At 42.5% G+C, this 51,688-nt stretch carries 50 protein-coding genes and 7 tRNA genes; 48 read left to right on the top strand and 9 right to left on the bottom strand.

Going from position 1 to position 51,688, the window contains the following annotated elements:
* The 9 genes from G608_RS21450 to G608_RS0115305 form a co-directional block, all read left to right on the top strand.
* A partial coding sequence (locus G608_RS21450; protein ID WP_081677455.1) for an RNA-guided endonuclease InsQ/TnpB family protein occupies nt 1–1,068 on the top strand: 1,068 nt, incomplete at its 5' end.
* 76 nt (nt 1,069–1,144) lie between these two features.
* Nucleotides 1,145–1,834: an aspartate/glutamate racemase family protein gene (locus G608_RS0115340; RefSeq protein ID WP_026496756.1), complete on the top strand. Its 690-nt coding sequence runs from the start codon at nt 1,145–1,147 to the stop codon at nt 1,832–1,834.
* Between the two features lie 48 nt (nt 1,835–1,882).
* On the top strand, nt 1,883–2,671 hold the full coding sequence (locus G608_RS0115335; RefSeq protein ID WP_026496755.1) for a class I SAM-dependent methyltransferase: 789 nt from the start codon (nt 1,883–1,885) through the stop codon (nt 2,669–2,671).
* A gap of 65 nt (nt 2,672–2,736) precedes the next feature.
* Nucleotides 2,737–2,883, top strand: a complete 147-nt coding sequence (locus G608_RS23350) for a hypothetical protein (RefSeq protein ID WP_155833306.1) — start codon at nt 2,737–2,739, stop codon at nt 2,881–2,883.
* Between the two features lie 113 nt (nt 2,884–2,996).
* Nucleotides 2,997–4,718, top strand: coding sequence for an SPOR domain-containing protein (locus G608_RS0115325; RefSeq protein WP_026496754.1), 1,722 nt, complete (start codon nt 2,997–2,999; stop codon nt 4,716–4,718).
* A gap of 33 nt (nt 4,719–4,751) precedes the next feature.
* Nucleotides 4,752–5,240 carry a GNAT family N-acetyltransferase gene (locus G608_RS0115320; protein WP_026496753.1) on the top strand — a complete coding sequence of 163 codons (489 nt, stop codon included), beginning with the start codon at nt 4,752–4,754 and terminating at the stop codon, nt 5,238–5,240.
* Between the two features lie 189 nt (nt 5,241–5,429).
* Nucleotides 5,430–5,894: an RNA polymerase sigma factor gene (locus G608_RS0115315; RefSeq protein ID WP_026496752.1), complete on the top strand. Its 465-nt coding sequence runs from the start codon at nt 5,430–5,432 to the stop codon at nt 5,892–5,894.
* An 80-nt stretch (nt 5,895–5,974) separates the two neighbouring features.
* Entirely contained in the window at nt 5,975–7,204 is a 1,230-nt protein-coding gene (locus G608_RS0115310; protein ID WP_026496751.1) for a hypothetical protein, read from the top strand.
* Nucleotides 7,205–7,616: 412 nt separating this feature from the next.
* A complete protein-coding gene (locus G608_RS0115305) occupies nt 7,617–8,879 on the top strand; it encodes an MFS transporter (RefSeq protein WP_026496750.1) in 1,263 nt (420 codons plus the stop codon).
* A gap of 80 nt (nt 8,880–8,959) precedes the next feature.
* Here G608_RS0115305 and G608_RS0115300 read toward each other — a convergent pair whose 3' ends face one another.
* Complete coding sequence (locus G608_RS0115300; RefSeq protein WP_026496749.1) at nt 8,960–10,042, bottom strand: alpha/beta hydrolase; 1,083 nt, start codon at nt 10,040–10,042, stop codon at nt 8,960–8,962.
* A 284-nt stretch (nt 10,043–10,326) separates the two neighbouring features.
* On the opposite strand from G608_RS0115300, the gene G608_RS0115295 reads away from it, so the two are divergent.
* The 10 genes from G608_RS0115295 (at nt 10,327) to lgt (ending at nt 20,042) form a co-directional block, all read left to right on the top strand.
* Nucleotides 10,327–12,036 carry a hypothetical protein gene (locus G608_RS0115295; protein WP_026496748.1) on the top strand — a complete coding sequence of 570 codons (1,710 nt, stop codon included), beginning with the start codon at nt 10,327–10,329 and terminating at the stop codon, nt 12,034–12,036.
* Nucleotides 12,029–12,496, top strand: a complete 468-nt coding sequence (locus G608_RS23990) for a hypothetical protein (RefSeq protein ID WP_242829411.1) — start codon at nt 12,029–12,031, stop codon at nt 12,494–12,496. The genes G608_RS0115295 and G608_RS23990 overlap by 8 nt, the downstream gene beginning before the upstream one ends.
* Nucleotides 12,497–12,564: 68 nt before the next feature.
* The gene (locus tag G608_RS0115285; protein ID WP_026496746.1) at nt 12,565–13,212 is read left to right on the top strand and encodes an endonuclease III domain-containing protein; all 648 of its coding nucleotides are present in this window, start codon (nt 12,565–12,567) and stop codon (nt 13,210–13,212) included.
* Between the two features lie 18 nt (nt 13,213–13,230).
* Nucleotides 13,231–14,004: a putative ABC transporter permease gene (locus tag G608_RS0115280; protein WP_026496745.1), complete on the top strand. Its 774-nt coding sequence runs from the start codon at nt 13,231–13,233 to the stop codon at nt 14,002–14,004.
* 12 nt (nt 14,005–14,016) lie between these two features.
* On the top strand, nt 14,017–15,195 hold the full coding sequence (locus G608_RS0115275; RefSeq protein ID WP_026496744.1) for a GGDEF domain-containing protein: 1,179 nt from the start codon (nt 14,017–14,019) through the stop codon (nt 15,193–15,195).
* On the top strand, nt 15,149–16,471 hold the full coding sequence (locus G608_RS0115270) for a M18 family aminopeptidase (RefSeq protein WP_442852232.1): 1,323 nt from the start codon (nt 15,149–15,151) through the stop codon (nt 16,469–16,471). Before G608_RS0115275 ends, G608_RS0115270 begins: the two co-directional genes overlap by 47 nt.
* 16 nt (nt 16,472–16,487) lie before the next feature.
* Nucleotides 16,488–17,909 carry an SseB family protein gene (locus G608_RS0115265; RefSeq protein ID WP_026496742.1) on the top strand — a complete coding sequence of 474 codons (1,422 nt, stop codon included), beginning with the start codon at nt 16,488–16,490 and terminating at the stop codon, nt 17,907–17,909.
* Between the two features lie 93 nt (nt 17,910–18,002).
* Complete coding sequence (locus G608_RS0115260) at nt 18,003–18,890, top strand: chemotaxis protein CheX (protein ID WP_026496741.1); 888 nt, start codon at nt 18,003–18,005, stop codon at nt 18,888–18,890.
* 11 nt (nt 18,891–18,901) lie between these two features.
* Nucleotides 18,902–19,264, top strand: a complete 363-nt coding sequence (locus G608_RS0115255) for a response regulator (protein WP_026496740.1) — start codon at nt 18,902–18,904, stop codon at nt 19,262–19,264.
* 13 nt (nt 19,265–19,277) lie between these two features.
* Nucleotides 19,278–20,042 carry a prolipoprotein diacylglyceryl transferase gene (gene lgt / locus G608_RS0115250; protein ID WP_026496739.1) on the top strand — a complete coding sequence of 255 codons (765 nt, stop codon included), beginning with the start codon at nt 19,278–19,280 and terminating at the stop codon, nt 20,040–20,042.
* 85 nt (nt 20,043–20,127) lie between these two features.
* Here lgt and ymfI read toward each other — a convergent pair whose 3' ends face one another.
* Nucleotides 20,128–20,877: an elongation factor P 5-aminopentanone reductase gene (gene ymfI, locus G608_RS0115245; protein ID WP_026496738.1), complete on the bottom strand. Its 750-nt coding sequence runs from the start codon at nt 20,875–20,877 to the stop codon at nt 20,128–20,130.
* 146 nt (nt 20,878–21,023) lie between these two features.
* Between ymfI and trxB the strand changes: the two genes are divergently transcribed.
* Both trxB and G608_RS0115235 read left to right on the top strand, forming a co-directional pair.
* A complete protein-coding gene (gene trxB / locus G608_RS0115240; RefSeq protein WP_026496737.1) occupies nt 21,024–21,956 on the top strand; it encodes a thioredoxin-disulfide reductase in 933 nt (310 codons plus the stop codon).
* Nucleotides 21,957–22,189: 233 nt separating this feature from the next.
* On the top strand, nt 22,190–23,494 hold the full coding sequence (locus tag G608_RS0115235) for an NlpC/P60 family protein (protein ID WP_026496736.1): 1,305 nt from the start codon (nt 22,190–22,192) through the stop codon (nt 23,492–23,494).
* 184 nt (nt 23,495–23,678) lie between these two features.
* Here G608_RS0115235 and hpf read toward each other — a convergent pair whose 3' ends face one another.
* Nucleotides 23,679–24,209, bottom strand: coding sequence for a ribosome hibernation-promoting factor, HPF/YfiA family (gene hpf / locus G608_RS0115230; protein WP_026496735.1), 531 nt, complete (start codon nt 24,207–24,209; stop codon nt 23,679–23,681).
* A gap of 479 nt (nt 24,210–24,688) precedes the next feature.
* Here hpf and G608_RS0115225 point away from each other — a divergent pair, with 479 nt between their 5' ends.
* From G608_RS0115225 to G608_RS21445, 12 genes are all read left to right on the top strand, one after another.
* Complete coding sequence (locus tag G608_RS0115225) at nt 24,689–25,864, top strand: acetyl-CoA C-acetyltransferase (protein ID WP_026496734.1); 1,176 nt, start codon at nt 24,689–24,691, stop codon at nt 25,862–25,864.
* A gap of 164 nt (nt 25,865–26,028) precedes the next feature.
* On the top strand, nt 26,029–26,823 hold the full coding sequence (locus tag G608_RS0115220; protein ID WP_026496733.1) for an enoyl-CoA hydratase-related protein: 795 nt from the start codon (nt 26,029–26,031) through the stop codon (nt 26,821–26,823).
* Between the two features lie 58 nt (nt 26,824–26,881).
* Nucleotides 26,882–27,757 carry a 3-hydroxyacyl-CoA dehydrogenase family protein gene (locus G608_RS0115215; RefSeq protein WP_026496732.1) on the top strand — a complete coding sequence of 292 codons (876 nt, stop codon included), beginning with the start codon at nt 26,882–26,884 and terminating at the stop codon, nt 27,755–27,757.
* 120 nt (nt 27,758–27,877) lie between these two features.
* Complete coding sequence (locus G608_RS0115210) at nt 27,878–29,038, top strand: acyl-CoA dehydrogenase (RefSeq protein ID WP_026496731.1); 1,161 nt, start codon at nt 27,878–27,880, stop codon at nt 29,036–29,038.
* A 38-nt stretch (nt 29,039–29,076) separates the two neighbouring features.
* Nucleotides 29,077–29,868 (top strand): electron transfer flavoprotein subunit beta/FixA family protein, encoded by a 792-nt coding sequence (locus G608_RS0115205; protein WP_026496730.1) that lies wholly within the window; start codon nt 29,077–29,079, stop codon nt 29,866–29,868.
* Nucleotides 29,869–30,041: 173 nt separating this feature from the next.
* On the top strand, nt 30,042–31,088 hold the full coding sequence (locus G608_RS0115200) for an electron transfer flavoprotein subunit alpha/FixB family protein (protein ID WP_026496729.1): 1,047 nt from the start codon (nt 30,042–30,044) through the stop codon (nt 31,086–31,088).
* Between the two features lie 170 nt (nt 31,089–31,258).
* Nucleotides 31,259–32,392 carry an S-methyl-5-thioribose-1-phosphate isomerase gene (gene mtnA, locus G608_RS0115195; RefSeq protein WP_026496728.1) on the top strand — a complete coding sequence of 378 codons (1,134 nt, stop codon included), beginning with the start codon at nt 31,259–31,261 and terminating at the stop codon, nt 32,390–32,392.
* A 274-nt stretch (nt 32,393–32,666) separates the two neighbouring features.
* Nucleotides 32,667–35,189, top strand: coding sequence for a DUF342 domain-containing protein (locus G608_RS0115190; RefSeq protein WP_026496727.1), 2,523 nt, complete (start codon nt 32,667–32,669; stop codon nt 35,187–35,189).
* A 2-nt stretch (nt 35,190–35,191) separates the two neighbouring features.
* On the top strand, nt 35,192–36,334 hold the full coding sequence (locus G608_RS0115185; RefSeq protein WP_026496726.1) for an HD domain-containing phosphohydrolase: 1,143 nt from the start codon (nt 35,192–35,194) through the stop codon (nt 36,332–36,334).
* An 11-nt stretch (nt 36,335–36,345) separates the two neighbouring features.
* Nucleotides 36,346–36,732 (top strand): diacylglycerol kinase, encoded by a 387-nt coding sequence (locus tag G608_RS0115180; RefSeq protein ID WP_330367057.1) that lies wholly within the window; start codon nt 36,346–36,348, stop codon nt 36,730–36,732.
* Between the two features lie 40 nt (nt 36,733–36,772).
* On the top strand, nt 36,773–37,060 hold the full coding sequence (locus G608_RS0115175) for an A24 family peptidase C-terminal domain-containing protein (RefSeq protein ID WP_026496724.1): 288 nt from the start codon (nt 36,773–36,775) through the stop codon (nt 37,058–37,060).
* A gap of 34 nt (nt 37,061–37,094) precedes the next feature.
* Nucleotides 37,095–38,798 (top strand): AarF/UbiB family protein, encoded by a 1,704-nt coding sequence (locus G608_RS21445; protein WP_081677456.1) that lies wholly within the window; start codon nt 37,095–37,097, stop codon nt 38,796–38,798.
* Nucleotides 38,799–38,889: 91 nt separating this feature from the next.
* Here the strand turns inward: G608_RS21445 and G608_RS0115165 are convergent.
* Nucleotides 38,890–38,963 (bottom strand) — tRNA-Arg (locus G608_RS0115165).
* 311 nt (nt 38,964–39,274) lie between these two features.
* On the opposite strand from G608_RS0115165, the gene G608_RS0115160 reads away from it, so the two are divergent.
* The 10 genes from G608_RS0115160 to G608_RS0115110 all read left to right on the top strand — a co-directional run bounded on the left by G608_RS0115160 (nt 39,275) and on the right by G608_RS0115110 (nt 44,036).
* The gene (locus tag G608_RS0115160; RefSeq protein ID WP_026496723.1) at nt 39,275–40,444 is read left to right on the top strand and encodes a THUMP domain-containing class I SAM-dependent RNA methyltransferase; all 1,170 of its coding nucleotides are present in this window, start codon (nt 39,275–39,277) and stop codon (nt 40,442–40,444) included.
* On the top strand, nt 40,416–41,492 hold the full coding sequence (locus G608_RS0115155; RefSeq protein WP_081677452.1) for an N-acetylmuramoyl-L-alanine amidase: 1,077 nt from the start codon (nt 40,416–40,418) through the stop codon (nt 41,490–41,492). Before G608_RS0115160 ends, G608_RS0115155 begins: the two co-directional genes overlap by 29 nt.
* A 27-nt stretch (nt 41,493–41,519) precedes the next feature.
* The gene (locus G608_RS0115150; RefSeq protein WP_035795876.1) at nt 41,520–42,119 is read left to right on the top strand and encodes an XTP/dITP diphosphatase; all 600 of its coding nucleotides are present in this window, start codon (nt 41,520–41,522) and stop codon (nt 42,117–42,119) included.
* Nucleotides 42,112–42,603, top strand: a complete 492-nt coding sequence (locus tag G608_RS0115145) for a metallophosphoesterase (protein ID WP_026496720.1) — start codon at nt 42,112–42,114, stop codon at nt 42,601–42,603. The genes G608_RS0115150 and G608_RS0115145 overlap by 8 nt, the downstream gene beginning before the upstream one ends.
* 166 nt (nt 42,604–42,769) lie before the next feature.
* Nucleotides 42,770–42,843, top strand: a tRNA-Pro gene (locus G608_RS0115135).
* Nucleotides 42,844–42,868: 25 nt separating this feature from the next.
* Nucleotides 42,869–42,939, top strand: a tRNA-Gly gene (locus G608_RS0115130).
* A 647-nt stretch (nt 42,940–43,586) separates the two neighbouring features.
* A tRNA-Arg gene (locus G608_RS0115125) sits at nt 43,587–43,660 on the top strand.
* A 37-nt stretch (nt 43,661–43,697) separates the two neighbouring features.
* A tRNA-His gene (locus tag G608_RS0115120) sits at nt 43,698–43,771 on the top strand.
* An 83-nt stretch (nt 43,772–43,854) separates the two neighbouring features.
* Nucleotides 43,855–43,926: transfer RNA gene (locus G608_RS0115115), tRNA-Gln, on the top strand.
* 37 nt (nt 43,927–43,963) lie between these two features.
* Nucleotides 43,964–44,036 (top strand) — tRNA-Lys (locus tag G608_RS0115110).
* A gap of 39 nt (nt 44,037–44,075) precedes the next feature.
* On the opposite strand, the gene G608_RS21440 is transcribed toward G608_RS0115110, so the two are convergent.
* From G608_RS21440 to G608_RS0115095, 3 genes are read right to left on the bottom strand one after another with little or no spacing between them, the layout of a single operon-like run.
* Nucleotides 44,076–44,396 (bottom strand): hypothetical protein, encoded by a 321-nt coding sequence (locus G608_RS21440; RefSeq protein ID WP_196810218.1) that lies wholly within the window; start codon nt 44,394–44,396, stop codon nt 44,076–44,078.
* Nucleotides 44,350–45,117, bottom strand: a complete 768-nt coding sequence (locus G608_RS0115100; RefSeq protein ID WP_026496719.1) for a hypothetical protein — start codon at nt 45,115–45,117, stop codon at nt 44,350–44,352. Before G608_RS0115100 ends, G608_RS21440 begins: the two co-directional genes overlap by 47 nt.
* Complete coding sequence (locus G608_RS0115095; protein ID WP_026496718.1) at nt 45,114–45,302, bottom strand: hypothetical protein; 189 nt, start codon at nt 45,300–45,302, stop codon at nt 45,114–45,116. The genes G608_RS0115100 and G608_RS0115095 overlap by 4 nt, the downstream gene beginning before the upstream one ends.
* A 109-nt stretch (nt 45,303–45,411) precedes the next feature.
* On the opposite strand from G608_RS0115095, the gene G608_RS24620 reads away from it, so the two are divergent.
* The gene (locus G608_RS24620) at nt 45,412–45,657 is read left to right on the top strand and encodes a helix-turn-helix domain-containing protein (RefSeq protein WP_026496717.1); all 246 of its coding nucleotides are present in this window, start codon (nt 45,412–45,414) and stop codon (nt 45,655–45,657) included.
* A gap of 60 nt (nt 45,658–45,717) precedes the next feature.
* Here G608_RS24620 and G608_RS24615 read toward each other — a convergent pair whose 3' ends face one another.
* Nucleotides 45,718–46,005, bottom strand: a complete 288-nt coding sequence (locus tag G608_RS24615; protein WP_442852231.1) for a DUF2688 domain-containing protein — start codon at nt 46,003–46,005, stop codon at nt 45,718–45,720.
* A gap of 70 nt (nt 46,006–46,075) precedes the next feature.
* On the opposite strand from G608_RS24615, the gene G608_RS0115085 reads away from it, so the two are divergent.
* Together G608_RS0115085 and G608_RS0115080 are read left to right on the top strand one after the other, a co-directional pair.
* Nucleotides 46,076–46,450, top strand: a complete 375-nt coding sequence (locus tag G608_RS0115085; RefSeq protein WP_026496716.1) for a nucleotidyltransferase domain-containing protein — start codon at nt 46,076–46,078, stop codon at nt 46,448–46,450.
* Between the two features lie 66 nt (nt 46,451–46,516).
* Nucleotides 46,517–47,593, top strand: a complete 1,077-nt coding sequence (locus G608_RS0115080) for a PDDEXK nuclease domain-containing protein (protein ID WP_051209404.1) — start codon at nt 46,517–46,519, stop codon at nt 47,591–47,593.
* Between the two features lie 155 nt (nt 47,594–47,748).
* On the opposite strand, the gene G608_RS0115075 is transcribed toward G608_RS0115080, so the two are convergent.
* Complete coding sequence (locus tag G608_RS0115075; RefSeq protein ID WP_026496714.1) at nt 47,749–49,443, bottom strand: M3 family oligoendopeptidase; 1,695 nt, start codon at nt 49,441–49,443, stop codon at nt 47,749–47,751.
* Between the two features lie 240 nt (nt 49,444–49,683).
* Between G608_RS0115075 and G608_RS0115070 the strand changes: the two genes are divergently transcribed.
* Together G608_RS0115070 and G608_RS21435 are read left to right on the top strand one after the other, a co-directional pair.
* Nucleotides 49,684–50,235, top strand: coding sequence for a GNAT family N-acetyltransferase (locus G608_RS0115070; RefSeq protein ID WP_026496713.1), 552 nt, complete (start codon nt 49,684–49,686; stop codon nt 50,233–50,235).
* 439 nt (nt 50,236–50,674) lie between these two features.
* Nucleotides 50,675–51,688 (top strand): hypothetical protein (locus G608_RS21435; RefSeq protein WP_035795873.1); only part of this gene is annotated, 1,014 nt, incomplete at its 3' end.

Genomic DNA, 51,688 nt, shown 5'->3' with positions numbered 1-51,688 from the left:
AGGGATTACAAATCATTTTTTGAAGCAGTGAAGACATACGCCAAGACACCATCTGCATTTACGGGGCGTCCCCGTATGCCGGGTTATGTACGCCAGGGAAAATACAAGACTGCCATCCTTACGAATCAGATATGCAGGATAAAGGATGATTCCTATATACGTTTTCCCGGAACAACAGATACTTTAAAACTTGGCAGGGACTTTCCCCGGGGGAAACTTAAGGAAGTGCGGATAAAACCACATGGTAAGGACTTTGTGATGGATGTGGTGATCGATGTCTTAACAGTGGGTATAGAGCCTTTGGATGACAAGGATGTTCTCAGATCTCTTTCATCAAAAGATGACATTTCCGATATCAGGGTCATGTCGATAGATCCTGGTACGGACAATATAGCAGCCGTAGCGAACAACTTTGGAGCAGAACCGTTTGTGATAAAGGGCGGACTGATAAAGTCCGTAAACCAGTTCTACAACAAAGAAATGGGGCGGCTCTCATCATGTGCCATGAAGTGCAATAACAGATACCGCACCAGGAAAATGAGTATACTCACTGAAAAGCGCAACAGGCGCATAAAGGATGAGTTCCATAAGATAAGCAGACAGCTTGCAGACTATGCGAGGGATAATCATGTAGATGCAGTAGTGATGGGGCATAACGTATTCCAGAAACAGGAAGCGGGTATGGGGCATATCAGTAACCAGAATTTTGTGCAGATACCAATGCTGATATTTGCAGATATGCTTAGATATAAACTTGCTGAATACGGGATAAGGTTTGCGCTTACGGAAGAGAGCTATACATCCAAAGCGGATTTTCTTGCGATGGATGCAATCCCTGTGTATAAAAAGGGAAGTAATGCTGACTATGTTTTTTCCGGAAAAAGGATAAAACGTGGACTTTACAGGCACTACGATGGGACAATAACAAATGCAGACATAAACGGAGCTGCAAATATCTTAAGAAAAGTATTCCCAAAGGTAACCCAATGGGATAGGGGCATAGTGGACATGCCCTGTTCTTTGGGATGCACTAAGCATCCCAAAGGTTCATGCCGCTCTGCGGCATAACAGAAATCTCTTCCGACGCAGAGTCGGTGGAGGTAGTTCATTTGGTATGCTATAGCCAAAAAGGAGGAGTCACAACATGAAAACAATCGGACTTATCGGTGGAATGAGCTGGGAGAGCACAATCCCTTATTACAAGATTATCAACGAATATGTGGGAAAGGAGCTTGGCGGCCTTCATAACGCCAGAATCATCCTCTATAGCGTGGAGTTTGGTGAACTTGAGAAATACATGTCTGCAGGGGAGTGGAACAAAATCGAAAATGTACTTTCAGATGCTGCAGTAAAATTGCAGAATGCAGGAGCAGATGTAGTTCTTATCTGCACCAATACCATGCATAAGATGTTCCCTCAGATTCAGGATAAGCTAACTGTTCCTATGATTCACATTGCGGACGCAACAGGAGACGAGCTTGAAAGACATGGAAAACATAAGGTAGCCCTTTTGGGAACCAAATACACAATGACAGAGGACTTCTATAAATCAAGGCTCATCAAAAGAGGCTTTGAAGTTATAATTCCTGATGAGGACGATATCAAGATCGTTAACGACGTAATCTTTGATGAGCTCTGCTGCGGAATAGTTAAGGAGAGCTCAAGAGAAGCGTACTCCCGCATAATAACAAAGCTTAAGGACAAAGGCGCAGATTCAGTTATCCTTGGCTGCACAGAGATTGGAATCCTCATAAGGCAGGAAGATTCAGTGCTTCCGATTTTCGATACAACGGTTATTCATGCTGAGAGTGCAGCGAGATTTGCACTGAGTTAATGAAAAAAGGAAACGGATAGCAGCAGGTGGAAACGGAGGAGAAAGCACATGATTATACAGGACATTGATAAGGGCAAGGCTTTTGACTGGGGAAAAACCTCCAAGGATTACGCGAAATACAGGGATATTTATCCGCAGGAATTCTATGACTACGTTTTGAATATGGGTTTGTGCATAGACGGACAAAACGTGCTGGACATAGGAACCGGAACCGGTGTCCTTCCCAGAAACATGTATAGATACGGCGCGAAGTGGACAGGAACGGACATCGCTGAAAACCAGATTGAGCAGGCAAAAGAGCTTGCGAAAGAAAGCGGGATGGATATAGATTTCTTCACAGCAAAAGCGGAGGAAGTATCCTTTCCTGACAACACCTTCGATGTCATTACTGCATGTCAGTGCATTTGGTATTTTAACCACGACATAACCTCAGAAACCTTTGCAAAAATGCTTAAGCCCGAGGGCAACTTCCTCATCCTTTACATGGGCTGGCTTCCTTACGAGGACCCGGTTGCAGGGAAAAGCGAAGAAATCATTTTGAAGCACAATCCTGACTGGACAGCCTATGGTGACACAGTTCATCCCGTGTGGGTGCCGGATCAGTATCTGAAAAACTTTGAGCTGCTGTCACAGGAGGAGTTTCGCGTGGACATTCCTTTTTCAAGAGAGGGATGGCACGGACGAATGCGTGCCTGCAGAGGCGTAGGCGCTTCAATGTCACCTGAGCAGCTATCCGCGTGGGATAAGGAGCATATGGAGATGCTTTTGGAAAATGCGACAGAAAACTTCAGGGTGAAGCATTACATCTCTATCGCAAGGCTGCAGGTGAAAAAATAAAGATTTCCAAAGAAAATATGCGTCTTTAAAAATGTGGAGATAAATATGGCGAATTTAATTGTGGTATGTGGGCCTCAGGCAGTTGGAAAAATGGTGGGAATTTCTACTTCGTTGAGCTCAGCGCAGATCTGGAAACAAGACTTATGAGAAATGAAACGCCCTACAGAATGGAGAGGAAGGCTTCCAAGAAGGATGTGGAGTGTAGTAATTGAGGAGTGAGATTGAGATTTTTTGCGGCTATTATACATTTTTATCTTTACTTTTAACAGAGTATATCTGTTATAATCGAGGTGGAGTTTCTGGTATTTTTCGAGTAGGGGGATTAATGAAGAGAAAAGCATTATTGTCGTTTCTTGTGACGTCATTGATACTTGTGGCGGGATGCTCTAAGTCTGCATCTGATGCAGGGACTAAGGGTGATACCACTGCGCCTTCAAAGGTAGTGGAGGATACATCAGAGCAGGAGCCCTTGGCAGATAAGCCCCAGGAGGGTTCGCCGGATGATGAGACCGCATCTGAAGGTGAGAATGACGTTTTTTCAGATGATAAGCCGGAGAATTCGGGCGAGCCTGATGGTACAGCGCCGGATGTAAAGCTTTCTTTGGCTAAACGCCTTTGCGGAAAATACAGCTGTAAAAGCAGCAAAGGTGAATATTATATTCTTGATATCTATGAGTTTGCTGACAATCTCTATGCTCATGTGGGGATCTCTGAAGATGATGAGAATTCCGATTATCTTGGCGCGTATACTTTCTGGGGCGCCGAGCTTATTCCCGATGATAAGGCTGTTGCCAAAAATCAGAATGATGATGTTTTTACCTGTGATATTTTGGCCTTTTCCATTATGTCAAATATGGGTAAATATCAAAGTGCCCCGCAGCCCTGCAGGCTTATGCTCACTGATAAGGGAATAGATTTTACAGGTGCATTTTTCTCAGGGAGCGAGGAGACACTTCATTTTGAGCATGACAGCAGAGTTGAGGATGCTTTTCCATACATGTTCAATGAGTTTGCAGGCACAGGTAATCCTCCGGAGGCGATGGTTGGTTTTTGGAAGGAAAAGGATTCCGATAATCCTCTTTACGTAGAATATGGCGAGAGGGGAATGTTCAAGATTTACAGAGAGACTCCGGGCACCGAGGTGTTTTTTGCCGGCGGTGAGTATCATTTTATAGGTGATGATAAGCTTTGCGGAACATATAGCACCCTTGGAAGCGGCACCATGCCCATGGAGTATGAAGCTCAGTTTGCCATGACCGGTGATGATACCATAGAGCTTGATTTCATATATGATAATTCCCTTCTAAAGGATGGCGAAAGTCACATGGTTCTTGGAAAAATTGAAGAGGATGATGTACCCTTTGTAACCATCGATAAGGTAAGAGAAGTGCTTACCGATAACTACAATTACGATGCCTATGCGCTTCCGAGTGACTATTACGATGAGGGCTTTTATGGCGTATGGGTAGGCGCTTATGAGGATCTTGAGGAGGCAAAAGAGCTTGCTCAGAAAATAGAGGATCAGGGGGCTGTAGCAACTGTGGTTTTCTCACCTGAGTGGGAGAATCTGAATCCAAAGCCGTTTTACTGCGTAACCTACGATAGATTCGAGACGGAGTCCTCTGCGGAAGGCGCTCTTGTCAATGCAAAGACCTCGGGTTATGACGGCGCATACATCAAGTTTTCCGGAAAAAGAGTGATGCATCGCATTTACTATACGGTTTACTCCCATGATTCCATGAATTTTTCAGAGGATAAAGTCGTAATTAAGGATGTTGCCACCAGTTCACTTATGGGTGATGATGAAAAGAATATGGAGCTTATCATAGATAAGGATACGACCTTTGATTCCTCCTGTAATATGAGCTTTTTTGGAAATTATGAAGAGGGGCAGTCGGTGCTTGAGTGGTTCCATAAAAACGACGAGCTGGCAAAGACTGATTTTGACAGTTATTCCGGCGGCGGCCCTGCGCTTTTGGGAGTATTCGATGTGGCCATAACAGGGGATCATGTAGATCGGTTTTACGGAAGCTATTGGTGGGATTAGTTTTTTATTAGTTTAAATTAAGGGGATAAAAATTTGGTACGTTTACTTGAAGATAAAGATGAAAAGCGAAGAGTAGTAAGAAAGATTCTCGAAGCGCTTCCTGATTGGTTCGGAATTGAGGAATCAAGGGAGCAATACATTAGAGAGAGCGCAGACCAGATTATGCTGGTGGCAGAGGATGAGGGCAGACCTGAAGTCGCAGGCGAAAAAGACAGTAAGGCAGTCGGCTTTTTATGCCTTAAGCAGACAGGTAATGCTACCGTTGAGCTGGCGGTTATGGGAGTTCTTGTTGAATATCACAGAAAGGGTATTGGCCGGGAGCTTTTTAAGGAGGCAAAGCGCATTGCACAGGAGAAGGGGTATTCCTTCATGCAGGTAAAAACTGTTGAGATGGGGCATTACGATGACTATGATGCTACCAACAGATTTTATATAAGCCTTGGTTTTCAGGAGTTTGAGGTGTTTCCTCTTTTGTGGGATGAGGCTAATCCCTGCCAGATATATGTGATGTCTCTGAAATGATAGAAGCATTTTTTTGATGCAAAAATCGTTTATATGTAACGAGAGAAAAGCATGCGTATTGCCTTTATATATGGCGGTACGCATTTTTTATACAAAAAATTAAAAAATTTCCAACATTTTTGATGACTCATCCGTTATATATACAGAAGCGCTTAAATGGTATACTTAGCACGGGGAGCAGAGACTTAAATGTACCGGGACATAACAGAATTATATGAACAACTGAATGCAGAATTATTATCCTGGTGCAGTGCCATGACAGGTGACAGATACGAAGCACAGGAGCTGGTGCAGGAAGGGTTCCTAAGGGCAATCGATCATTTTGAGACTCTGGAATCTCTTGATTTTTTCAAGAAAAGAGCCTGGATGTATCAGACCATCAAGCACCTTTTCATAGATGATTTACGGAAAAAGAAGAGGGAAGACCTATCTGATGAAATGCCTGATTTTGGAGAGCTGCGGTGCGAGTATACGGAGGCAGAATGGATGCAACTTATTAACTCCCTTCCCAAGGATGAGGGCAAGGTTTTTGTTTTGCGATATCTTGAAGATTTTACCTCGGGGCAGATAGGAGAGATGCTTGGGATGCCGGCAGGGACTGTCAGAAGTAAGCTTCATGATGCGAAAATGCACCTTAGAGAACTGCTTAAATAAGCGCTGTTCTAAGAAATGACAGCAATGAAAATATTTTAATGGATTTATGAACTTAAATAAAAAGAAAAGGGGATTAGGGTATGCGACTTAAGATTAACTGCGATGTATGCGACACGAGAAAAGTTAACGAAGACAACTACAAGGAGTATGAGGAAATCATAATATCCGCAGACAAGGTAATTGTGGATGAGAGAAGTAAGCAGATTCTCAGCAAACTTCCCTTCAATATCAAGGCTGACGAGATCAGAAGCGATGAGGAGGACAGGCCTCAGAAGGATGTTCAGAACGTAAACGGAGTGTATGAGATCGGCCCGGAGACTGTGGTTAAGGAGGGAACGTTCCTGAATGTAAACGGCTTTCTTAAGATCATGCCCGGCTGCGAAGAGATATTAAACAAGTACGAAAAGATAAGCATTAACGGCGTTATCCTGTGTCCTAAGAGTATTACAGGAAAACTCCCCATGCACAGTATCACCCTTAACGGCATGGTAAAGGGATATCCTGATGATTATGTGATGCTCGATAACAAGTATAAGCTTGATAAGTATTTCCCTATGAGAGCAGCAGAGAACAGTGGATATTTTGCATCCACCTGCATATTTGATGTTGATGCTGAGACGGATTTTGGCAAGCTTGCTGAAAAGAACGTGAAGTTTTACACGGACAAGGTGTACATAAGGAAAAGCCATCTCGAAAAGGCTCTGCAGCTCATCAACATCGAGGCAAAGATAGTTGAAATACCTGATGAGTGCAGGATTATGAACAGTGATGATTTCCATCTTGATGATGCCCTTATTTCATCTGTGGGAAACAATATATATGTTTCAGGAGATGTGACAATTAAGAAGGAAAGCCTTCCTGCTCTTGAAAAGCTTACAGCTCTTGCTGTGGACGGTACAGTGAAGATCGATAGATCCTGCCTGGAGAAATTCAATCAGCTCAATGTGAACTGCGCAAAGGTAGTCGTTCTTGACGGCTTTGTGATTGAAGACAGAGCCATGGTGTCACTGGACAGGGAGATGCTTGAGAACCATCCTGAAGGCGTGGTGCTGAGGGACTGTGCCCTTGTAAGTATCGGTGATGATATACCTACAGAGCTTATCCGCGAGAGGCTTAAGATAAGGGATTGTGCAAAGGTAACCTGCGCTGATCAGCAAAAATCAGTAATATCAGAGGTTTCACAGGATGTTGCTTTTATAGGGCCCTGGGGCGTAATGGGTGTGTTTGGTTCGATTTTCGGAAGACCCGGCTCCGATTCATCAGATGCCAGCGACACCAAATATATCAATGCCGATTTTTATGAACTGTAAAACGAGGGTTTTTACAGAATGATTTTCAAAAGCTTAGGCAAAAAATGGTTGACGTAATTTAGTTAGGATGTTAAAACTAAATAGTGGTTTTTAAAAAAGCGGAGGTTAAGGAGATGACCAGGATTTGATATTGATTCTAATGCATATTGACAGCCATATTGGCTAAGCTGCGTTACGTTATTTCGTAAGGCCTGTTTTGTTATCCATGAACAGGAAGTCTTATGAAAAGATGAATCATATCAATCTAGAGCATTTTCGGTAAACATATTTTATATTTATGTGTTGCCTCTTTATATGCTGTGCCGGTAGAATAGTTCTTGTATTTGTGGCATTAATAGATTATTTGTTCCGTCTGCGTAACGCAGGCGGAATTTTTGTTTTACAAGATTTAATGACAACTTAGGAGGACATCATGGAAAAAGTAAAAGAAACTAAAAACCCCTTATGGACAAGGGATTTTACAATAATAACGCTGGGCAGCGTGGTATCAATGTTTGGCAACAGCATGGCAGGCTTTGCAATGAGCCTCATGGTTCTTGACTACACGGGATCCACTATGATGTATGCCATTTACCTTATGACCTACACTGTGCCGCAGCTAATAATGCCTATTATTTCAGGGGCAATCCTTGATAGATTTTCAAGGAAAAAGATGATATATACACTGGATTATTTCATGGGGGCGCTGTACCTGCTTGTTGGTATATTTGTGCTTGGCGGATGGTTTAGTTTTCCGCTGTTTGCGCTATTTTCACTTACAATCGGAACGGTTTCAAGCATCTATATGGTTGCCTATGACAGCTTTTATCCTCTTCTTATAACTGAGGGTAATTATTCAAAGGCCTATTCCATAGCGAGTGTACTTGAGACCATGTCCATGTTCATGATCCCGGTGGCAACCTTCCTTTACAATATGTTTGGAATGGCACCGCTTATGATCTTTGATTCGGTGTGTTTTGTGGTCGCTGCGACTCTTGAAACAAGAATCGGTGCGGAAGAGAAGTACATTGAGAAACAGAAAAAGAGCATTGAAGGCGAGAACATGGGCAAGATATCAAGGATGCTCCTGGATATCAAAGAGGGCTTTAAGTATCTCTTTTCGGAAAAAGGACTTCTTGCAATCGCTGTGTATTTCCTTTTCAGTACCATGGCAGGAGGTGCTGCAAACGTAATTTGTCTGCCATATTATAAGAGCAATTATCAAAACGGTGAGTATCTGTTTCAGCTTGTGTTTGGAACTGCCTTCTTGGGAAGGGCTCTTGGCGGAATGTTTCATTACAGGAAAAAGATTCCGGTTAAATACAAGTACTATCTGGCAATAGGCGTGTACATAATTATCGGACTGTTTGAAGGATTGTATCTGTATGTTCCGATTCCGCTTGCGATGCTTATGTCGCTTATAGTGGGAGTTGGCGGTGTGACCAGTTACACCATCAGAATATCGGCTACTCAGAGCTATGTTCCCGATGAGAAAAAGGGAAGATTTAACGGAGCCTTTCAGGTGCTAAGTACGTCAGGCTCACTTATTGCAGAGCTTCTTGCGGGAGTTATGACACTGTACCTTGATCAGAGAGCGGTACTGCTTGTGTTTGAAATGGTAAGTGTTGTTGCCGCCATCGTTATAATCGGTGGCAGCAGCAAACACGTAAAAAAGATATACAACCGAGCTTCATAAACCCATACTACCTGGCGAGGTATTTTCGAGCCTGGTAGTATGGAGTTGTTCCGGCGAGCGAAGGCGAGAGCGGAACTTCGTTATTTATTTTCGCTATCGTGCTTAAAGGCGATCTGAGCGAAATTGTAAAAGCCCTGATACCAGATGTGGAAGTCGTGTCCGCCGGACATTTCCTGCCACATGAAGTTCTCGCCGTCAGTGAATTTATCGCTGAGGGCGGGAAGGGTTTTTGCAGCTGCCGATGCGCTGGAGTAAGCAACCTTATCCTGAAGACCGCAGATGTTGTAGAAGTAGTAGATATCATATTCACTGTTTTCTAAAATGCTGGCGGTTTTTGATGCAATGTTACTTGTGGGAGCAGCGGAAAAAGCACCAAAGTATCCAAAAAGATCTGTGCATTCATCAAGACCGATATTGATGGTCTGCATACCGCCCATGGACAGACCTGCAATAGCTCTGTGTGCTCTTGTGGCAGCCATGTCGTAGCCGCCTTCCTGATAGTCGGCGTAGGTGCTGTAGTGGGATTCCATGTATGGAATCAGATCGTTTCGAAGCTCCTGGCCAAAGAGGTAGAAGGCATCAATCATGGAGCTGTCCTTTTTGTACTCGGCTCCTGCTCTGCCGTTGGGTGTTACAACGATGAAGCCGTCGATGTCACCGTAGTATGCAAGATTATCCATTATTGTCTTTACACGAGATGTGTTCTTGTTCATTCCCCATTCATCTTCATCACCGCCGATACCGTGAAGAAGGTAGAGAACGTTGTATTTTTTATCCTCGCTGTAATCTGCAGGAAGGTACACATTTGCTTCCTTTGTAATCTCGCTGCCATCACCGGCATAATCGTGGGCTGTGTAGGATATGCGCTCGATTGTACCGGCTCCTTCGGTTCGAAGGTTGGTGTACTTTGGAGGAACGTGCTCACTTATTTCAGCGGTTGGACCTTCATCGCCAGCTTTATCTTCGGAAGCGGTTTCTTCAGCCTCAGTGGCTTCCTCCTGATAAGAGGTTTCCTCAGCGATTGCATCCTCAATGGAGCCTGCAGGCTCACCCTGATTTTCTTCTGCGGCCACATCTGTTGTTTCAGTATTTTTTGCTGCGCTGCCGCAGGCTGTAAGTAATGCTGTCATCATAATAATTCCCCATAATGCTTTTCTTCTCATATTTTTCTCCGGTTTGTAAAAATAAATTCACCGAGGATAGCATAAAAGCTACGCCCATCGGCTTTTTAAATTATGGAATTATTTCTATCTGCAGACTAATCAATAATTGCGGTAATAATAACAAAAATAGCTTTTAAGGACTGCGGCATAAACAAAGAAGTTTACAGGAAATTGGAAATACATTTTAAGGTTTGCCGGAGAGGCTTTTCAGGTTGCTTTTAACTGTAAAAAAGGCTAAAATTAAAGTGTTGAAATAGGACTTTTTTGTTACGAGGGTTTTAATTTTGATTAGAAGTAAGTCTTTTATAAAGAAAGCGATAATAGCTGCCACATTATCGGCTACTTTGATCAGTGGAAATATTGCATTTAATCTTCCTGCGCAGACTGTTCGTGCAGAGGCTGAAGAAGCTGCCGGTGATATTGAAGAAGTAGGAACTCCTGAAATGGAGGCGGTTAATGCAGAGGATGAGAGCAGTCCTTTGGTAGAAGAGGATATATCTGCCGAGGGAACAGAGGCAGCAGGTGATGCTGATGAAGTGCCTGAAGCTGATGCTTCTCAGATAGTAGGTGAAACCGATGCTCCTACAGATGAGGAAGAGGTGCAGGCAGGCGATAGCGATACAGTTCCAAGTGAAGAGGCTGTGCCGGCAGAGGGAGCCACTCCTTCAGATGAAGAGAATCCTGCAGATGCTGAATCTAATGAGGATAGCCAGGATCCTGCAGTTAAGAATGAAGCTACTGATAACACTGATGATGGTCAGAATACTACTGATGATGGCACTGTTCCTGCAGCTGATGCACCGGAACAGGGTGGCGGCGAAGGAAACGGAGAGGGTGCAGGTGAAGCTACTACTGAAAAGCCTACACTGACACTTAGATCCAAAAGCCTTGCCAAGGTTTATGACGGTAAAGCTCTTGTGAACGGAGATGAACCCCTTGAAGTAGAGGAGGGATGGCTTCCCGGTGATGGTGCTGATTATAATTTTACTGAAAGCATAACCACAGGCCATGCATTTAATTCCTTCGAGATTATTCCATGGGAAGGCACCGACTTAAATGACTACAATGTCGATCTTAGCTTTGGTGATCTCACTGTTATTAAGAGAGAAGGGGATCTTAAATATATCCTTACTGTAACAGGTGTAAGCGGCGAGACTAAGTATAATGGAAGCGATCAGACTCTGAGCGGCTTTATAGTAAACGGAAGAAGCTATTCGGAGTTTAGAATAGAAGCAAGCGGTGATCCAAATGAGAACATAGAGTTTTCGATCGGCGAAGCGACATTTACGGTTAGCGGCATAAGTGCTTCCGTCACTGCTAAGGATGCCGGGACACATTTCCTAAATATATCGGGAGCGCCTGTTGTTCGGGATGCATCCGGAGCTGATGTTACCGATGAATTCAGTTTTGAATATTTTGCGGGAAAGCTTACGATAAATCCCAGAGAAGTAATACTTAAGTCAGCAAGTGATAAAAAGAAATATGACGGCAAGGTTTTAGAGAATCATGAGGTTACGGTTTCTGGTGACGGCTTTGTCGACGGCGAAGGTGTTACATATAAATTTACCGGAAAGCAGAAGGAAGTCGGTGAGAGCTTTAACTATTTCACCTATGTTATGAACGATGGTACTCTTGAGAGCAACTACGATATAACAGTGGTTCCCGGTAAGCTTAAGGTAAAAGAGGCTGATAAGAAGCCTGATGAGAACAACACAGGATCGGACAGCCAGGATAATGAGTCCGGAAGTGATTCCGGTAGCTCAGGCCAGGCCGCAGCAAAATCAGACACTGCAACAAAGCCTGCAGAAGGCGATGGTCAAAACGGTGAAGTACTTGGCGCAAGAAGAGCGGATGAGATAGTTAAAGAAGTACTTGGAGCGAGAAACAGTGCTACTGATGATATGTCAGATAGCTTGTATGGAAGAGTTTTGGTAATGGCAGCATGCATTATGCTGACTACAATAATATGGGGAAAAATGAAAAAACATGAGTGATTCAGAAGCTAGAATTTATGGCAAAAATCTTGTATGCGTTTGTATCAACAAGGCTGAGAATAATGATATCCAGGGCGAAATGTGGACTCCATACGAGGAGGAGGCAATCAACTTTGGAAGTGCATACGAGCTGATAATGGAGATGGATGATCTTTATGATCATTGGGATTTCCCTCAGAGGACCACATCTTACAGAACCTTTGGCAAAAAGGATAAGACCAAGGATTATCACAATCCGAATTCCATCAGAAAGAGAGAGCCAATCAGAACTCTTAAGTCATTCAGAGGTGAGAAGGCAACTTTTTTGGTGCATGTGAAGTTTAGACAGAATACTTCATGGCAGGGGCAGGTCCTTTGGGCTGAGAGAAAAAAGAAAGTGCATTTCCGCAGTGTTCTTGAACTGCTTAAACTTGTAGGAACTGCACTTGAGCAGGGCGATCAGGAAGAGATTGCTGAGTAAAGATGACAGGGTCCGAAGAGTGTGGGTTCATGCTCTTCGGATTTTCTAAGTAGTAATTTAAGAATGATATGACTAAAAAACAACTGGCACTTGAAGTAATTGAATTACTGAAAAAAGAATATCCGGATGCAAAGTGTACTCTTGATTACAAGGATGCATGGCAGCTTCTTGTAAGTGTGAGGCTTGCAGCACAGTGTACAGATGCAAGAGTAGATCAGACAACGCCCCTTCTTTACGCGAAGTTTCCATCCGTAAAAGCTCTGGCAGAGGCAGAGGTTTCTGAAATTGAAGAGATTATAAGACCCTGCGGACTTGGTAATTCCAAAGCCAGGGATATCTCCGCGTGCATGAAGATGTTGCAGGAAAAATATGACGGAAACGTTCCTGATAACATGGAGGAGCTGCTGGAGCTGCCCGGAGTAGGCAGAAAAAGTGCGAATCTGATAATGGGCGATGTTTTTGGAAAACCTGCGATAGTTACGGATACACATTGCATTAGATTATGTAATCTTATAGGTCTTGTGGATGATATTAAGGAGCCTGCAAAGGTTGAGAAGGCTCTTTGGAAGATCATTCCTGCAGAGGAAGGAAACATGCTTTGCCACAGGTTTGTGACTCATGGCAGGGCAGTTTGTGTTGCCAGAAGACCAAAATGCGCAGAGTGCTGCCTTAAGGAGGTATGCAAATTCGGAAAAAAGAATTTATCTATAAAATAACCTGGAGATTTATGAAAGATGCTTGTCAGTAAGCTTTTTATAGAATTTGTGGTGTTCAGCTTTATAGGCTGGGTATACGAGTGTACATATTGTACCGTTAAGGAGGGACATTGGTCCAACAGAGGCTTTTTATTCGGACCTATCTGTCCTATCTACGGAACAGGCACGGTACTTACGCTGATCATATTTGGATATGTTCCGTTTTTCAGCAGAATGTCTGTCAATGAGATACCTATATGGCAGATTTTCCTTATCTGTTCTGTGGGAAGTATATTTTTGGAGTACGGTACATCCTATTTTCTGGAAAAGAGATTTCATGCGGTGTGGTGGGATTATAATGACATGCCGCTTAACATAAACGGAAGAGTATGCGTTCCGGCTACACTGGGTTTTGGCGTAGCAGGCATACTTGTTACAAGATTTGTTCTGCCTTTTTCCTTTAAATTTTGTGAGACTGTTAATCCTTATGTTGCGGAGGTCATTGCACTTTTTCTAATGGCTTATCTCGCGGCGGATATAGTGCTCACTGTCTCAAGCCTGTATCATCTGCTTGCTATGGTTGAAAAGACCATGGGCGGCTTTGATGAGAGAATGGAGGGGGCTGTTCAGATAGCAAGGGAAAAGGTTAATACCACAGCAGAGATGCTGGATTTTAGACAGAAGTATCAGCTTAAAAGTATTAAAAATTTTAGATTCAAAAGACCTGTATTACGAAGCGGAAAACTTATTAACACAAAGGTAATGCTTGAAGCTTTTAAAGCGCTTCAGGATAAGATTAAGACCGGTAAGTAATAGGAGATACTTATGGTAGTTGAAGGTTGGGTAGTACTAAATTTCTTTTGTGGTCTACTCCTTGTGCTGTTACTTGTTTTTCAGCGCAGTACATCCAGAATCACAACAGGTAAAAGGTATTCGGCAATTCTTATCATGACGCTGGTTTTGCTGGCTTCCGAAACTGTCGGAAGAATAGGTGAAGCTCATCCTGATAACCTGTTATTCCTTGCCCAAATTGGATATTTCATGATCTTTTTACTGGATCCTGTTGATATTCTTTTTGCGCTTACTTATATTGACTGCTGGATGGACAAGGAAAAGCGGTTTGGCAGAAACGTGTTTTCTTATTGCTTTCAAGCTTTTGCCTTCGTAAACATAGCAATGGTAACCATATCTGAGGTCCTTGATTTAAAGCTTTTCTATTACTTTGAGGATGGCTTGTATTACAGAGGCCCTTACTTCATGGTGAGAGCGGTTTTGATGATGATATTCATTATGCTGCTCACGGTGTATGTACTGATATTTCGTAAAAATATCTATAAGGAATATCGGAATGCGATACTTATGCTGCCGATACTTTCCTTTGTAGGTGCGGTGCTTCAGATTTTCCTTGCAAATATGGATATGACCTATGCGGGAATTTCAGTTGGATGTCTGATCCTGTTTTTCTCCCTTCAGAGCAGGGATATTAACGTGGATTATCTGACAGGTGTGCTTAACAGGCGTGGTCTTGATATCAGGCTTGAAGAAAAGGTTAAGCAGAGCATTTCAAACGGAAACAGATTTTCGGCAATAATGATGGATGTGGATCATTTTAAGGAGATAAACGATCATTACGGACATCGGGCCGGTGATGATACAATTCGTGATGTGGCTTGTATTTTGGTTGATATTTTCGGAGTAAGATCTCATATAGGAAGATTTGGCGGTGATGAGTTTTGCATAGTCACGGGCATGACGGAAAAGGAAGAGCTTGAAGCGAAAATTGATTTGGTTCACAAGGCTATAAAGCGTGATATAAAGGAGAAAAACGGATGGCCTGAGATGATAGATGTAAGCTGTGGATACAGTATTTACGATCCTGACAGGGCACTGTCTGCCCAGGAGTTTCAGGAGAATATAGATAAGCTGATGTATGAGGAAAAACAGAGGCATCATCTAAATGATAGAAGAAAGACGGAGAGAAATGACAATGAAGGCACAGATTAAAGGATTAGCAGATTTTATAGAGGGGAGTCCTACAGCTTTTCATGCTGTATTAAAGATAAAGGAAAGGCTTCTTTCCGAGGGCTTTACAGAGCTCTCTGAGAAGGAGGTATGGAAGCTCAAAAAGGGCGGAAAGTACTTTGTTACAAGAAATGATTCATCAATCATTTCCTTTAAAATTCCCACAGCTGATTACAGGGGATTTTCAATTATAGCTAGTCACAGCGATTCACCTGCTTTTAAGATTAAGGAAAATCCAGAGATTGAGGCAGCAGGCGCCTATGTGACACTCAATGTGGAGAAATACGGCGGAATGTTGTGCGCTCCATGGTTTGACAGACCGCTGTCAGTTGCCGGAAGGCTTATGGTCAAAAAGGGCGGCAAGGGTATCGGCGTCACAAGCAAGCTTGTAGATATTGACAGAGATCTAGTGATGATACCGTCACTTGCAATTCATATGAATCGCGAAGCAAACGATGGATATAAATACAATGTCCAGAAGGATCTTCTTCCTATATTTAGTGATGAAGCAGGTAAGGACGGATTTATGAAGCTTGTTGCAAAGGCAGCAGGTGTAAAGGAAAGCGACATCGTAAGCCATGATCTTTTTCTGTATAACCGCGTAAAGCCCACAGTATGGGGTGCCGCTAATGAGTATTTTTCCGCGGGAAGACTTGATGACCTTGAGTGCGGATATGGTTCACTTCAGGGATTTATCGCTGCGACAAATAAGAAAAATGTCAGCATGCATGTTGTTTTTGATAATGAAGAGGTTGGAAGCACAACCAAACAGGGTGCTGCATCAACCTTTTTAAAGGATACACTTGAAAGGATAAGCGAAAGCTTTGGAAGAAGCAGAAGTGAGTACCTTGTATCACTTTCTGAGAGCTTTATGGTTTCTGCGGATAACGCCCATGCGGTTCATCCCAACTACACAGAGAAGGCTGATCCTGTGAACAGACCTAAGATGAACGGCGGAATAGTGATCAAGTACAATGCTAATCAGAAGTACACCACGGATGCTGTTTCGGCAGCTGTATGCAAGCTGGTTTGCGATAAAGCGAAGGTCCCCTATCAGACCTTTACCAACAGATCTGATGTGGCAGGGGGATCAACTCTTGGAAATATTTCAGGAACACAGGTTGCTGTAAATACAGTGGATATCGGAATGGCACAGCTTGCCATGCATTCACCCTATGAGACTGCAGGGGTTAAGGATGTGGATTACCTTATAGATTTTTCAAAGGCATTCTATGAGGCAGAATTAAGTATTGATTAAGAGGAGACAGGTTTAAATGGGATTATTTGATTTTTTGGGTGGAAAGAAAAAGAGAGAAGAAGAGGAGGCACTTCTTCTTGAACAGCAGGAGCGTGAGAGAAAGGAGCAGGAAAAGGCTGAGCTTAAGGAACTACATATGGAGCTTGGATGGCCGGTTCCTTCTAAGATAAATCCTGTAAGAGTTGCAGGTAAGGAGGATACTATATTGGGCGATCCCCTTACAGAGGACCGTAAGGAAGAGATAGGTGAGAAGCTTTATGAGGATGAGATCAGTGTAGATTCTCTTCGTTTCTTATCACTTCAGGAGCTTCTGTTTTTGATAACAGCTCAGGAGCTTTTTCAGAAAAAAGCTGCACTTCCCGGCTTTGAAGCAAATCACAGGAAGATTTATAACGAGATACTTGGTAGGGTTCGTGACGCCAAGATGCTCTATGTTTTATACGATCAGCTTACAGGATATCCTTTTATAGATCATGGATATATCAATATTTATCTTGATCAGGATCACGCAGAGGCAGCGGTAAAGGTATTCGAGACTCAGTACAGAAGGCTTGCTGCACGTCCCTGCAAGGCTGACAACGAGGCACAGTCAGCTAAGGACAGAAGAAGCTATTTTGATTATCTGTATTATCTTGGCATCGAGAATTTCATTGTTGATAACGGATATTACAGAGCACATTTCAGAAGAAATGAGATTGTTGCTGCACCGGGAGACTGGGGCGGTACAACAGATAACTCACCGAAGAATCCGGCTCTTGTTTTTTCAATCCTTGATTTTCTTGGAGAGGCAAGATGGCCCGTTAAGTATGAAAAGAGAAACGAGATTCTTGCCATAAAGGAAATGCGTATGGCACAGGCAGCGCAGGCTGCAACCTATATTGTACCCATGGTACATGAGGGACCTGTGGACATCATGGAGGATGGCAGATTTAAGTTTACAAAGGATACAAAGATTCGTTTCCCTGAGATAAAGAGTAAGGATGATAAGCATTTCCTTCCTGTTTTCACAGACGGAATGGAATTTACAAAGATGTTTGCCAATTCTGAATTTAAGGGTGCGGTATTTACCTTCCCGGATATTCTTAAGTTCGTAGGTGAGAAGGATGGAATTATCATTAATCCCGGCGGACAAAAGATAATGATTCCCAGAGATCGAATGCTGGCACTTCAGATGGCTGCACAGCAGGCTGCAATTTCCAAGCAGGCAGGCAAAAAGCCGGCTAAGAAAAAGCTCACTGAGACAGAGGCTGCCATTCAGTCAGCAATGAAGGGTAAGGGAATAGCTGCCAAGGCTGATGCAGGTGATAAGGACAGCTTTGTGGAGCTTACAGAGGATTCCCCCATGACTGATATTCCGGCAGATAATGATGGCGATATCGAACTTATGGAAGGCGGAGCAGAAGGCGATACAGCGTCTGAATTCGCGCCTGAGGATTAATTGATTGCAGGTAATTTAATCTTGTTAAGGGTGTATTTATGAAGTAGAATTAATATAATTTCAGTGCTATGCACAAGGGATATGGAGGGGGTTATGTTTGATCGAATCATGGGACGATACCTTGTCAGCAAGGGTAGATTGTCCAAGGACCAGTTATCAGTCGTGTATCAGATTCAGGAATCAAAGAGAGCTAAACTTGGTGTAATAGCAGTTACCGAAAAGCTTATGACAGTTGCGCAGGCAGAAGAAATCAATGCCCTTCAGGCTACTATGGATAAGCGCTTTGGTGATCTTGCTATCGAGAGAGGATATCTTTCCAATATTCAGGTTGGCAGACTTCTTTCTCTTCAGGGTGACGAGTTTTTGACGTTTACCTCAGCCATTGTTGAGAGAGGTTATTTATCTCTTGAAGATATGAATCAGATGATCGCAGATTATCAGCAGGATAAGGAACTTACCGACAGCCAGATGGAGTCATTAAAGCGCGGAGATCTCGATGCTATTGTTCCTATTTTCCTTGATAAGCTGGAACCCGAATATGTATCACTTTTTAAATACGGCATCAAGAATATGTACAGACTTGTGGATGCGCATATTTGCATTGATAAGGCCTGCGAAATGCATAATCTTAAGCAGGAATGTGTAAGCTATCAGCAGTTTAGAGGTGATATCAGAGCAACCGTTGCTCTTGCCGGAACGGAATCAGCTATTCAGAAAATGGCTAAGTGCTACACAAGAGAGGAGTTCATTGAAACTCAGGAGGATGCACTGGATGCAATGTGCGAGCTTATTAACTGTATCAATGGCCTTTACGCAACTGATAAGAGTAAGCAGGGCTTAAAGATCGAGCTTGAGCCGCCGACATTCATCACTAGATTTTCTGAGCTGTCCGGTGAAGATATGCATGTTATTCCTATTTACAGCGGCGAAGAGGTAGTTTATTTTATCGTGTCTGTAAACAGTGACGTTGATATTAAGTGAGGGGACTGAAAATGGCAAAAATATTGATGGTAGATGATTCGAGAACATCACGCAGAGTTTTAAAGGACATGCTGGAGAGGCATGGACACGAAGTTGTAGGTGAGGCTACAAACGGGCAGGAAGCCTTTGACAGCTATATTAAGTTAAATCCTGACATCGTTACTATGGACATCACAATGCCTGTTATGGATGGAATAGAGGGACTTAAGCTTATACACAGATCTTACCCCGATGCAAAGGTTGTTATGATAACCGCCGCGGGGCAGAATGAAAAGATCAAGGAAGCTGTCGAGAACGGCGCGGCTGAGTTTGTTACAAAGCCTCTGGATGAAAAGGTCGTTATCGAGGCCATTGAGAAAGTTTTAAACCGATAAGAAATGGGGATTTATGTTCAATGATATTCATATCGGCCCTGTGACATTTCATATGTACGGGCTGATGATAGCTGTAGGTTTTTTAAGCGCACTTATGATTGTGCTAAGGAGAGGAAAAAAGCGGGGACTTTCAGAAGATACTATTTATGGAATTTTCTATTGTGCTGTAATCGGAGGCCTGCTTGGATGCAGGCTTCTGTTTTATATAGTAGAAATACCGCAGATAATTAAGGATCCTTCTATTTTATGGGACTTTAAAAACGGATATGTTGTGTATGGCGGAATTATCGGCGGAATACTGACCAGCATGCTTTATGTGAGGCTAAAGAGGAAAGAGAAGTATTTTCCTTATTTTGATATGGTAATGCCTGCTGTTGCCATAGCTCAGGGCTTTGGAAGAATCGGATGCTTTTGCGCAGGCTGCTGCTATGGAGCCCAGACAGATTCATGGTTCCATATAGTATTTACGCATTCTCAGTTTGCGCCCAACAATGTGCCGCTTATTCCTACGCAGCTTATGTCGTCTGCAGGAGATTTTTTGATCGGTTTCTTCCTTATATATTATTCAGGAAAAAATAAGGTTCCGGGAAGAAGCGCAGCAATGTATCTGATCCTGTATGGAATAGGAAGATTTATCGTTGAATTTTTCAGAGCAGACCACAGAGGAAGTCTTGGAGTGTTCTCTACCTCTCAGATTATTTCCTTTGGTATTGTGGCCATAGGTGCTTTGCTCTATGTAGTAACAACCAAACATGGGGAAGAGGAAGCGCTTTTGTGATTGCTAAGAAGGCAATGCTTTAGGATTTTGACGTGAAATAAAAAAGGGTGATGCCCTTAGGTTTTAACAATAATAGACGGAGGCTTTAGATCCAGCCTCCGTCTATTGTTATAATCTGACCTGTCAGATATTTAGGTGACTCTGCAAGCTTAACCGCAAAGTCTGCGACTTCTTCCGGCTCGCATATTCTGTCAGCAGGAATGTCAGCTGCAATTTCTGAGATTTCTTCCTTTGATAAGTGGGAAGAATTCATTTCTGTATTGACCATGCCGCAGGCGATGGCGTTTACCGGGATGCCACTTGGAGCAAGCTCCTTAGCAAGCCCCTTTGTAAAGGAATTGACAGCGCCCTTTGATGCCGAGTAGGCTACCTCACAGGAAGCACCGACGTTACCCCATACCGATGAAATATTGATGATTCGGCCATATCCGTTTCTTAGCATAAGCGGGACGGTTTTTTTACAGGTATAGAAAAGAGAGTCGAGATTTACAGCCATAAGCTCATGCCATTCATCGGCGGACATATCAGTAAGGAGACCGTAGTGGGCTATACCTGCATTATTAATAAGTATGCCGGGGGTAAGACATTCTTTTTCAATAGCCATAAACAATTCATTTACAGAGGCTTCGTCACCTACATTGCAGGCAAAGGCTTTTACTGTTATCTTATATTCCCTTTCAAGCTCGCTTGCGAAGTCCTTTAGCTCACTTATATGTTTTTTGCAGCATAAGATCAGTGAGTATCCGTTTTTAGCAAAGGCTTTTGCGATAGCCCTTCCGATTCCTCTGGAAGCTCCTGTTATCAAAACATAGGTTTTTTCAGAATCTGTCTGCATTTAACCCTACCTCCGAAATAATTTATAATTATTTAATTTATCATACCACAAAAAACTCTTTACATTTTATTAGGAAAGAAGTATATTGATTACAACAAATTGTACACAATCTAATTTTAGATATATATTTCTAAGGAGGAAATAATATGCGTGATTTGATTATTATCGGTTCAGGCCCTGCAGGCTTATCTGCAGCTGTTTATGCAAAGAGAGCAGGACTTGATGTTCTTGTTATCGAGAAAGACCCTGTCAGCGGCGGACAGATACTTATTACATATGAGGTAGATAATTATCTCGGACTTCCCGGAATTAACGGCTTTGACATGGGAATGAAGTTTAGGGAGCACGCTGATAAGCTTGGCGCAGAATTCGCTGAGGGCACAGTTACGGCTATTGAGACAGTGGATCCCGGAAGCGATACTAAGGCACCTACTTTTAAGGTTGTAACAGATAACGGCGAGTATGAGACAAAGACCATTATTCTTGCAACAGGAGCTTCACACAACAAGCTTGGAATCAAGGGTGAGGAAGAGTTCACCGGTAAGGGTGTTTCCTACTGTGCGACCTGCGACGGAGCATTTTTCAGAGATAAGGTTGCTGTTGTAAACGGTGGTGGCGATGTTGCCGTTGAGGATGCTATTTTCCTTGCAAGGGGCTGCAGCAAGGTTTATCTGGTTCACAGAAGAAATGAGCTCCGTGCTGCAAAGATTCTTCAGGATGAGCTTTTATCTCTTCCTAATGTAGAGGTTGTATGGGACAGCGTTGTGGAAGAGGTCAAGGGTGATGCCAAGGTTTCTTCCATAACCGTTAAAAATGTTAAGACAGATGAAAAAAAAGAGATAGAAACCGATGCACTTTTCGTAGCAATCGGAATACATCCTCTTACAGAGGCATTTACCGGACTTGCCGATATGGATGAGACCGGATATATCATCGCAGGAGAGGATGGAGCCACATCTACACCCGGAATTTTTGTTGCAGGTGATTCCAGAAAGAAGAGACTTCGCCAGATTGTTACCGCTGTAGCTGATGGAGCAAATGCTGTTACGGCTGTTCAGGATTTTTTGGTAGGCAAGTGATTTTATAGACACATTTATTCGTAAAAAAGAATAAGGAAACTGATAAAAAATAGCCAGTGTTCGCAAAAACACTGGCTTTTAATATGATGTAATAGAATGCACAATTGTGAAAAATACGATGTTTATGCGGTGTCAATTTGCTGCCGAAAGCCCCAAAAGGTTGACAAGATTTAATTAAAGGGGTATATTGTAAAAGATGTAACAAAATTGTAACAATTATTTGGAGGTCCATTTTGCGAAAGACTAAAATGCAGCTTGTGGCAATGGGGGTTGCTGCTGCTTTAACAGTTGGAGGAACTGGAATAGATGTATCTGCTTCATCATCGAAGGTAACAAGCGTATTACCTTCAGCCGGAATCAGCTACGCACTTCAGACTCAGGATTCTGTTTCACTTTCTAATTTACAGAGTGATTCTGAAAGTACTGATGTAGCTGAGAATGATAGCGCAGATATTACAGAGACTACACCACTTGCATCTACACTTCAGGAGAATATTCTTAATGATATTCAGAAGGCTACCGGTGCAAATATTTCTATAGCAGATTATGACGAAGCTAATGAAGAGATGCTTCAATCTATGACTGATGAGGAGAAAGAGGAAGAGCGTTTTAAGACTCTTGTTATTGCTCAGGTTAATGATTATGTAAATGTAAGAGATAACCCGAGTGAAGAGGACGGCGAGATCATCGGTAAGCTTTACGATGATTCTGTTGGTACCTTTGAGGAAGAGACTGACGGATGGTATAAGATCAAATCCGGTACAGTAGAAGGTTATGTTAAGGCAGAGTATTGCGTAACAGGTGAGGATGCAGTTGAGCTTGCCAAGGAAGTTGGTAAGAGAATTGCTACAGTTAATACTACAACACTTAAAGTAAGAAGTGGCCCCAGTACTGATGATGAAGTGCTAGGACTTGTTCCTATTGAAGATGAACTTGTCGTAACCGAAGAGTTAGAGGAATGGGTTAAGGTAAGTATCGAGGAAGGTGAAGGATACGTATCAAGGGAATATGTAGAACTTTCTACAGAATTCGTTGAGGCTGAGTCCAAGGCAGAAGAGGAAGCTCGTCTTAAGAAAGAAGAAGAGGCTCGTCTTGCAGCTCTTGCTCAGGCTAAGAAGGGTACAAAGAATTCATCTGATAAATCCGGTTCTAAGAGCTATAATTCAGCCGGAAGCTATACCACACAGTCAAGTTCCATCGGTTCTGCTGTTGCATCCTTTGCAACTCAGTTTGTTGGTAACCCTTATGTCTATGGTGGTTCCAGTCTTACAAACGGAACAGACTGTTCCGGATTCGTAATGAGTGTATATGCTAACTTTGGTGTTAGCCTTCCTCATTCAAGTGGTGCTGACAGAAGCGTTGGTGCAGCGGTTGACGGACTTGCAAATGCACAGCCCGGTGATATCGTATGCTACTCCGGTCACGTTGGTATTTACATCGGTGGCGGACAGATTGTGCATGCTTCCACAGCTAAGACAGGTATTAAGATTTCAGACGCAGGCTACAGACAGGTACTTGCAGTAAGAAGAATCTTCTAACCTGCGAGCCAGGCAATCAAGAAATTTAAAGCCATGGGAATGTTTACATTCCCATGGCTTTTTAATTTCTTGATTATTCGGCGAACAGCCGAAACGAGGAAATGCGTAAGCATTTTCGAGTCTGGCCGTCAGGGATATAAAAATGAGGAAATGCATTTGCATTTCCTCACCTTATCGTTAATTCCTATTCTTCGGGTTCAATCAAACCGTATGTATTACCCTTTCTCTTATAAACTACGTTTGGCTGATCGGTATCAGCATTGATGAATACGAAGAAGTTATGTCCCAGAAGCTCCATCTGAATTGCGGCATCTTCAACATACATCGGCTTAAGATCAAACTTCTTATAACGCTCAATCTTGATCTCTTCATCATCGTCGAGATCGTTCTCAATGTACTCTTTTTTGAAGTTGCTTATTTCTGTCTGGTGCTTGTCCACAAGCTTACTTCTGTACTTTTTGAGCTGACGTTCTATTATCTCTTCCACGAGATCAATAGATACATACATGTCGCTGCTTACCTGCTCGGATCTGATAATCTTACCTTTTACGGGAATGGTTACCTCTATTTTGTGGCGATCCTTATCAGCTGTAAGAGTTACGTTGACGTTAGTCTCCGGAGTAAAATACTTTTCGAGCTTGCCGATTTTTTCTTCTACTGCGGATTTAAGTCCGGGTGTTACATCAATGTTTTTTCCAATAATCGTAAAATTCATGCAATCATCCCCTTTGCCCATATATTTTTATAAACAAATTATATCATTTTCTGACAGCTATAATCAAATATAAGAGTTAAGTTTAGAAATCTTTCATAGATTAGCGAGTTTTCGTGCAAAATTAACAAAAAATATGTTCGTGTTTTGTTGTATAAAAACATATTCTGTTGGTGGATAATTGTGGGTAATGTGGATAACTTCGTGTATAAGTCGGAAAATAGGCATTTTTGATTTTGAAATTGTGGATAACTTTTTTAAAATTCCTTTGAAAGTGTAAATTTTTTGTGTTGACTTTTGAATTTATGTGCATCTATGACAGCTTTATGAAAATTTAATAAAAAAATAGTATATTATCTGTGCTTTTTCTTGCGCACAAAATTCTCAACATGCTATAATATATTCGTTGTGACAAAAAAATAACAAGCAACAAAACTATAATAAAATAGCGGACTTAAAGTCCCGAAACGGAGGTATCATCTATGGCACAAAAGGTAGTTTTAGCAGGTGCTTGCAGAACTGCAATCGGTAAGATGGGCGGCGCTCTTTCAAACACACCGGCAGCAGATCTTGGTTCAATTGTTATCAAGGAAGCTCTTAACAGAGCAGGAGTTAAACCGGAGCAGGTTGACGAGGTTCTTATGGGATGTGTTATCCAGGCTGGTCTTGGACAGAACGTAGCTCGTCAGGCTTCTATCAAAGCAGGTCTTCCTGTTGAGGTACCGGCTGTTACTATCAACGTTGTTTGCGGTTCAGGTCTTAACTGCGTAAACATGGCTGCTGAGAAGATTTTATCTGGTAGTGCTGACATCGTAGTTGCAGGTGGTATGGAGAACATGTCAATGGCTCCTTTCGCACTTGACAAGGCACGTTTCGGTTATCGTATGAATAATGGTGTATTAAAGGATTGTATGGTAAACGATGCTCTTTGGGATGCATTCAACGATTACCACATGATCAAGACTGCTGATAACGTAGCAGAGCAGTGGAAGCTCACAAGAGAAGAGCTTGATGAGTTTGCACTTAAGAGCCAGCAGAAGACTGAGGCAGCTCAGAATGCTGGTAAGTTCAAGGATGAGATCGTTCCTGTTCCTGTAAAGGTTAAGAAGGAAACAGTTATGTTTGACACAGACGAGGGTCCTCGTCCCGGTTCTACAATCGAAGGTCTTGCAAAGCTTCGTCCTATCAACGCTGACGGCGTAACAACAGCTGGTAACGCATCAGGTATCAATGACGGTGCTGCAGCTATCGTTGTTATGAGCGAAGAGAAGGCTAAGGAGCTCGGCGTTACACCTATGGCTACATGGGTATGCGGTGCTCTTGGCGGTGTTGATCCTTCTATCATGGGTGTTGGCCCTGTTGCAGCTACAAAGAAGGTTCTTGATCGTACAGGCCTCAAGATTGAGGATTTCGATATCTACGAAGCAAACGAAGCTTTCGCAGCTCAGTCAGTAGCTGTTGGTAAGGAGCTTGGCTTCGATCTTGCAAAACTTAATGTAAACGGTGGTGCAATCGCACTTGGACACCCTGTAGGAGCTTCAGGATGCCGTATTCTTGTTACACTGCTTCACGAGATGCAGAGATCTGACAAGAAGCGTGGTCTTGCTACTCTTTGCATCGGCGGTGGCATGGGTTGCGCAACTATCGTTGAAAGGTAATTACCTGAAAAGACGATAGTCTGATGGCAGAACTACCAATTAAATAAATTAAGCGCTGTGGTTCGCCGCAGCGCTTATTACACGTTTTAATGAAATTGAAGTTTTAGCTCGGATTTAGGTTTCCGGGTTATACTTCACAAAACAATATCAAGGAGGAAAAGAAAATGGGATTTGTTAATGTTGAAGTAAAGGATAAGATCGCTGTCCTTACAATCAACCGCCCTGAAGCACTCAATGCTCTTAACAGTGCAGTACTTGATGATCTTAATGCTGCTCTTGATAGCATTGATGTTAACACAGTAAGAGCTCTTGTTCTTACAGGTGCAGGCGAAAAGTCATTTGTAGCAGGTGCAGACATCGGAGAGATGAGTACTCTTACAAAGGCAGAAGGCGAAGCTTTCGGTAAGAAGGGTAACGATGTTTTCAGAAAGCTGGAGACATTCCCTATTCCTACAATCGCAGCAGTAAACGGATTCGCACTTGGCGGCGGATGCGAGATTTCTATGAGCTGTGATATCCGTATTTGTTCAGACAATGCTATGTTTGGTCAGCCTGAGGTTGGTCTTGGCATCACACCCGGATTCGGCGGAACACAGAGACTTGCTCGTCTCGTAGGCGCTGGAATGGCTAAGCAGCTTATCTATACAGCACGTAACATCAAGGCTGATGAAGCTTTCAGAATAGGTCTTGTAAATGCAGTTTATACTCAGGAAGAGCTTCTTCCTGCAGCTGAGAAGATGGCTAACACCATCGCTGCTAATGCACCTATCGCAGTTCGTGCTTGCAAGAAGGCTATTAATGAAGGACTTCAGCTTGATATCGATAAGGCTATTGAGCTTGAGGAGAAGATCTTCGGCGATTGCTTCGAGACAGAAGATCAGCGTGAAGGTATGGCTAACTTCCTTCGCAAGAAAGATGATCCTAAGAAGGTTAAGGTTGTTGACTTTAAGAATGCATAAAGCATGATCATCATTCGAAGATTAAGATTAGATAAATAAAGATTAGGAGGACATATAAATGAAGGTAGCAGTAATTGGCGCAGGTACAATGGGCGCAGGCATTGCGCAGACATTTGCACAGGCAGACACAGTAGACAAGGTTTATCTGTGTGACATTAAGACAGAGTTCGCAGAAGGCGGCTTTGCAAAGATCAAGAAGAGCATCGATAAGATGGTTACAAAGGGAAAGATCGATCAGGCAAAGGCTGACGCTATTCTCGGCAAGATCACAACAGGTCTTAACGATATCTGCTCAGATGCTGATCTCGTAGTTGAGGCAGCTCTTGAGGTTATGGATATCAAGAAGAACCTTTTCAAAGAGCTTGAAGAGAACATCGTAAAGAATCCTGATTGCATCTTTGCATCTAACACATCATCTCTTTCAATCACAGAGATCGGTGCAGGACTTCCGAAGCCGGTTATCGGCATGCATTTCTTCAATCCCGCTCCTGTTATGAAGCTGGTTGAGGTTATCCAGGGTGCTAACACACCTGAAAGTGATGTTGAGAAGATCAAGAAAATCTCTGAAGATCTTGGAAAGACTCCCGTACAGGTTAATGAGGCAGCTGGTTTCGTAGTAAACCGTATCCTTGTTCCTATGATCAACGAAGGTATCTTCGTATATTCAGAAGGCGTTTCAGATATCCAGGGTGTAGACACAGCTATGAAGCTTGGCTGCAACCATCCTATGGGACCCCTTGAACTGGGCGACTACATCGGACTTGATATCGTTCTTGCAATCATGGACGTTCTCTACAAAGAGACAGGCGATTCCAAATATCGTGCTTGCCCTCTTCTTCGTAAGATGGTTCGTGGTAAGAAGCTTGGTGTTAAGACTGGTATCGGTTTCTACGATTACAGCGATGGCGGCAAAGTACCCACTGACAAGAAATAATACGCTTACTTATTCCTATTAAGGAATTAAATCGCCTGATAAAGCCTTCTCCCAGAGGGAGAAGGTGTCAGCGAAGCTGACGGATGAGGGCATTAAGAATACGAATGGAGGATTTTTTTCATGGATTTTCAGTTAGATCAGCAACATGAAATGGCGAGATCTCTTTTCAAAGAGTTCGCAGAAAAAGAAGTAAAACCCCACGCAATTGACGTGGATGAGACAGAGAAGTTCCCTACAGAGACCGTTAAGTTAATGCAGAAGTACGGTTTCATGGGAATCCCGATTCCGAAGGAATACGGCGGACAGGGTTGTGATCCTCTTACATACGTTATGTGTGTAGAGGAGCTTGCAAAGGTTTGTGGTACAACAGCAGTTATCGTATCTGCTCACACATCACTTTGCTGCGATCCTATTCTCACATATGGTACAGAAGAGCAGAAGCAGAAGTACCTTGTTCCCCTTGCAAAGGGTGAGAAGCTCGGTGCTTTCGGTCTTACAGAGCCCATGGCTGGTACAGATGCTCAGGGCGTTCAGACCAAGGCTGTTCTTACAGAAGATGGAAAAGAATGGGTTCTTGACGGATCCAAGTGCTTCATCACAAACGGTAAGGAAGCTGATGTTTATATCATCTTCGCTTACACAGATGTAGTAGAAGATAAGAAGGGTAGAAAGCAGAAGAAGTTCTCAGCATTCATCGTTGAGAAGGATACACCCGGATTTACATTTGGTACAAAGGAAAATAAGATGGGTATCCGTGGATCATCCACATACGAGCTCATTTTCCAGGATTGCCATATTCCTGCAGAGAACCTTCTTGGCGTAAGAGGTAAGGGCTTTGCAATCGCTATGCACACACTTGATGGTGGACGTATCGGTATCGCTGCTCAGGCTCTTGGTATCGCTGAGGGTGCTCTCGACAGAACAGTTGAGTATGTAAAAGAGAGAAAGCAGTTCGGCAGAGCAATCGGTGCTTTCCAGAACACACAGTTCCAGCTTGCTAACATGGCTACACAGTGTGAAGCAGCAAGACTTCTTGTTTATCAGGCAGCTGATGCTAAGAAGAACAAGGATTACTACGGAATCGAAGCTGCTAAGGCTAAGCTTTTCGCAGCTGAGGTTGCTATGGATGTAACTACAAAGGCTGTACAGCTTCACGGTGGTTATGGTTACATCAGAGAGTACGAAGTAGAGCGTATGATGCGTGATGCTAAGATCACAGAGATCTACGAGGGTACATCTGAAGTTCAGAGAATGGTTATCTCTGGTGCGCTTCTTAAATAAGAGTAATCACTTCTAATTTTTGATAAAGGAGAATACAAATGAAAGTTGTAGTTTGCATAAAGCAGGTGCCCGACACAAAGGGCGGGGTTAAGTTTAAACCCGATGGAACACTCGACAGAGGAGCAATGCTTGCAATCATGAATCCTGATGACAAAGCAGGTCTTGAGGCAGCTCTTCGTCTTAAAGATGAATACGGCGCAGAAGTTACTGTTGTAACCATGGGTCTTCCCAAGGCAGAGGCGGTTCTTCGTGAGGCTATGGCTATGGGTGCTGACAAGGCAGTTCTTGTTACAGACCGTGTACTTGGTGGTGCTGACACATGGGCAACATCTTCCACAATCGCAGGCGCACTCAGAAACCTTGAGTATGATCTTGTAATCACAGGCCGTCAGGCTATCGATGGTGATACAGCTCAGGTTGGTCCTCAGATATCTGAGCACCTTGGACTTCCCGTAATTTCTTACGCTGAGGAGATCAAGGTTGACGAGAAGGCTAAGACAGTTGTTGTTAAGCGTCAGTTCGAGGATCGCTATCACATGGTAGAGGCTAAGATGCCTTGCCTTATCACAGCTCTTGCAGAGCTTGGCGAGCCCAGATACATGACACCCGGCGGAATCTTCGATGCATTCGAGAAGGAAGTAACCGTTTGGGGAAGAGCAGACCTTAAGGATGTTGAGGATTCTAACCTTGGTCTTAAGGGATCACCTACTCAGATCGCTAAGGCTTCTGATAAGGTAAAGAAGGGCGCTGGTGAGAAGATCGTTGCTGATTCAGCAGACGAAGCAGTAGATTATCTGTTTGGCAAGCTTGAAGAGAAGCATATCATCTGAGAACCTGCGAGCCGCGCAGTAATTTTTTGAAAGACAAAATTCTGTGCTTGCACAAAGAATTTTGGATTGAGAAAAATTGATATGTGGCGAACAGCCACAACGAGGAAATGCGTAGCATTTTCGAGTCTGCGCGTTCCAAGATGTGAATTAATAGATTAAAAGGAGAACAAAACATGTCTTTAGAAGAATATAAGGGTGTATTTATATTTGCTCAGCAGGTAGACAATGAGCTTTCAGGTATTGCATTGGAGCTTCTGGGCAAAGCAAAAGATCTTGCAAATGATCTTGATGAGAAAAAAGTTACAGCAGTTCTGCTTGGTGACAAGGTTGGTAACCTGGTAGACACACTTGCTGAGTACGGCGCTGACCGTGTAATCGTTGTTGATGATCCTGAGCTTAAGGATTATCGTACAGAGCCTTACACACACGCTCTTGCATCAGTTATTAATGAGTACAAGCCGGAAATCCTTCTGGTTGGTGCTACAGCAATCGGTCGTGACCTTGGTCCTCGTGTATCTTCACGTGTTCACACAGGTCTTACAGCTGACTGTACACAGCTTGATATCGGTGACTTTCCGCTTAACGCAGTTGAGGGCCAGGAGCAGAAGCATAAGCAGCTCCTTATGACACGTCCTGCATTCGGTGGTAACACAATCGCTACTATCGCTTGCCCTGACTTCCGTCCTCAGATGGCAACAGTTCGTCCCGGCGTTATGCAGAAGATCACTCCTGTAAAGGGTGCTAAGGCTGAGGTTGTTGAGTACAATCCCGGATTCGAAGAGAACGCTTGCTATACAAAGATCCTTGAGATCGTTAAGGCAGTTTCAGAGGTTGAGGATATCCAGGAAGCTAAGATCCTTGTATCTGGCGGACGTGGTGTTGGAAGCCCTGAGAACTTCAAGCTCCTTGATGACCTTGCAAAGGTTCTTCACGGAACAGTATCATGCTCACGTGCAGTTGTAGATTCAGGCTGGAAGCCGAAGGATCTCCAGGTTGGTCAGACAGGTAAGACTGTTCGTCCTAAGGTATACTTTGCAATCGGTATCAGCGGAGCTATCCAGCACGTAGCAGGTATGGAAGAGTCAGATCTCATCATCGCTATCAACAAGGATGAGAACGCTCCTATCTTCGACGTAGCAGATTACGGCGTAGTTGGCGACCTTAACAAGATCGTTCCTGCACTTACAAAGAAGCTCGAGGCAGCTCTCGCAGCTAAATAATTAAAACGGGCAAACGCAAAAAATATTAGGTTGACTACTTCAAAATTGATTTGATGTAGTCAACCTTTTTATTTATCAGTGGCTGCCGACTAAAGCACTATCGAAATCGGAGTTGAATTCTGTTAATATATAGTCTATATACTTTGTATTTTTAAGGAGATTTTTGATTAATGAAAAGTATTCTGGATTACGAGACAGTGTCACTTATAGATGAGGATGACGCTTTAGAGATTATAGATCAGACAAAGCTTCCGGGCACTATTGAGATTATCCGCCTTCATACCGGGGAAGAAATCTGGAACGCAATTTACCTTCTGCAGGTAAGAGGCGCACCGGCTATTGGTGTTGCTGCAGGCTTTGGGCTTTATGTACTTATGAAGCATTCGAAGGCAGAAAGCTATGATGAGTTTATGAAGGAGCTTAAAGAAAAAAGCGATTATCTGAATTCTTCAAGGCCTACCGCTGTTAATCTTTCATGGGCCCTTAAGCGTATGGAAGAGCATGTGAAGACCGTTGCAAAAGATGAGCTGGGTCTTGAACTTAGCGAAAGCGGAGAGGTTGCTACAGCCAATGCTGAGGCTTTTGACAGAGAAAAGCTTATTACAGCCATGCGGGAGGAATCTGAAAAGATTAAGGCTGAAGATATCGATGTCTGCAGAAGAATCGGTGAAAACGGACTTACGCTTATAAAGGACGGCTACGGCCTTCTTACACACTGCAATGCGGGACAGCTTGCTACCTGCAAATACGGAACTGCGACAGCTCCCATGTATCTTGCTCATGAAAAGGGTATGAATATCAGAGTTTACTGCGACGAGACAAGACCTCTTTTACAGGGGGCAAGACTTACAGCCTTTGAGCTTCACAGTGCAGGAATCGATACAACACTTCTTTGTGATAATATGTCTGCTTCACTTATGAAGACAGGGGCTATTGATGCTATTTTTGTTGGCTGTGACAGAGTGGCTGCTAACGGCGATGCGGCTAATAAGATTGGCACAAGTGTTGTTGCAACCGTTGCAAAGCATTATGGAATCCCTTTCTATGTATGCGCTCCCACATCTACCATCGACATTAACACTAAAACCGGAGACGCCATCAATATCGAGCAGAGAAAAGCGGAGGAAGTTACGGAGATGTGGTACAAGGAGCGAATGGCTCCTGAGGGTGTAAAGGTATATAACCCTGCTTTTGATGTAACGGATCATGAATTGATAACGGGAATCGTTACAGAATATGGCGTACTTCGTGCCCCATACGATGAAAGCATAAAGAAAATTTTTGAAGAGAATAAGAATAAGTAAAAGTTATCGCACGTCTTGATGCTGCTTTGGCAGCATAGGTGTGCGATTTTATGTATAGGGCCTGACAAGATTTTTGTGCTTGGGAAAAATTAGTTAATTAGTTTAATCTGGGCCAAATTGTACGGCTATACTTATAAAATATCCATAAATTCGCGCAATTTCGTTGAGAGTGATATTTTTAGGTGATAAAATGAATATGAGTTATTGTAGATATTAATGGGCTTTTGCGTGTAGAAATTCATTATCGCTTTAAATATTTGATGGGGATCCGTAAATGGCTGTTGTTGCTGAAGATGAGGATAAAACTTTATATGCACCCGATCTGATATCTAACGAGATGCTGCTTCTTAGGAAGCATGGATTTGATACAAACCTGCTTGAAGGTAAACGTTTTAATATCTATCAGCTTGCAGAGATAAGAAAAGGTCTTGAGACAGGGGCAGATGTACTGGAATATCTGGACCCTGAGCTTCCATGGAATGAAATGGAAGAGATCCGTCTTGAACTGCAGTCCGGTATAGATATGTCAATGTACAGGGATGCAGGTTTTGATATTATGCAGCTTGCAGAAATACGTGAGGGGCTACAGGCTGGGCTTGATGTTACAGAGTATGCAAGGCCTGAGTTTTTCGCCGATCAGATGCGCCAGATAAGGCTGGGGCTTCAGTCAAACGTTCCGATTATTTTTTATCAGAATCCTAACTATAACTGGCTGCAGATGGCTGAGATTCGTATAGGTCTGGAAAATGGCACAGATATATCCAAATTTGCGACAGTGGATATGCCCTACATGAAGATGCGCGTAGTAAGAGAGAGTCTAGAGGACGGACTTGAGCTTGATGATAATCTTGTAAGGCGCAAGGACGCTGCTACTCTTGAGCAGATCCATCTGGCTTACATAGATAAGATAGATATTGATGCGTACATTAAAAAGAATTTTGATGCCGAGCAGCTTGAGCAGGTAAGAAAAGCCAAGATGGCCGGTATTGAGGACATAGATAAGTATTTTCTTTTCGGAATGCGCGGAGAATGTATGCATGAGGTTTTGCTTGGACTTGAGCAGAACCTTGATGTCAGCGTGTATGCAGACGAGCAGTACAGCTGGAAACAGATGAAGGAGCTGAGACTTGGACTTGAGCATCAGGTGGATGTGACGGTTTATGCAAAGCCACTTTATCGTGCAGATCAGATGCGTGAGATCAGGCTTGGCCTAGAAGCCAATATTGATGTTAGTAAATATAGCAGCATGGTTCATCCTGCCCAGGAAATGCGCATTATGCGAGAGTGGCTGGAGGATGGAAAGGTTCTTCCCAGTAACCTCAGTAAGCTTTTTACAGGTCAGCTCCAGGAAGAAATGGAAAGGCCTGCTGATGAAGAAGTTAAGGCGTGGCAGTTTTTACAGACAGAGGAAGGCCGCCTCATTGATATCTCAGAAGATATGATGAAGGTGTATTTTACAATACCTGTCGGTACAAAGGCCGCCAAATTTACAATTGAATATATCGCCAAGCTTCTTTACATGGCAAGGGTTCGCCGTGGAATCAGTAAAAAAGTTTTAACAGAGATGATTGAAAACAAAAAGTTCGGCGTAAAGACACTGGTAGCTAGCGGAAGAGAGCCTGAAAACGGCAAGGATGGCTATTATGATTATCTTTTACAGCTGGGCGAGAGCATACTTCCTGACATGGAAAGCTCGGATGGGGCAGATTTTTCCAAGGTAAAGATATTTGATGAGGTAAAGCTTGGAGACAAGCTGGCTATATATCATCCGGCAACTGCAGGGGTTGATGGTTTTGATGTAACCGGAAAGATTTTAAAGGCTAAGCCCGGCAGAGGAAAGCCTATTTTAAAGGGGCACGGCTTTATGCTCCTGGCCGATAAGCAGACCTACGTATCATCGACTGCCGGTGTTGGAAGAATACATAGCGGAGAGATATGGATAGATAAGGCCAAGGTCTATGAATCTCTCGTAAATGTAAGAGATAAAATAAGCTACGACGGAACCATCTGGGTAAAGGGCGACATTGAGAATGCATACGTTCAGGCAAAAGGCGACATTGTCGTTGATGGTAGCGTTACCTGTTCGGATTTAACCGCCGGGGGACGAATTGTTGTAAGAAAAAGCATTGTTGGAAATCTCAGTGAGAGGACCAGCATAACTGCAAATGGTATTGTTGCTGCGGCACATCTTGATAATGCCGATATAAAGTGCAGAGAAGACCTTATATCCAATGACTGCCTTAATTGTAATGTATCGGCCGGTGGAAAGGTAATAATGCTTGGAGACAGGGGCCTTATAAACGGCGGAAAGGTAACCTCTCTTAAGGGCATAGAAACGGCGGTTCTTGGTAGTAAGACGGTTAAGGAAACGCTTATAAGAACAGGTATTACGGAAGACCTTGACTATGAATATAAAGAACTCATGAGAAAGCTTTCCAGAACCTATCAGGAGATTAAGATGTACGAAGGACAAAGAGCCAAGCTTGCATCCTTTAACGATACCACTAACAAGCAGGCTCTTCAGGTTAAGATTAAGATAAATGCTGAGTCAGCGATAAAAGAGGCGGAGCTGGAGAGACTTAATAAGCGCAAAAAAGAGATAGAGGATGAGATGGCTGCAGTTAAGGATTCCAAAGTACTGGTATCAAGATTGGTATTCGACGGAACGGTTGTTATGATGGGCAGCAGAGTGCTTAAGTTGAATGACATTTACGAAACGACCAAAGGAATCACCTTCAAGACCAAGGATGGCATGGTTGTAATGCTGGATGGCGAGAAAACTGTAGCGAGGAGTTAAAGGTGGCAGATAAGAGCATACTTATTGTAGATGATGCGGAAATAAACAGAGGTATTCTCAGCGAGATCTTCAAGGAAGAGTATGATGTTCTTGAAGCCGAAAATGGCAGAAAAGCGCTTGAGATAATAGCTGCAAAGAAGGATAAGCTTGCTGCGATCCTTCTTGATATTGTAATGCCTGAAATGGATGGCTACAGACTTTTGGAGAAACTGTCTGAGTATAAGATTCCCGCTAAAATTCCTGTACTTATGATAACGGCTGATGGAAGTACGGACGCAGAGAGAAAATGCTATGAGAAAGGTGCTGCGGACGTTATTCACAAACCTTTTGATTCAATGGTAGCAAAGCACAGGGTTATGCGTTCAATCGAACTCTATGAGAGCAGACGCGGCCTTGAGCAGAAGGTTACCGATCAGACAAGGGTCCTTAAAAAGCAGTTTATGGTCCTTAAAAAGCAGGAGGAAAGACTCCGCGAGACCAATGCCAGGATTATTGATACCATCTGTACAATCGTGGAATTCCGAAATCTTGAATCCGGATATCACTTAAAGAGGATTAAGGGATTTGTTCAGATTCTGGCAAATACTGCAATGAGGAATTATCCTGAGTTTGGACTTACGCCTCACAAGATTGAGGTAATAACAAATGCAAGTGCAATGCATGATATCGGAAAAATAACTGTCCCTGACTCCATTCTTTTAAAGCCCGGAAGACTTACAGCTGACGAATTCGATATCATGAAGTCCCATACGACAAGGGGCTGCGAAATAGTTAAGATGCTGGCAGATTTGCAGGACAAGGAATACCTTGAGGTCAGCTACGATATTTGCAGACACCATCATGAAAAATATGACGGTAAGGGATATCCGGACGGTCTAAAGGGCGAAGAGATATCTATTGCTGCACAGCTGACATCCCTGGCCGATGTTTATGATGCACTTGTAAGTGATCGTGTATATAAATCGGCATTTACGCCTAGCAAAGCCTATGAAATGATAAAGAACGGTGAGAGTGGTATCTTTTCCACCAAGATGCTGGCATGCTTTGACATAGCAAGACCTGAGATGGAAGCCATGGTTGCAAGGACCAAGGCAGAGGAAGAGGCCAATGCGGCAGCAGGCGGCGCAGGAATGATGAGCCAGTGATTACTGAAAATATGGACATGGAAAATAATTCGACAAGAAAAAATAAGTTATATAAGAGCTTTGGCTACGCGTTTGCAGGCATAGGAAATACGATTCTCCATGAGAGAAATATGCAGATCCATTGCATGGTCACGGTACTTGTGGTGATTTTTGGATTTATACTTCACATTTCACTTATTGAATGGCTGTTTTGCGTTTTGCTTTTTGCTCTGGTAATGAGCCTTGAGCTTGTAAATACGGCCCTTGAAGCGGTGGTTGACCTTGTTACACAGGAAAAAAAGCCACTTGCCAAGAAGGCCAAGGATGCTGCGGCGGGTGCTGTTTTAATGAGTGCCATAATGGCTGCAATTATAGGCGGGATAATATTCTTTCCCAAATTGTGGGTGCTGATATTCTGACATTTGCATGAGGGAGAGTTATATAAAGGAGGATGAAAACATGGATATTCTTACTGATGGACTTAAGAAGATTTTGCTTGCAAGCGTAGGAGCAGTTGCTCTTTCTGCTGAAAAAGCAGGTGAGATTCTTAGCGAAATGGTTGAAAAAGGAGAGATTACCGTTGAGCAGGGAAAGGCTCTTAATCAGGAGCTTAAGCGCACGGTAAAGGAGTCTACTGAAAAGAAGGACGAGGAGAAAAAGGACCTCTCCAAGGTTGTTGAGGGACTTTCAGCAGAGGAGCTTGCAAAGCTGAAGGAGCTTATAGCTGCTGCTGAGAGCAAAGAGTGAGCAAATGGCGGATTTAACGGATCTGGTAGGGAAAATGCGACAGATAGCCGACGCCCAGGCAGATAAGGCGGAGGAATTAAAACACGCAGATTCCGAAGAAAAAAGTAAAGAGAAAAATGCAGAAGACAGCGCGAGGTTCAAAGAAATCCGCGCTGTTCTTGCAAGAAATAAAATAACAAGGGGCATATCTCCCGAGAAGCTGAGAATTATTCTTGAGGAGCTTGGCCCTACTTATATTAAGCTTGGGCAGATAATGTCGATGCATTCTGACATCTTGCCGAAGCGCTATTGTGATGAGCTTTCCAAGCTGAATTTTGATGTACCACCCATGCCTTTTGATGAAGTGATCGAAGTTATTGAGGAGTCCTATGGATGTCCTTATACGGATATTTATGAGTGGATAGAGGAGGATACTCTCGGGTCAGCTTCCATAGCTCAGGTTCACAGGGCAAAGCTTAAAAATGTCGAGAATAAAGAAGGCATAGATGATGTTATCATCAAGGTGCAGAGGAAAGGCGTCTATGAAATCATGTCAAGGGACATAAGCCTTCTCCATCGCCTTGTAAAGCTGATGCCACCTGTCGGTGATCTGAAAAACATTGTGGACCTTGATATGGTCCTTGACGAGATGTGGGCAGTAGCCAGAGAAGAGATGGACTTTTTCCAGGAAGCCTGCAATATGGCTGAGTTTGCCAGGAATAACAAGGACATTCGCTATGTTGGCTGCCCTAAGATGTTCCCTGAATACTCTACGGATAAGGTTCTTGTCATGGAATACATTCACGGATGTTCCATTGATGATGTGGAATACCTTACGGCCCACGGCTATGACCTTGATGAGATAGGCGAAAAATTTGTCAATAATTTTATCAAGCAGGTCATGAACGATGGCTTTTTCCATGCGGATCCCCATCCGGGAAATGTAAAAATCCGGGATGGCAAGATTATCTGGATTGATATGGGTATGATGGGCAGACTTTCCGAAAAGGACAGGCGCATTATGGTGAGAGGTGTGCGCAGTATAGCCCTTCATGATATACAGGCTGTAGTAAATGCAGTACTTGATCTTGGCTCTGTAACAGGAAAACCTGACAGGGATAAGCTCTATCAGGAAATTAAAGGCTTCATAGATCAGTATGGTTCTGTGTCCTTTGGCAGCCTTGATATCGCATCAGCGCTTCAGTGCCTCATGGATATAATGAAGGAAAACGGAATAGCACTTCCGCACGGAATGACAATGCTGTGCAGAGGACTGGCCCACGTTCAGGGCGTTCTTGCAGCCATCAGCCCGGATATAAACATGATGCAGATAGCCACATCCCGCATAACGGATGAATTTATTGAAAACATGGATTTAAAGGAAGAGATGATGAAATATGGTCGCGCACTGTACCGCGCCGCCGATAAGAGCATCGAGCTTCCATCCCTTACTGCCCAGGCCATGAAGGAATATCTGGCAGGTCAGAGCAAGGTAAACCTTACACTGAATACTTCAAGAGAACTGAATGAACTGATATATTCATCCATCAGAAATGTGGTTATTGGTCTAGGAGTAGCAGCACTCCTTATATCATCAAGCATAATGTGTCTTACCCAGATGAAACCACAGATATTCGGAATACCGCTCCTTGGAGCCCTTGGCTTTTCTTTCGCCATGGCTGTAAGTGGTTTTCTTGTAATAAGGAATATTGCCTTGAAAATAGCAGCACGTCGCCGCCACAGGCATAAGAAAAAATAAAACGCGAAGCGGAGAACGATTATTGTAAGGTCTTTCACACACGCTAATAAAAAAGCAGCCATGGCATTTGCCATAGCTGCTTTTTTATTAGCGTGTGTGAAAGGATTCGAACCCTCGACCTTCTGGTCCGTAGCCAGACGCTCTATCCAGCTGAGCTACACACACATATGCACCTTATTTGCTGTGCAACGAAGATAATTATAACATCAAAATAGGAATTGTCAACACAAAATTATTATATCACAAAATTTTTTAAAAATCCCCTATTAATGGGAGGAGACCGGCATGGGTGGGGACGCCATACCGGTCATTAAGAAAAGGAGATTGTCCTTCTTTTTTACATTATTTATATCGTCATCACTTTGAAAAACTTTAGAGTAGATTTTAAATTTTTTTGAAATTAGACAAACTACGGATTTTTATTGTATCATATTACGGATTGTATATATTTTTATGTTTTATGAAAGAGATTGATAATGCAGAGATTTGATCTTATTGCTCCGTGCCATTTTGGGCTGGAGGCAGTTTTAAAAAAAGAAATTATAAACCTCGGTTATGAGATAGTGGAGGTTTCGGACGGAAGAGTTACCTTTGCGGGAGATCCGGATGCGGTAGTTCGTGCAAATATCGGACTTAGAACTGCAGAGAGAGTTCTTATAAAGGTTGGCTCATTCCGTGCAACTACCTTTGAAGAGCTTTTCCAGGGAACCAAGGCGCTTCCCTGGGAGGAATTCGTCCCTAAGGATGGTAAGTTCTGGGTAAAGAAGGCAAGTAGTGTAAAGAGCAAGCTTTTTAGCCCCTCGGACATTCAGTCCATCATGAAAAGGGCCATGGTTGACAGGCTTTCAGATATTTATCATATCAGACGTTTTGAAGAAAGCGGCGAAAGCTTTCCTGTAAGAGTTTTCCTTTTAAAGGATGAGGTTACGGTAGCACTTGATACCACAGGAGATTCCCTTCATAAGAGAGGATATCGTAAGCTTGAAGCCAAGGCTCCGATTGCTGAGAATCTTGCGGCAGCCCTTTTGATGCTTACACCCTGGAGAGCCGACAGAATCCTGCTTGATCCCTTTTGCGGAAGTGGAACCTTCCCTATAGAGGCTGCCATGATAGCGGCAGGAATAGCGCCCGGTATGCATAGACATTTTACGGCTGAAAACTGGACTCATATCATAACACCTGATAATTGGCGTGATGTGCGGGAAGAGTGTGCAGAAGAGATAAACATGGATATTGAGACTGATATTCAGGGTTATGATATAGATCCGGATGTTATTGAAATTGCCAGAATCAATGCACAGAAGGCAGGAGTGGATAAGCTTATCCATTTTCAGGCAAGAGACGTGGCAGATCTTAGTCACAGGAAAAAATACGGCTTCATCATCACAAATCCGCCCTATGGTGAGAGAATCGGTGAGGAGGCTGAACTTCCTGCGCTTTACAGAACGCTTGGAGAGCGGTACAAGGCCCTTGATTCATGGTCCATGTATCTCATTACAGCCTATGAGAAGGCAGAGCGCGATATAGGACGAAAGGCAGATAAAAACCGTAAGATATATAACGGTATGATTAAGACATATTTTTATCAGTATATGGGACCTAAGCCTCCCAGAAGAAATGAAACTAAGGGTGACAGAATTGATTGATAACAGATTAAAAAAGACTGCTATTTATACAGCTATTTTTGCAATCATATCATTTGGAATTATGTTCTACAGAGCGGCCACCAAAAGCATTCTTATTGCAGAAGCCACTCAGGAAGAGACACGGGCAGTGGTAAGCACAGAATCTTTTGAACTGAAAATAAGCCCGCCTGCAGGAGGAAAAGGTGAAGGAACGCTTGTTATTCCACTTGAAGCAGGTGTGAGCTCGGATCTTATAACCTTTGAAGAAAAGCATTCAGAGCACAAATTTCTTCTTTTTATTAAAGGAAGAAATCCGGAGTTTTATCATCAAAACAGTATTATTTCCGATCTTACAATGATAACAGGTGCTACCTGCAAACCATTAAATGACAGTGGTAATGTTTGCCTTGAATTCAGTTTGGACGGACTATATGAAAATGCGACGGAGCTTGGAGATTCTGAAATAACAGTTTCTTTTAATACCCCCGAAGGCGTATATGAAAATGTTGTGGTTATAGATCCTGTGGATGATATAGGATTAAAACTTATTCCATATATAAAGAAGATAATGGACAATGATGAGTCCATTAAGGTTTTCTACACAAGACAGTCTGATGATGCTGTAACTACTGAGGATATCGAGTCTTTAATTGCAGATTCTGCTGCAGATCTGTATGTTCAGGTGGGTACACAGGACACCAATGCGGAGGATGCAGGAATTCGTACATTTTATAACGGGCAGTTTTTTATAAGAGAATTTGGTAATATCAAATTCGCAGATACTATGGAAAGATGTACTGCTCAGGCAGCATCGGCCAATGCCCTGGGGCTTGAAGAAGTGCCCCGTGATAACGATAGAATAATGAACGCTGTTATTCCATCAGCGTTTGTTTCAATAGGAAATATAAACAGCCCTGATGACAGCAAGCGCTTTGGACAGGATTCTTATATAGAGAATTGTGCTACAGGAATCGTAGACGGTATAAAGGCTTCTTTTCAGATAATAAATCCTACTATCGAAAATGAAGAACCTGATGCTTTGCAGGGCATTATAAACGGAAATCAGTAAAGAGAATGTTATTTTACGGAGGAGATTATGAGAATAGTATTTGCAACTGGCAATAATGATAAAATGCGTGAAATTCGTCAGATACTCGGAGGCTTTACAGAGGATATTGTTTCCATGAAGGATGCGGGCATCGATATTGATATCGTCGAAGATGGTTCTACCTTTGAGGAAAATGCCATGATAAAAGCAAGGGCTGTTCATGAGCACTGCAAGGATGCAATAGTTCTTGCCGATGATTCCGGTCTTGAAATTGATTTTCTGAACAAAGAACCCGGAATTTACTCTGCCCGCTATCTTGGCAGAGAGACACCTTATCCTGAGAAAAATGCGATCATTCTTGATAAGCTTAAAGATGTTCCTGATGAAAAGCGCTCAGCCAGATTCGTGTGCGCTATAGCTGCTTGTCTTCCCGGAGGTGAGGAGATTGTGGTAAGAGGTACCATGGAGGGTAGAATTGGCTATGAAATAGCCGGAGAGAACGGATTTGGATACGATCCGATATTTTTCCTGCCCGAGTATGGAAAGACCTCCGCAGAGCTCCTTCCTGAGGAGAAAAATGCTGTTAGCCACAGAGGTAAGGCTCTTAGAATGATGGAAGAAAAGCTGAAGGAAATTTTTAATGCATAAGATATTGGTAGTAAGCGATACACATCGCAAGGACGAGAATTTTTACAGAGTATTGGATTTAGAAAAAGATGTTAATCTCATAATTCACTGCGGAGATACAGAAGGCTCTGAAACTCAGATGCAGCAGCTCAGTACAGCTCCTATGAGGATCGTTAAGGGAAATAATGACTTTTTCAGTAACCTCCCGGATGAGCAGGAATTTGAAGTGTGGCCCCACAGATTTTTCGTTACTCACGGACACAGATATCTTGTAAATATGGGAAGTACTGACATCAGACGAGAGGCTCTGGTACGCGGGGCAGATGTGGTGATTTATGGACATACACATAAGCCTGTGGCAGCGGAAATTGACGGAATATATGTTTTTAATCCCGGGAGTCTTTCATATCCGAGGCAGGAGGGAAGAAAACCTTCTTATCTGATTCTTACTATTGATGATGAGGGAGAGCTTACCTACGAGATAAAATATCTTGATATTTTATAAAAATCAGAGAGATTTAGTGGGTGAAAATCCGCATGGTTACTGGGCGACAGCAGATTTTAAAAAAAATAATAAAAAAATTTTAGAAATAGTGTTGACAATGTGGTGAAAATCATTATATAATTCTTCTTGCGTTGCGGGTCCGGTAGTAAACAGAACGCTTCCAAGACGGGGTGTGGCTTAGCTTGGTAGAGCGCCTGGTTTGGGACCAGGAGGTCGCAGGTTCGAATCCTGTCACCCCGATTAGCAGTAACGCAAAATAAGACATGCGGGTGTAGTTCAATGGTAGAACACCAGCCTTCCAAGCTGGATACGTGGGTTCGATTCCCATCACCCGCTTACAAAATACTCCTCAGGATTTATCCTGAGGAGTATTTTTGTAAGCGGGGGAGACCTCGAACCCAGGGTTCGAGTCTCCGCTTCGTGTCTACACTCCGTTCCGGTCGTTGCTGAGCAGAGGTCCCCCGGACCTCTAGCAACGGTCGTTGCTAAACGCGTGCCACCGGCACGCAGCAACCCATCACCCGCTTTTGGAATTACTTCAGAGGAGTATTTTTGTAAGCGGGGGAGACCTCGACTCCAGGGTTCGTATCTCGCCTGCCGGGTCTTCACTTCGTTCCGGTCGTTGCTAAACGCGTGCCACTGGCACGCAGCAACCCATCACCCGCTTTTGGAATTACTTCAGAGGAGCATTTTTGTAAGCGGGGGAGACCTCGACTCCAGGGTTCGTATCTCGCCTGCCGGGTCTTCACTTCGTTCCGGTCGTTGCTAAGCAGAGGTCGGCGGCAAAGATGAGCGCCACTGGCGCTTAACAAAAGAGAACCTCGAACCCAAAGTTAGAGTCTCTGTTTAAATCGGCTGTATAGCGCTCGGTTACTGGCTTTTTAAAAGCTTAATAAAAGTTTTTTGAAAAATTTAAAATTTATTATTGACAGCATATGATCTCTCATATATAATCTGTAGATGTCGCTATGAGTTGCGATTATGTGTCCGTAGCTCAGCTGGATAGAGCAACGGCCTTCTAAGCCGTGGGTCGGGGGTTCGAATCCCTTCGGGCACATTTAAGACTAAGACTTGATCTTAGTCTTATCTATATGGTGGGTATGGCGCAGTTGGTTAGCGCGCCAGATTGTGGTTCTGGAGACCGTGGGTTCGAGTCCCACTATCCACCCTTTTTTATTTAGGGCGGTAATTCGATATTTAAAAATGACTTAATTCGGGTTATCATTAAGTAAGCACATCTGCTGTGTATGATGGGCTATCGCCAAGCGGTAAGGCACAGCACTTTGACTGCTGCACTCGTGGGTTCGAATCCCGCTAGCCCAGTTTTTGATATATCACTGCTAAGGCAGTTCATATATATGAGATACTAGCTCAGTTGGTAGAGCACTTGACTTTTAATCAAGTTGTCGTGGGTTCGATTCCCACGTGTCTCATTAGCTTAATGGGTCTGAGATGTAGATAATATCTGCGTCTCAGATTTTTTTATTGTCAAAAAAATTGATTACCAAACGCTTGTTATGATTACCATTTTTCTGCCCGCGTTTTCTCTTGTTTAATGTCTCACGAGCAGTCCTCATATTTGAAGAAGTGAAGTAGTTCTGATTGATAGTCTGAGGGCTGTTACCGAAGATCATGGAAGCCATATAAGCATCTCCACCCGACTCGTTGATAAAGTCAGTGCAGGCATTTCTACGGAAAGCATGAGGACCACGGATGATTCCTTCCTGAGTCTGTATACCAAGAGATTTACACATCTTTCTGTAGCACTCGTATACTGCATGGCTTGTCTCCATCCTTACAGACAAGAGCATCCGCTATGTCTGTTACTGCTTTTAACCTATCCGTTTCGGTTACAGGGCGGTCAGTTCTATGCATTCTATAGAAAACATCCCAACCATAGCTTTTACGATTTGAAGGTTGAACAACATGTACAATGGGATTGCAGCCAACAAAATAATCTTTTTCTGAAATTCCTAAAAGCTTCTGGTATAATTCTCCCTTAATATCTATCAGTGCCCAGTTTAAGTAGGATTCTTTTTTGGATTGAATCATGTTGTAAAAGTTTAAATATAAGAAGTTTAGTAACATGACGCTTTTGCCAGATCCAATGTTTCCTATGGTAAAGATGTTTGCTCCATCCTGCTTTATCGGAGAAGATATATAGCTCTTACCAGTTTTTCCAAGGCCAAGATTTCTGGGTGCCTTCGAGATTAGCTCGGGGGATACTGACGGATACATGGCGTGGTACCTTTCATTAGAGTAATTGTTCTGAGTAATGTTGATACCTAAAGCATCTTTAAACCCAAAATCATTGAACCCTCTTTTATGTCGTTTGAAATTTGTATATGTGACTTTCACTGGAATAAAGATAGCTGTAAGCCAAAACCAATACTCTTTTATAGTAAAGGATTTCTCAACGGACTGTGCTATATATGGGAATACCGTATGAATTATTACAAGTACAAAAGCATAGAGCCAGAGACCAGTATACCAAATACAATTTCGCAGAGTCATGATTTACTATCCCTCTTACAATTCCACGGCTGACATATATTATCCATGACACGGCCATTATCAATAGCCTTATGCGGATCCATATGCATAACTGCTGATGTTATGTCGTTTAGCTTGTCGGCTGAAATATCGGGATCGACCGCGATTATGGCAGTGTATATTATTCCTCTAAAATATGTAAGCATTATAAATACCTCCAGTTATTTTCTTCTTTAATATGTATTATCCACGAAATTTCCATATTATATATGACGCTTCTAATACCTTTTAAATATATGAAAGGCGGTATAATATATGTCATTTTCTATATTATTACGAAGACAGCGCAGAAAACGCGGGATGACACAGCGAGATTTAGCCGCTGCCATGATACGAGCTGAAGGAATGGAGCCATTCGATGACCTTATGTTGGTTGATGCCAATAGGCAACGAATTATGAAATGTGAAAATAACAAAAGTGAGCCACGACTCACTGACATCATTTTGGTAACTCGCGCGTTGGGATGTCGCTTTGAAGAGCTTCTTGATGCAACTCCCTAAAATTTCATAAAAAATGAAGGCTGCTCACAAAAAGTGAACAGCTTACATTTGGGCAAACCTTCAATAAAATCGATTACCGGATAGATACTTTGCTTGGATGTCTTTGCCTATATCCATTAGCATTTCCAAATTTTCCTTATTGCTAATGCAGTCTCTGCAAATACCTTGATATTTATGCATGGTTTCTAAGCTGCCATTGATAGGATTTGCCAGTGTATAGAGTTCTTTGCCGCAGCGTCTACAACGTGTTTTTACTAGCTGTTTAATATTATTATTCTCCTTTCGGCTTTTCACTTTCGGCTTTTCCGACAAAAGGATATTCCGTTTTTGTCTAGAGGAGTGTAACATTAAAGATACTAAGAGCGTACATTATTCTTTAATATATTTTTGTGTTTTAGTATTTTGACGGAGATGATTTATGTGTAAAGTAACTGAAATGACATTGGACAATAGAACAGTCAATGTTGCTGACATAAAGCATAAATATATTAGTAATATTGTTGATTCAGCTAAGAAGTGTAGTTTTATTGATAAGATTATTCTATTTGGATCAAGTATAGATGAACGTTGTACCGAAGATTCAGATATAGATCTTGCAATTTTTGGAAATCAGACAAGGTATAAATGTCTGAATTCGAAAGAGTATAGGCAATTTGCAGAGAATCTGTATTCTTTTGATAATTTTAGCCAATCTTATGATTTATTGTATTTCAAGACAGGGAATACATATTCAGGACTTATTATAAATGATATCAATAATGGGGAGGTCCTTTATGTCAGGGAAGGCGAATAACTGAAAATGGTTGATGTGGGATGTCTGCATGACAGTTAGTTGAGCCCTATGATGAGTGAGTAAATTATGAAAAATAATAATTCAATTAAAAATACTATAGTAGCAGATGATGAATATTACAAATGGATTGAGAATATTAGCGTAAGATATAAGAATAGTCAGATTAAAGCTGCCGTTTCGGTAAATAAAGAACTGATAGCTTTTTATTGGAGCCTCGGAAAGGACATTGTTTCCCTTGAAGCTGAAAAGAAATATGGAAGTGGTTTTTATGAGACTTTAAGTAAGGATTTAAAGAAAAAGCTTCCCGGAATTAAAGGCTTTGCGAGTTCTAATCTTCGGTATATGGTTAAGTTTTATAATTTATATTCAACAACAAATTTCCCACAAGTTGTGGGAAAAGCGAAAGACAACAATTTCCCACAACTTGTGGGAGAATTATCTTTGGATGAATTGTTTGGCGTTCCGTGGGGGCATCATCGAGTAATTATAGATCGATGCAAGGGTGATAGCGAAAAAGCAAGTTTCTTTGTAAGAAAAACAATCCAAAACAACTGGTCCAGAGCAGTTCTTGAAAACTTTTTGGATACTGATTTATTTGCAAGACAGGGAAAAGCAATATCGAATTTTGAGTATGCTTTACCTGCACCACAGAGTGATCTTGCTCAAGAAATGACAAAAGATCCATATAATTTTGATTTTCTTGCAATCCGGGAAGATTATGATGAAAAGCAATTAAAAGATGCATTGGTAGAAAATGTTATTAAATTTCTTCTGGAATTGGGTAAAGGGTTTGCTTTCGTGGGAAGGGAGTATCCGTTACCAATAGATGGAACGGAGGAATATATCGATCTTTTGTTTTACCACTTATGGCTACACTGTTATGTTGTCGTTGAAGTTAAGGTAAAAGCATTTAAAGCCAGCGATATAGGTCAAACAGCAACTTATGTTGCAATAGCTGATGATTTAATTAGAAGAGAAGGAGATAACAAGACAATCGGATTAATTATATGTAAGAGTAAGAATAATATTCTTGCGAAATATTCTGTAAGTACTTCAAATGAGCCAATAGGAATATCCGAATATGAGTTGTCAAATCTGCTTCCTTCGCCAGAAGAGATAGAGCAAAAACTTAGTATGGATTGATTACCAAATTGATTACCTTAAGACACGACCGATGTGCGGGAAGCTCCTTCCTTACTGGATTTCTTAAAAAAGATTAGGTGGGTTCGATTCCCACGTGTCTCATTAGAAAAGACCGTTCAGTCGATTGGCTGAACGGTCTTTTTTGTTTTCTGATTTTATTCCATGTAACGTTTTTCTAGTTCTTCGATTACGTGACTTGTACTTTTCTCAACTGTTCCATCTTCAAAAGGACTTAGGAGGTTTCCGATTTTCAGAAGTTCAAGGTATCCTTTGGTTCCGCCTGCGCGGCAAAGGCTAAGGTAATCCTCCCAGGCTGCCTTTCTGTCCTCTTTCATGCGACCATAATACTGGAGAGCACAAATCTGAGACATAGCATATTCAATATAGTAGAAAGGATAGAGGAATATGTGCTGCTTCTGCATCCAGAATCCACCGGCCTCCAAAAATTCATTTCCGTCATAATCACGCCAAGGCATGTATTTCTGTTCGATCTCGTGCCAGGTTCTTTTCCAGTCAGCAGCTGTGTATTCAGGATGTGCATAAACCTCATGCTGGAATTCATCAACGCTTACCAGATAGGGGATAGTACAGAGCGCTCCCATGAGATGGGAAGTAATATACTTTTCTGTATTTTCACCAAAGAACAGCTCCATCCAGGGATATGCAAAATGTTCCATGGACATGGAATGTATCTCGTTAATCTCAGCTGTTGAGCCGCGGAGTGCATCCACCTTAATTGATCTCATGGCAAGATAGCCCTGAAATGCATGACCTGCCTCGTGGGTAAGGACATCTACATCTGCTGAGGTTCCGTTGAAATTACTGAATATGAAGGGAGCCTTGAAAAGAGGCATGGATGTCATATATCCGCCCATACGCTTACCGGGTCTTGTCTCTAAGTCAAAGAGCTCGAACTCCTTCATGAAATCAAAGAATTCTCCGGTCTCGGCACTCATCTCGCGGTACATTTTCTGTGCTTTGTCCACCAGCTCCTTTACAGTTCCGATGGGTGCTGCATTGCCATCAGGGTAATTCAGCTCTTCATCATAATAGTAAAGCTTATCAATGCCAAGCTTCTCCTGCTGTGCCTTGCGGATCTTTGCAACAGCGGGGGTTATAATCTCTCTTACCTGCTGACGGAATTTTGCTGCATCTTCCTGTTTGTAATCAAAGCGGTTTCTGCTGATATAGGCCATATCAGTAAAGCTTTTAAAGCCCATTTTATGAGCCATTTCGGTACGAAGCTTTACCATTTCTCCATATTGTTCCTCAAGCTTAGGACTGATCTTTTCATAAAGTGCAGCCCAGGCTTCAAAGGCTTCCTTGCGCTCTGCACGGTCTGTGCTCTGCATGTGCTTAAGGAGTCCGTAAAAATTACATTCCTCTCCTCTGAAATCTGTCACTGCCTCAGCAGTTGTCTTGCTGTATTCCTGACCAAGCTGTTCGCAGCGTATTGTCTCAGGAATGATCTTTTCATCGCTGGTCATTAAAGAAGCATCCAGCTTTCTAAGGAGCTGAGCGCCAAATTCAACCTCAAACTCGGGTCTGAATTTCGACTGTGTAAGGGTCTTCTGAAAAGCGTTGTACTGAGGGATAGTATTGGCAAAGGCTTCCTGAAGCCATCTGACTTCACCTTCGTAAAACTCATCCTTCATATTGATGGTATTGCGCACATAAGCAAGAGTGTACATTGTTTCATCTGCCTGCTCGCGCTCCTGCAGAGAATAATACGCGTCTTTAACCTCCTGATAGCTCTTGGCTTCGAGAATCTTTGCAGTAGCATCTTCGACTGCTTTTTTAAGCGCCTCAACATCCGGGCGCTTGTATTCAATCTCGCTAAATTTAACCATTTATGCATCATCTCCTTTTGTTATTTGAACCTGCTGAAGTTGTATTGTTTACAGGTCATAGTTAATTTATATATGAATCATATAAAATCATACAATATGAAGACTTAAAATGCCAAAGTGAATTTATCCGGTTTCCGGGTAAAGCAAAATCAACAGGCCAGAGTACTGGACACTTTCCTGCTTTTAGAATATTATGATTTATTAAAAAAGCCGCGCTATGTGGTAAGTGGGGAGGTAGGTATGAATAAGATTGGAACAAAAACAATTGAGACGCCAAGGCTGATCCTTCGAAGATTTAAAGTAGAGGACGCAGAGGATATGTTTAACAACTGGGCCTTTGATTCTGAGGTTACAAAGTATCTGACATGGGCTACTCATACCAGTGTTGAAACCACAAAAGCTCTTGTAAGTGACTGGGTATCGAAATATGAGGATGGCGGTTATTTTAACTGGGCAATAGAGCTTAAGGAAACAGGCAGCGTTATCGGCAATATATCAGTTGTGCACTTAAACGAAAATACAGAAGCCGCTGATATGGGCTACTGCATGGGAAAAGCCTTCTGGGGTAGAGGCCTTATGCCTGAAGTATTGAAAGCAGTTATGGATTATCTTTTTGATGAGGTAGGGCTTAACCGAATTGCTGCCTGTCATGATATAAACAACCCGAAATCAGGCCGCGTAATGGATAAGGTCGGAATGAAGCAGGAGGGAATCCTTAGAGCTGCAGGGAAAAACAACTGCGGTATCTGTGATGAAGTCTGGCATTCAATGATCCGTGCGGACAGAACCTAATGATTTGTCTTTACTGATAGTATCTCTGAGAAAATGTCAGTAATACCAGCCTTTTTGAATTAACATATGCTGTAAAAGTTTTATCCGTTTCTTTTTTTAAGGTTGTAGCCAGATAACTTATATTAATGGAAAGTCCAAGAACTGTATTCATCAAGCATTGGTATAAGTATGTAGTGGCATTCCTAAGTTTTTAGATGGAAAATATAGTGGAGAATATCAGGAAAAAATGATAAAAGTATTTATGGATAATCTAAGATAAAAATCGAATAATTGTATATGAAAAAGTAGAGGCAGCATCTTAGTTTTGAGGTGCTGTTTTTTTTATTATAAAATTGTGATTACATAATTGACAGTGCTATTGTCAGAGCGTACGATTGTTTATGGGATTCTGCATTTTGGGGTACCGGTGAACATTGTTGTTTTATGATGGAGGTAAAGTATGAGTTCGAAGGGGTTACTTGTACAGACGTCTTATGCAGCTTCAGCAGATCTGAATGCAGCTGCCAGATGTCAGGAAAATGAGGAAAGTATTAGTCTGAAGGGAAAATCCACAGGACAAAGAGGTAATTTTAGTAGCACAGCACAGGGATTTAGTGCACTTAGGGCAATGCTGTTTATGATGCTTGCAGCGTTTATTTTTGTTGCATTTCCTGGAAAGATGGTAACAGTTATTGCTGCCAGTAAAGGGCCATATACTGTAACAGAAGATACGACAATTGATGCTGCTGTTTTTTCGCGAGATGACCTTTATACAGAAGTCAGGATTAAGAATGGTGCGAAGGTTACGGTAGAAGGAAATGTCCTTTCAAAAATTCCGGTAATTATTGAGAATGAGGGAAAACTGACTGTATCAGGAAACTATATTCAGCAGGCTAACGGATTTGAACCAGTAGGTATAGACGCAGAAGTACAAATTGACGGAGATTTTTCAGTAGTCAATAGTGGGGTTATCTGGAATAACGACGAAACTATAACAGTAAGTATTGGTGGAAATTTTCTGTATAACTCAACATCCAGTACACAGCTCAATGCTGCGAAATGGAAAATAAAAGGGAATGTGACTCACAGTACGGATAAGAATGGAGGCGTATACTTTAACAAGTTATATCTTATCGGTGATAGCGAACAGACTCTCTGTGTAAAATCAGGTACTGGCATAAACGCATTGTATATGGAAAACAGTAATAAGCTTAAGGTTCCAGCAAATCTGAACGCGGTCATATGCAGTAATGTTGATATTACAGCCGGAGCAGACACTGTAATAAATAAAATGACAATAAGTGAAGGCAAGAAGGTAAACTTTGAAGGAGACTTTACTGCAGAAGGGGATGTAAAAGTAAATAATCGGGCAGAACTCCGTGTAACAGGCGACTATTTGCAGAAAAACGGTGTTTTCGAGCCAGTGGGAACTGATGTAATAGCAGAAATTGATGGAAGCTTTTCGGTAATCAAT

The organism is Butyrivibrio sp. WCD3002 (assembly GCF_000424265.1).
Taxonomy (GTDB): Bacteria; Bacillota; Clostridia; order Lachnospirales; family Lachnospiraceae; genus Butyrivibrio.
This window is presented reverse-complemented; position numbering and strand designations above follow the sequence as displayed.

What these genes read in the sequence shown, in the direction of transcription:
- mtnA (WP_026496728.1), top strand. Translation starts at nt 31,259, where the DNA reads ATGAAAAGTATTCTGGATTACGAGACAGTGTCACTTATAGATGAGGAT.
- G608_RS0115265 (WP_026496742.1), top strand. Translation starts at nt 16,488, where the DNA reads ATGGGATTATTTGATTTTTTGGGTGGAAAGAAAAAGAGAGAAGAAGAG.
- G608_RS0115340 (WP_026496756.1), top strand. Translation starts at nt 1,145, where the DNA reads ATGAAAACAATCGGACTTATCGGTGGAATGAGCTGGGAGAGCACAATC.
- G608_RS21440 (WP_196810218.1), bottom strand. Translation starts at nt 44,396, where the DNA reads ATGGAGACAAGCCATGCAGTATACGAGTGCTACAGAAAGATGTGTAAA.
- G608_RS0115225 (WP_026496734.1), top strand. Translation starts at nt 24,689, where the DNA reads ATGGCACAAAAGGTAGTTTTAGCAGGTGCTTGCAGAACTGCAATCGGT.
- G608_RS0115310 (WP_026496751.1), top strand. Translation starts at nt 5,975, where the DNA reads ATGCGACTTAAGATTAACTGCGATGTATGCGACACGAGAAAAGTTAAC.
- hpf (WP_026496735.1), bottom strand. Translation starts at nt 24,209, where the DNA reads ATGAATTTTACGATTATTGGAAAAAACATTGATGTAACACCCGGACTT.
- G608_RS0115300 (WP_026496749.1), bottom strand. Translation starts at nt 10,042, where the DNA reads ATGAGAAGAAAAGCATTATGGGGAATTATTATGATGACAGCATTACTT.
- G608_RS0115280 (WP_026496745.1), top strand. Translation starts at nt 13,231, where the DNA reads ATGCTTGTCAGTAAGCTTTTTATAGAATTTGTGGTGTTCAGCTTTATA.
- G608_RS0115100 (WP_026496719.1), bottom strand. Translation starts at nt 45,117, where the DNA reads ATGACTCTGCGAAATTGTATTTGGTATACTGGTCTCTGGCTCTATGCT.
- G608_RS0115160 (WP_026496723.1), top strand. Translation starts at nt 39,275, where the DNA reads ATGCAGAGATTTGATCTTATTGCTCCGTGCCATTTTGGGCTGGAGGCA.
- G608_RS0115305 (WP_026496750.1), top strand. Translation starts at nt 7,617, where the DNA reads ATGGAAAAAGTAAAAGAAACTAAAAACCCCTTATGGACAAGGGATTTT.
- lgt (WP_026496739.1), top strand. Translation starts at nt 19,278, where the DNA reads ATGTTCAATGATATTCATATCGGCCCTGTGACATTTCATATGTACGGG.
- G608_RS0115315 (WP_026496752.1), top strand. Translation starts at nt 5,430, where the DNA reads ATGTACCGGGACATAACAGAATTATATGAACAACTGAATGCAGAATTA.
- ymfI (WP_026496738.1), bottom strand. Translation starts at nt 20,877, where the DNA reads ATGCAGACAGATTCTGAAAAAACCTATGTTTTGATAACAGGAGCTTCC.
- G608_RS0115255 (WP_026496740.1), top strand. Translation starts at nt 18,902, where the DNA reads ATGGCAAAAATATTGATGGTAGATGATTCGAGAACATCACGCAGAGTT.
- G608_RS0115175 (WP_026496724.1), top strand. Translation starts at nt 36,773, where the DNA reads ATGGATATTCTTACTGATGGACTTAAGAAGATTTTGCTTGCAAGCGTA.
- trxB (WP_026496737.1), top strand. Translation starts at nt 21,024, where the DNA reads ATGCGTGATTTGATTATTATCGGTTCAGGCCCTGCAGGCTTATCTGCA.
- G608_RS0115075 (WP_026496714.1), bottom strand. Translation starts at nt 49,443, where the DNA reads ATGGTTAAATTTAGCGAGATTGAATACAAGCGCCCGGATGTTGAGGCG.
- G608_RS0115210 (WP_026496731.1), top strand. Translation starts at nt 27,878, where the DNA reads ATGGATTTTCAGTTAGATCAGCAACATGAAATGGCGAGATCTCTTTTC.
- G608_RS24615 (WP_442852231.1), bottom strand. Translation starts at nt 46,005, where the DNA reads ATGTTACACTCCTCTAGACAAAAACGGAATATCCTTTTGTCGGAAAAG.
- G608_RS0115275 (WP_026496744.1), top strand. Translation starts at nt 14,017, where the DNA reads ATGGTAGTTGAAGGTTGGGTAGTACTAAATTTCTTTTGTGGTCTACTC.
- G608_RS0115145 (WP_026496720.1), top strand. Translation starts at nt 42,112, where the DNA reads ATGCATAAGATATTGGTAGTAAGCGATACACATCGCAAGGACGAGAAT.
- G608_RS0115150 (WP_035795876.1), top strand. Translation starts at nt 41,520, where the DNA reads ATGAGAATAGTATTTGCAACTGGCAATAATGATAAAATGCGTGAAATT.
- G608_RS0115285 (WP_026496746.1), top strand. Translation starts at nt 12,565, where the DNA reads ATGACTAAAAAACAACTGGCACTTGAAGTAATTGAATTACTGAAAAAA.
- G608_RS0115080 (WP_051209404.1), top strand. Translation starts at nt 46,517, where the DNA reads ATGAAAAATAATAATTCAATTAAAAATACTATAGTAGCAGATGATGAA.
- G608_RS0115205 (WP_026496730.1), top strand. Translation starts at nt 29,077, where the DNA reads ATGAAAGTTGTAGTTTGCATAAAGCAGGTGCCCGACACAAAGGGCGGG.
- G608_RS0115220 (WP_026496733.1), top strand. Translation starts at nt 26,029, where the DNA reads ATGGGATTTGTTAATGTTGAAGTAAAGGATAAGATCGCTGTCCTTACA.
- G608_RS21445 (WP_081677456.1), top strand. Translation starts at nt 37,095, where the DNA reads ATGCGACAGATAGCCGACGCCCAGGCAGATAAGGCGGAGGAATTAAAA.
- G608_RS0115085 (WP_026496716.1), top strand. Translation starts at nt 46,076, where the DNA reads ATGTGTAAAGTAACTGAAATGACATTGGACAATAGAACAGTCAATGTT.
- G608_RS0115155 (WP_081677452.1), top strand. Translation starts at nt 40,416, where the DNA reads ATGAAACTAAGGGTGACAGAATTGATTGATAACAGATTAAAAAAGACT.
- G608_RS0115200 (WP_026496729.1), top strand. Translation starts at nt 30,042, where the DNA reads ATGTCTTTAGAAGAATATAAGGGTGTATTTATATTTGCTCAGCAGGTA.
- G608_RS23350 (WP_155833306.1), top strand. Translation starts at nt 2,737, where the DNA reads ATGTGGGCCTCAGGCAGTTGGAAAAATGGTGGGAATTTCTACTTCGTT.
- G608_RS0115325 (WP_026496754.1), top strand. Translation starts at nt 2,997, where the DNA reads ATGAAGAGAAAAGCATTATTGTCGTTTCTTGTGACGTCATTGATACTT.
- G608_RS0115260 (WP_026496741.1), top strand. Translation starts at nt 18,003, where the DNA reads ATGTTTGATCGAATCATGGGACGATACCTTGTCAGCAAGGGTAGATTG.
- G608_RS0115190 (WP_026496727.1), top strand. Translation starts at nt 32,667, where the DNA reads ATGGCTGTTGTTGCTGAAGATGAGGATAAAACTTTATATGCACCCGAT.
- G608_RS0115180 (WP_330367057.1), top strand. Translation starts at nt 36,346, where the DNA reads ATGGACATGGAAAATAATTCGACAAGAAAAAATAAGTTATATAAGAGC.
- G608_RS0115070 (WP_026496713.1), top strand. Translation starts at nt 49,684, where the DNA reads ATGAATAAGATTGGAACAAAAACAATTGAGACGCCAAGGCTGATCCTT.
- G608_RS0115270 (WP_442852232.1), top strand. Translation starts at nt 15,149, where the DNA reads ATGATAGAAGAAAGACGGAGAGAAATGACAATGAAGGCACAGATTAAA.
- G608_RS0115095 (WP_026496718.1), bottom strand. Translation starts at nt 45,302, where the DNA reads ATGCTTACATATTTTAGAGGAATAATATACACTGCCATAATCGCGGTC.
- G608_RS23990 (WP_242829411.1), top strand. Translation starts at nt 12,029, where the DNA reads ATGAGTGATTCAGAAGCTAGAATTTATGGCAAAAATCTTGTATGCGTT.
- G608_RS0115215 (WP_026496732.1), top strand. Translation starts at nt 26,882, where the DNA reads ATGAAGGTAGCAGTAATTGGCGCAGGTACAATGGGCGCAGGCATTGCG.
- G608_RS0115335 (WP_026496755.1), top strand. Translation starts at nt 1,883, where the DNA reads ATGATTATACAGGACATTGATAAGGGCAAGGCTTTTGACTGGGGAAAA.
- G608_RS24620 (WP_026496717.1), top strand. Translation starts at nt 45,412, where the DNA reads ATGTCATTTTCTATATTATTACGAAGACAGCGCAGAAAACGCGGGATG.